The 57,671-nt window shown below is 63.8% G+C and carries 48 protein-coding genes (2 of these 48 only partly in view); 28 read left to right on the top strand and 20 right to left on the bottom strand.

Annotated elements, in window-relative coordinates; translation table 11 throughout:
- Positions 1-9: the beginning of an Lrp/AsnC ligand binding domain-containing protein gene (locus GM655_RS06960; protein ID WP_155433805.1), read on the bottom strand. It extends 504 nt beyond the left edge of the window; the window shows 9 of its 513 coding nt (coding positions 1-9); the start codon lies at positions 7-9; its stop codon lies off the left edge, out of view.
- Positions 10-110: 101 nt separating this feature from the next.
- On the opposite strand from GM655_RS06960, the gene GM655_RS06955 reads away from it, so the two are divergent.
- Both GM655_RS06955 and GM655_RS06950 read left to right on the top strand, forming a co-directional pair.
- A complete protein-coding gene (locus GM655_RS06955) occupies positions 111-1,394 on the top strand; it encodes a D-amino acid dehydrogenase (protein ID WP_155433804.1) in 1,284 nt (427 codons plus the stop codon).
- A 180-nt stretch (positions 1,395-1,574) separates the two neighbouring features.
- Entirely contained in the window at positions 1,575-2,414 is an 840-nt protein-coding gene (locus GM655_RS06950; protein ID WP_155433803.1) for an HDOD domain-containing protein, read from the top strand.
- Positions 2,415-2,433: 19 nt separating this feature from the next.
- Here GM655_RS06950 and GM655_RS06945 read toward each other — a convergent pair whose 3' ends face one another.
- From GM655_RS06945 to GM655_RS06930, 4 genes are all read right to left on the bottom strand, one after another.
- On the bottom strand, positions 2,434-2,946 hold the full coding sequence (locus tag GM655_RS06945) for a hypothetical protein (protein WP_155433802.1): 513 nt from the start codon (positions 2,944-2,946) through the stop codon (positions 2,434-2,436).
- A gap of 102 nt (positions 2,947-3,048) precedes the next feature.
- Positions 3,049-5,700 carry a bifunctional diguanylate cyclase/phosphodiesterase gene (locus tag GM655_RS06940; RefSeq protein WP_229632403.1) on the bottom strand — a complete coding sequence of 884 codons (2,652 nt, stop codon included), beginning with the start codon at positions 5,698-5,700 and terminating at the stop codon, positions 3,049-3,051.
- Positions 5,697-6,140, bottom strand: coding sequence for a type 2 periplasmic-binding domain-containing protein (locus GM655_RS06935; protein WP_155433801.1), 444 nt, complete (start codon positions 6,138-6,140; stop codon positions 5,697-5,699). The genes GM655_RS06940 and GM655_RS06935 overlap by 4 nt, the downstream gene beginning before the upstream one ends.
- A gap of 11 nt (positions 6,141-6,151) precedes the next feature.
- Positions 6,152-7,405 (bottom strand): hypothetical protein, encoded by a 1,254-nt coding sequence (locus GM655_RS06930; RefSeq protein WP_155433800.1) that lies wholly within the window; start codon positions 7,403-7,405, stop codon positions 6,152-6,154.
- 360 nt (positions 7,406-7,765) lie between these two features.
- Between GM655_RS06930 and GM655_RS06925 the strand changes: the two genes are divergently transcribed.
- The 3 genes from GM655_RS06925 (at position 7,766) to GM655_RS06915 (ending at position 11,119) form a co-directional block, all read left to right on the top strand.
- A complete protein-coding gene (locus GM655_RS06925; RefSeq protein ID WP_196308719.1) occupies positions 7,766-9,376 on the top strand; it encodes a methyl-accepting chemotaxis protein in 1,611 nt (536 codons plus the stop codon).
- A gap of 148 nt (positions 9,377-9,524) precedes the next feature.
- The gene (locus tag GM655_RS06920; protein WP_155433798.1) at positions 9,525-10,475 is read left to right on the top strand and encodes a 5'/3'-nucleotidase SurE; all 951 of its coding nucleotides are present in this window, start codon (positions 9,525-9,527) and stop codon (positions 10,473-10,475) included.
- An 8-nt stretch (positions 10,476-10,483) separates the two neighbouring features.
- Entirely contained in the window at positions 10,484-11,119 is a 636-nt protein-coding gene (locus GM655_RS06915; protein WP_155433797.1) for a hypothetical protein, read from the top strand.
- Here the strand turns inward: GM655_RS06915 and GM655_RS06910 are convergent.
- The 3 genes from GM655_RS06910 to GM655_RS06900 all read right to left on the bottom strand — a co-directional run bounded on the left by GM655_RS06910 (position 11,107) and on the right by GM655_RS06900 (position 13,809).
- Positions 11,107-12,375, bottom strand: coding sequence for a TetR family transcriptional regulator (locus GM655_RS06910; protein ID WP_196308718.1), 1,269 nt, complete (start codon positions 12,373-12,375; stop codon positions 11,107-11,109). The two genes, GM655_RS06915 and GM655_RS06910, sit on opposite strands and share 13 nt — an antisense overlap.
- Before the next feature lie 121 nt (positions 12,376-12,496).
- On the bottom strand, positions 12,497-12,751 hold the full coding sequence (locus GM655_RS06905) for a helix-turn-helix domain-containing protein (protein ID WP_229632402.1): 255 nt from the start codon (positions 12,749-12,751) through the stop codon (positions 12,497-12,499).
- Positions 12,748-13,809: an HD domain-containing phosphohydrolase gene (locus GM655_RS06900; RefSeq protein WP_155433795.1), complete on the bottom strand. Its 1,062-nt coding sequence runs from the start codon at positions 13,807-13,809 to the stop codon at positions 12,748-12,750. The genes GM655_RS06905 and GM655_RS06900 overlap by 4 nt, the downstream gene beginning before the upstream one ends.
- 220 nt (positions 13,810-14,029) lie before the next feature.
- On the opposite strand from GM655_RS06900, the gene GM655_RS06895 reads away from it, so the two are divergent.
- From GM655_RS06895 to GM655_RS06880, 4 genes are all read left to right on the top strand, one after another.
- Positions 14,030-14,659 carry a response regulator gene (locus GM655_RS06895; protein ID WP_155433794.1) on the top strand — a complete coding sequence of 210 codons (630 nt, stop codon included), beginning with the start codon at positions 14,030-14,032 and terminating at the stop codon, positions 14,657-14,659.
- Positions 14,660-14,768: 109 nt separating this feature from the next.
- Positions 14,769-16,463, top strand: a complete 1,695-nt coding sequence (locus GM655_RS06890; protein WP_155433793.1) for a sensor histidine kinase — start codon at positions 14,769-14,771, stop codon at positions 16,461-16,463.
- Entirely contained in the window at positions 16,460-16,840 is a 381-nt protein-coding gene (locus GM655_RS06885) for an Hpt domain-containing protein (protein ID WP_155433792.1), read from the top strand. Before GM655_RS06890 ends, GM655_RS06885 begins: the two co-directional genes overlap by 4 nt.
- Positions 16,837-19,194: a hybrid sensor histidine kinase/response regulator gene (locus tag GM655_RS06880; protein WP_229632401.1), complete on the top strand. Its 2,358-nt coding sequence runs from the start codon at positions 16,837-16,839 to the stop codon at positions 19,192-19,194. The genes GM655_RS06885 and GM655_RS06880 overlap by 4 nt, the downstream gene beginning before the upstream one ends.
- Positions 19,195-19,273: 79 nt before the next feature.
- On the opposite strand, the gene GM655_RS06875 is transcribed toward GM655_RS06880, so the two are convergent.
- Positions 19,274-21,034, bottom strand: coding sequence for a PHA/PHB synthase family protein (locus GM655_RS06875; RefSeq protein ID WP_155433791.1), 1,761 nt, complete (start codon positions 21,032-21,034; stop codon positions 19,274-19,276).
- A gap of 161 nt (positions 21,035-21,195) precedes the next feature.
- On the opposite strand from GM655_RS06875, the gene GM655_RS06870 reads away from it, so the two are divergent.
- From GM655_RS06870 to GM655_RS06845, 6 genes are all read left to right on the top strand, one after another.
- A complete protein-coding gene (locus GM655_RS06870) occupies positions 21,196-22,662 on the top strand; it encodes an efflux transporter outer membrane subunit (protein WP_155433790.1) in 1,467 nt (488 codons plus the stop codon).
- On the top strand, positions 22,659-23,732 hold the full coding sequence (locus tag GM655_RS06865) for an HlyD family secretion protein (RefSeq protein ID WP_155433789.1): 1,074 nt from the start codon (positions 22,659-22,661) through the stop codon (positions 23,730-23,732). The genes GM655_RS06870 and GM655_RS06865 overlap by 4 nt, the downstream gene beginning before the upstream one ends.
- Entirely contained in the window at positions 23,729-26,578 is a 2,850-nt protein-coding gene (gene rbbA / locus GM655_RS06860; RefSeq protein ID WP_371866725.1) for a ribosome-associated ATPase/putative transporter RbbA, read from the top strand. Before GM655_RS06865 ends, rbbA begins: the two co-directional genes overlap by 4 nt.
- Position 26,579: 1 nt before the next feature.
- A complete protein-coding gene (locus GM655_RS06855) occupies positions 26,580-27,707 on the top strand; it encodes an ABC transporter permease (protein ID WP_155433788.1) in 1,128 nt (375 codons plus the stop codon).
- A 120-nt stretch (positions 27,708-27,827) separates the two neighbouring features.
- Positions 27,828-28,655, top strand: coding sequence for a universal stress protein (locus GM655_RS06850; protein WP_155433787.1), 828 nt, complete (start codon positions 27,828-27,830; stop codon positions 28,653-28,655).
- A gap of 24 nt (positions 28,656-28,679) precedes the next feature.
- Entirely contained in the window at positions 28,680-30,113 is a 1,434-nt protein-coding gene (locus tag GM655_RS06845) for a bifunctional enoyl-CoA hydratase/phosphate acetyltransferase (RefSeq protein WP_155433786.1), read from the top strand.
- 20 nt (positions 30,114-30,133) lie between these two features.
- Here GM655_RS06845 and GM655_RS06840 read toward each other — a convergent pair whose 3' ends face one another.
- A complete protein-coding gene (locus GM655_RS06840; RefSeq protein ID WP_155433785.1) occupies positions 30,134-31,168 on the bottom strand; it encodes a sodium-dependent bicarbonate transport family permease in 1,035 nt (344 codons plus the stop codon).
- Positions 31,169-31,253: 85 nt separating this feature from the next.
- Here GM655_RS06840 and GM655_RS06835 point away from each other — a divergent pair, with 85 nt between their 5' ends.
- On the top strand, positions 31,254-32,150 hold the full coding sequence (locus GM655_RS06835; RefSeq protein ID WP_155433784.1) for a LysR family transcriptional regulator: 897 nt from the start codon (positions 31,254-31,256) through the stop codon (positions 32,148-32,150).
- A gap of 6 nt (positions 32,151-32,156) precedes the next feature.
- On the opposite strand, the gene GM655_RS06830 is transcribed toward GM655_RS06835, so the two are convergent.
- From GM655_RS06830 to GM655_RS06820, 3 genes are read right to left on the bottom strand one after another with little or no spacing between them, the layout of a single operon-like run.
- Positions 32,157-32,651 (bottom strand): hypothetical protein, encoded by a 495-nt coding sequence (locus GM655_RS06830; RefSeq protein ID WP_229632400.1) that lies wholly within the window; start codon positions 32,649-32,651, stop codon positions 32,157-32,159.
- Between the two features lie 33 nt (positions 32,652-32,684).
- Entirely contained in the window at positions 32,685-33,833 is a 1,149-nt protein-coding gene (locus GM655_RS06825; RefSeq protein ID WP_371866724.1) for an MFS transporter, read from the bottom strand.
- 17 nt (positions 33,834-33,850) lie between these two features.
- A complete protein-coding gene (locus GM655_RS06820) occupies positions 33,851-34,633 on the bottom strand; it encodes a DeoR/GlpR family DNA-binding transcription regulator (protein ID WP_155433783.1) in 783 nt (260 codons plus the stop codon).
- Positions 34,634-34,895: 262 nt separating this feature from the next.
- Between GM655_RS06820 and GM655_RS06815 the strand changes: the two genes are divergently transcribed.
- The 4 genes from GM655_RS06815 to GM655_RS06800 all read left to right on the top strand — a co-directional run bounded on the left by GM655_RS06815 (position 34,896) and on the right by GM655_RS06800 (position 41,664).
- The gene (locus GM655_RS06815) at positions 34,896-37,343 is read left to right on the top strand and encodes a PAS domain S-box protein (protein ID WP_155433782.1); all 2,448 of its coding nucleotides are present in this window, start codon (positions 34,896-34,898) and stop codon (positions 37,341-37,343) included.
- Positions 37,340-37,966: an ANTAR domain-containing response regulator gene (locus GM655_RS06810; protein WP_155433781.1), complete on the top strand. Its 627-nt coding sequence runs from the start codon at positions 37,340-37,342 to the stop codon at positions 37,964-37,966. The genes GM655_RS06815 and GM655_RS06810 overlap by 4 nt, the downstream gene beginning before the upstream one ends.
- Before the next feature lie 174 nt (positions 37,967-38,140).
- The gene (locus tag GM655_RS06805; RefSeq protein ID WP_155433780.1) at positions 38,141-39,757 is read left to right on the top strand and encodes a methyl-accepting chemotaxis protein; all 1,617 of its coding nucleotides are present in this window, start codon (positions 38,141-38,143) and stop codon (positions 39,755-39,757) included.
- Positions 39,754-41,664, top strand: a complete 1,911-nt coding sequence (locus tag GM655_RS06800; protein ID WP_155433779.1) for a putative bifunctional diguanylate cyclase/phosphodiesterase — start codon at positions 39,754-39,756, stop codon at positions 41,662-41,664. The genes GM655_RS06805 and GM655_RS06800 overlap by 4 nt, the downstream gene beginning before the upstream one ends.
- On the opposite strand, the gene GM655_RS06795 is transcribed toward GM655_RS06800, so the two are convergent.
- A complete protein-coding gene (locus GM655_RS06795; protein ID WP_196308717.1) occupies positions 41,655-43,625 on the bottom strand; it encodes a methyl-accepting chemotaxis protein in 1,971 nt (656 codons plus the stop codon). The genes GM655_RS06800 and GM655_RS06795 overlap by 10 nt on opposite strands.
- A gap of 301 nt (positions 43,626-43,926) precedes the next feature.
- Here GM655_RS06795 and GM655_RS06790 point away from each other — a divergent pair, with 301 nt between their 5' ends.
- The gene (locus GM655_RS06790; RefSeq protein WP_155433777.1) at positions 43,927-44,946 is read left to right on the top strand and encodes a sensor domain-containing diguanylate cyclase; all 1,020 of its coding nucleotides are present in this window, start codon (positions 43,927-43,929) and stop codon (positions 44,944-44,946) included.
- A 21-nt stretch (positions 44,947-44,967) separates the two neighbouring features.
- Here the strand turns inward: GM655_RS06790 and GM655_RS06785 are convergent, their stop codons facing one another.
- Positions 44,968-45,720, bottom strand: coding sequence for a sulfite exporter TauE/SafE family protein (locus tag GM655_RS06785; RefSeq protein WP_371866723.1), 753 nt, complete (start codon positions 45,718-45,720; stop codon positions 44,968-44,970).
- 90 nt (positions 45,721-45,810) lie between these two features.
- Between GM655_RS06785 and GM655_RS06780 the strand changes: the two genes are divergently transcribed.
- Positions 45,811-46,731, top strand: a complete 921-nt coding sequence (locus GM655_RS06780; protein ID WP_371866722.1) for a LysR family transcriptional regulator — start codon at positions 45,811-45,813, stop codon at positions 46,729-46,731.
- Here GM655_RS06780 and GM655_RS06775 read toward each other — a convergent pair.
- Positions 46,722-47,954: an NADH:flavin oxidoreductase/NADH oxidase family protein gene (locus tag GM655_RS06775; RefSeq protein WP_155434180.1), complete on the bottom strand. Its 1,233-nt coding sequence runs from the start codon at positions 47,952-47,954 to the stop codon at positions 46,722-46,724. The two genes, GM655_RS06780 and GM655_RS06775, sit on opposite strands and share 10 nt — an antisense overlap.
- Before the next feature lie 131 nt (positions 47,955-48,085).
- Here GM655_RS06775 and GM655_RS06770 point away from each other — a divergent pair, with 131 nt between their 5' ends.
- Positions 48,086-48,499 carry a MerR family transcriptional regulator gene (locus GM655_RS06770; protein WP_155433776.1) on the top strand — a complete coding sequence of 138 codons (414 nt, stop codon included), beginning with the start codon at positions 48,086-48,088 and terminating at the stop codon, positions 48,497-48,499.
- Here GM655_RS06770 and ccoG read toward each other — a convergent pair.
- Positions 48,483-49,937, bottom strand: a complete 1,455-nt coding sequence (gene ccoG / locus GM655_RS06765; RefSeq protein WP_155433775.1) for a cytochrome c oxidase accessory protein CcoG — start codon at positions 49,935-49,937, stop codon at positions 48,483-48,485. The genes GM655_RS06770 and ccoG overlap by 17 nt on opposite strands.
- A 103-nt stretch (positions 49,938-50,040) precedes the next feature.
- On the opposite strand from ccoG, the gene GM655_RS06760 reads away from it, so the two are divergent.
- A complete protein-coding gene (locus GM655_RS06760; RefSeq protein WP_155433774.1) occupies positions 50,041-51,465 on the top strand; it encodes an aminotransferase-like domain-containing protein in 1,425 nt (474 codons plus the stop codon).
- Between the two features lie 10 nt (positions 51,466-51,475).
- Here the strand turns inward: GM655_RS06760 and GM655_RS06755 are convergent, their stop codons facing one another.
- Positions 51,476-52,351: an HD domain-containing phosphohydrolase gene (locus GM655_RS06755; protein ID WP_155433773.1), complete on the bottom strand. Its 876-nt coding sequence runs from the start codon at positions 52,349-52,351 to the stop codon at positions 51,476-51,478.
- A gap of 189 nt (positions 52,352-52,540) precedes the next feature.
- Between GM655_RS06755 and GM655_RS06750 the strand changes: the two genes are divergently transcribed.
- The 4 genes from GM655_RS06750 to GM655_RS06735 all read left to right on the top strand — a co-directional run bounded on the left by GM655_RS06750 (position 52,541) and on the right by GM655_RS06735 (position 55,711).
- A complete protein-coding gene (locus GM655_RS06750; RefSeq protein ID WP_371866721.1) occupies positions 52,541-53,128 on the top strand; it encodes a chalcone isomerase family protein in 588 nt (195 codons plus the stop codon).
- Entirely contained in the window at positions 53,125-54,402 is a 1,278-nt protein-coding gene (locus GM655_RS06745; protein ID WP_155433772.1) for an MFS transporter, read from the top strand. Before GM655_RS06750 ends, GM655_RS06745 begins: the two co-directional genes overlap by 4 nt.
- Positions 54,399-54,935 (top strand): DUF3833 domain-containing protein, encoded by a 537-nt coding sequence (locus tag GM655_RS06740; RefSeq protein ID WP_155433771.1) that lies wholly within the window; start codon positions 54,399-54,401, stop codon positions 54,933-54,935. The genes GM655_RS06745 and GM655_RS06740 overlap by 4 nt, the downstream gene beginning before the upstream one ends.
- A gap of 83 nt (positions 54,936-55,018) precedes the next feature.
- Positions 55,019-55,711 (top strand): DUF2459 domain-containing protein, encoded by a 693-nt coding sequence (locus GM655_RS06735; protein ID WP_155433770.1) that lies wholly within the window; start codon positions 55,019-55,021, stop codon positions 55,709-55,711.
- A 46-nt stretch (positions 55,712-55,757) separates the two neighbouring features.
- Here GM655_RS06735 and GM655_RS06730 read toward each other — a convergent pair whose 3' ends face one another.
- Together GM655_RS06730 and GM655_RS06725 are read right to left on the bottom strand one after the other, a co-directional pair.
- Positions 55,758-55,949 carry a hypothetical protein gene (locus tag GM655_RS06730; protein WP_229632399.1) on the bottom strand — a complete coding sequence of 64 codons (192 nt, stop codon included), beginning with the start codon at positions 55,947-55,949 and terminating at the stop codon, positions 55,758-55,760.
- Between the two features lie 204 nt (positions 55,950-56,153).
- Positions 56,154-57,671: the 3' portion of a methyl-accepting chemotaxis protein gene (locus GM655_RS06725; RefSeq protein WP_155433768.1), read on the bottom strand. It continues 111 nt past the right edge of the window; the window shows 1,518 of its 1,629 coding nt (coding positions 112-1,629); the start codon falls outside the window, past its right edge — the gene reads right to left on this strand; it ends in the stop codon at positions 56,154-56,156.

Raw genomic sequence — 57,671 nt, 5'->3', positions numbered from 1 at the left:
AATTCTCATGAAAATCCACTGAAATGTTCAAGTTATATAGTAACAAATGCTAGTTAAATGAGAATACCATAGCGGAATATCTGGCATGAACAAATAATAGGGAGACTGCAATGCGCGTTGTTATCTTGGGTAGCGGAGTTATCGGCGTCACCAGTGCCTACTATCTGGCCCGCGCCGGCCACGAAGTCACCGTGCTCGACCGTCAACCGGGTCCGGCACTCGAAACCAGTTTCGCCAACGCCGGCCAGATCTCGCCCGGCTACGCTTCGCCATGGGCCGCGCCCGGCATTCCCCTGAAAGCCATGAAATGGATGTTGCAGCGTCACGCGCCGCTGTCCATCAGCCCGGACGGCACCCTGTTCCAGCTGCAATGGATGTGGCAGATGCTGCAGAACTGCAATGCCGAACGCTATGGCGTGAACAAGGAACGCATGGTACGTCTGGCTGAATACAGCCGCGACTGCTTCAAAGCCCTGCGCGCCAGCACCGGCATCGCATACGAAGGCCGCCAGCAAGGCACCACCCAGCTGTTCCGCACCCAGAAGCAGCTCGACGATGCGGCCAAGGATATCCGCGTACTGGAAGAAACCGGTGTGCCCTACGAACTGCTGACGCGCGAGCAGCTGGTGGCGGCCGAACCGGGCCTGGACCAGAACAAGCTGGTGGGCGGCCTGCGCCTGCCTAACGATGAAACGGGCGATTGCCAGCTGTTCACCACCCGTCTGACGGCCATGGCCGAAGAGCTGGGCGTGAAGTTCCGCTACAACGTCGACATCAGCCGCCTGATTACGGCCGGCGACGAAATCCGCGGTGTGCAGTGCGGCGCCGAAGTGGTCACGGCTGATAGCTATGTGGTAGCGCTGGGCGCCTATTCCACCAGCTTCCTCAAGGGTCTGGTGAAGATCCCGGTCTACCCGCTGAAAGGCTATTCGATCACCGTGCCTATCGTCAACGCGGCGGCCGCGCCCGTCTCGACCATTCTGGACGAGACCTACAAGATCGCCGTGACCCGTTTCGACGACCGCATCCGCGTGGGCGGCATGGCCGAAATCGCCGGCTTCGACCTGCGCCTGAATCCGCGCCGCCGCGAGACGCTGGAAATGGTGGTCAACGACCTGTTCCCCGGCGCCGGCAACACGGCCGAAGCCAGCTTCTGGACGGGCCTGCGGCCGATGACGCCGGACGGCACGCCCGTGGTCGGTCGCACCGGTGTGCGCAATCTGTTCATCAACACGGGCCACGGCACGCTGGGCTGGACCATGTCCTGCGGCTCGGCCCAATTGCTGGCGGATCTGATTTCTTCGCGCCGCCCGGCCATCAAGGCCGACGACCTGTCGGTGGCACGCTATCAGCAGCAACCCGGCGGCGGCCAGCCACAACTGGTCAACGCCTGATCCAGGGCCGGGCGCTACGGCCGACAAGGTCGGGCGCCATGATGTTTTCGCACGGCGCCCCAGTGGCGCCGTTGTATTTTGTCCAGTTCAGATCGCTTAAAACGAAATATTGTCGTTTTGTAATGCACTATTCTTACGCGGGCGTTGAGTATGCCGTGCCGCATGCGTATAATTTTGACCATGAACAAACTCGAAGCCTACGGTCACATCGCGGCAATGGCCATCCGTGGCGAACTGGTCTTCCCGACCAGCGTTAACGCGGCACTGCGCGTCCAGTTGGCACTGGATGATCCCGAATGTCCTATCGATAAAGCCATCAGCCTGGTTCTGGCCGAGCCGCAACTGGCGGCACGCACCGTGGCGATTTCCAATTCCGCCATGTTCAACCGGGCCGGCGCCCCCGTGATCACCAATGTACGCGGCGCCATCATGCGCATCGGCTACCAGAACCTGTTCGCGCTGGCCGCCGCCATGGTGGTACGTTCATTCGGCAGCAAGATTACCGATCCCGCGCTGCGCGCCAAGGCCGAGAAGCTGTGGGACCATACCATTGCCGTGGCTGCACTGGCGCGCATCATCGCGCGCCGCGTGACGGGAGTGAATCCCGATACGGCTTTGTTTGCTTCCATCGTGCATGAAGTCAGCGGCTTCTATCTGCTGTCGCGCGCTGAAGAATTCCCCGGCTTGCTGGAAGAAGATCCGGAAAACTGGCATGCGGCCAGCGAAGAAATCATTACGCGTGAAGTGCTGCGCAAGCTGTGCATCCCCGAGCCGGTTTCGGAAGCCATCGAAAGCCTGCGTGACGGCTTCCTGTCGATTCCGCCGGAAACCCTGTTCGATACGCTGCTGCTGGCCAATCTGCTCACGCCCGTGAAATCGCCGCTGCAGGAACCCGAACGCGATCTGCCGCCCCATTCGGAATCGGCAATCGAACTATTCATCGATGACGAGAAGCTCGAGTCCATGCTGGCCGAAGCCAAGATCCACGCCATCGAAATGAACGCTGCGCTGCTGGTCTGAGCGCAGTACCGCCGCTGGCTTAGTCGAGCTGGTCGAGCGGATAGCGCTTGATCGCGGTGGCGCACTGATAGCTGCGCCAGCCGCCCGCCAGCAGAAATAGCAGCCCCAGTCCCAGTGCCACCAGATTGTCGTGTCGGTAATAGCCACGCACCGTTTCCAGCGGAAGTACCGGCTTGCCGCCTACACTGACGCCATACACGGGATAGAACTGGCCGGACAGCAGCATGGCGCCGCCGCGCTGCTGCGGGTCGAAACTGACCCGGGCCGGATAGGCCACCGCATCATGCAGCGCAGCCTGCAGCTTCTGTTCGGGATCACCTTTGCGGTACAGCACAAACATGCGCTCTTCGCCCTGCAGACCGAAATAATAGCTATCGATAGTGCTGCGTTCCCACTCGAGCCGGCCGCTGGCCGTCTGCAGCTGCTGCTCGCTGGGGAAACGCCATTCCAGCACGGCAAACAGCAACACCAAGCCGATGCCAAGCAACAGAACAAAGTGCGCACCGCGCTCACTGGCCAACCAATATCTCATCTTCGATCACGATCAGGGCAAGGCTGCCATGATACATGGCTGGCGCGCCACGCGCGAGATCAAGCGCATACCAGCCCGGCGTGCGCTGGCCACGCCAGTGCGTCAGGCCGCTGCGGCGGCCAGCTGGCGCTGGGCTAGCTCAGGCGGCGACTGGCGCAACAACAGCTGGCGCAGCTGCTCGGGCGCCAGCGGACGGCTGAACAAATAGCCCTGCATCTCGTCGCAACCGTTATGGCGCAGGAAGGCCCGCTGCTCTTCCGTCTCCACGCCTTCGGCTATCACGCGCAAGCGCAACTGGTGCGCCAGACCGATGATGGAACTGGCAATGGCTTCGTCGCCGGCATTGCTGCCCAGATCACGCACAAACGATTTATCGATTTTCAGCGTACTGATGGGGAAAGACTTGAGAGCCGACAGGCTGGAATAGCCGGTACCGAAATCGTCGATCGACAGCGAGATGCCCATCGCACGCAGCTCGCCCATCTTGGCCACGGCCTGCTGCAGGTCGCGCATGATCACGCCTTCCGTCACTTCCAGTTCCAGCCACTCGGGCGCCAGCCCGCTCTCTTCCAGCGCCTGTGCCACGCGCTGTACCAGCCGCTGTTCTTCAAACTGGCGCGGCGAAACGTTGACGGAAATGCGCAGCGGCGACAGCCCGGCCTCCTGCCAGATCTGGTTCTGCCGGCAGGCCGTCTGCAGCACCCATTCGCCCAGCGCGAAAATGATGCCGCTTTCTTCGGCCAGCGGAATGAAGCGGTCCGGCCCCAGCAGGCCATATTCCGGATGCAGCCAGCGCACCAGCGCTTCCACCCCGAACACATGGCCCGTACGCAGGTCCACCTTGGGCTGGTAGACCAGCTGGAACTGGCCTTCATCGACGGCATTGCGCAAGCCTTCCAGCATGTGCAGCTTGCGTTCTATGGTGGCATTCATTTCGCGCGTGTAGAACTGGCAGTTGTTCTTGCCCAGATCCTTGGCACGGTACATGGCCGTATCGGCATGCATCAGCAAAGTCTCGGCATCGGCACCATCGTCGGGATACACGGCCACGCCGATACTGCAGCTCACCTGCACTTCCTGATCGCACAGCAGGATAGATTCGAGCACGGCTTCGCGCACGCGCTCCAGCACGGGCGCCGCTTCCACTCCATGGCGCTCGTTCAGCAGCAGCACGAATTCGTCACCGCCGAAGCGCCCGACCACATCGCCAGCGCGCAGGCAGTCGCCCATGCGCTCGGCCACCACCTTGAGCAGTTCGTCGCCGGCATTGTGGCCCAGACTGTCGTTGACCAGCTTGAAGCCGTCGAGATCGATAAACGCCACCAGCAGCGCACTGTTGTGGCGGTGCGCCTGGGCGATGGCCTGATCCAGCCGCGCGTTGATGCGGCTGCGATTGGGCAGGCCAGTCAACGTATCATGGTGAGCCAGATGCAGCATGCGCTCTTCAGCGAGCTTGCGTTCAGTGATATCGCGCACGATGGCCACCACCCCGCCCTCCACGGCCACCATCTGCTGGTGTAGCCAGCGCGCCTTGAGCTGGGGCAGATTGTTTTCCCATTCCTGTTCGTGCACGCCGCCCAGTCGCATCACCCGCACCATGCCGGCAAACATGGCGCTGCTGCGCGCCTGCGGCGACAAGCCGCACAAGGTCATGCCGCGCAATTCCTCCTTGCTATGGCCTATCATCTTCTCGGCCCGCGAATTGGTGTCGAAGAAGGCGAAGTCGCTGATCTCGCCCGCGCTGTCGCGCACGGCGCGCAGCACGAAGAAGGCATCCATGCTGGCGGCCGTCGCTGCCGCATAGGTTTCCTGCGCACGCCGCACGTGGGTGCGGTGGCGCGCGCCCTGCCAGGCCCACAGGCATAGCAGGGTGCTGCCCAGCACCAGCACGGCGCTGGCGATGCCGGCCTGCCACAGCTTTTCCTTGCGCTGGCGCTCGAAGCTGCTCATGGCCTCCTGCTGCGCCAGCCCCACCACCACATTCAGTGCCACGCCATGCAGTTCGCGCATATCGCTGTAGCGCGCCACGCCATCCAGATGGCCGAACTGCTGGGCATTCAGGCGCTGGCCGAAACTCAGCTTGTCGCCCGTACGCAAGGCGCGCACGATGCCGTCCGATCCCACCAGCGCCAGCATGCCCAGCTCGCCCAGACGGCTGCGCTCATAGCTGCTGGTGAAATAGGCGGGATCCGTTTCCACGATGACGATGCCGGCGAAATTGCCCAGCGCATCGTCGAGCCGGCGCGTGAAGTGCACGTGCCAGTCGCTATTGGCCACATCGCGCGACACTGGGCTGACAAAGGTAGCGCCGCTGTCGCGCTCCTGATGCACCTTGAAATACGGCTGGTCGGCCACCGACATGCTGCTGCGGCGCGGCCGGCTGGCCACCACCTGACCATTGCGGTCGACGATGCTGACATTGAATACTACGCCCGGCGGCAGCAGGCCCACCCGTTCCAGTTCAGCGAACGCGCCCAGCGCGCCCTTGCGCTCGACCGCATACTTCACCACGCGCAGGGTCTGGTCTATGCCGTCCAGACTGCGCGACACCTGGGCTTCGTAAGTGCCCATCAGTTCGCGCAGCGAATCGCTCACGGCTTCCTGCGCGTGGGCCCGTTCGTTATTAATTTCGTGCAGCGTCACCAGCCAGATCGCCAGCAGCAGCAGGCCGGCAAACAGGGGCAGCGCCAGATAGCTATCCAGGCCACGGCGCAGCCACGGGCGCCGGCGCGCGAAGATCGATTTGCGCATCATCGCAGCACCAGCACGGCTTTAACGCTGGCATCGAGCGCGCTGCGCTCGAGGTAGGCGATGGTGGCGGGATTCTCGCCCACCAGCTTGCGGATGGCCGCCATCGAACTCAGTTCGCGCGGCGGCTGGCCCCGGCCCGTAAATACCATGCGGGTCCAGTAGGCTTTCATCAGCGCTGGCGACTTGCCGGCCACGCGCGCGTAGAACTCGTCGCGCAGGGCGTGGCCCAGCGGCAGATCGAGCGCCTGAACTTCTTCACCGCTGGGCAGACGTGCCGTGCGGGCCAGGAAGATATCGGCCACCTGCTCGGTGCTGAGCGCAACCAGGGGGCTGCGTGCCGACACGATGACCACCAGTTCGGCAGCCGTGGCACTGGCACCATCGGCCAGCAGGATCAGCAGGCTCAGACCAAAGGCGCAGCATTGTTGCCAGTAGCGTGACATATGTGCCCCCATCAGAACACGAAGTCCAGCGCAGCGCTGAACACGCTGATCGCGTGACCGGCACGGAAGCCGGGCTGGACATGAATCAGGGTGCCGCGCGTGCCGCTCACCGGCATCAGTCGCTCGTACTGCATTTTCAGCGCATAGTTGCGCGCCACATCCCAGCGCACCCCGGCCGTCAGGCTGTGCTGGTGCGGGATGGACGACAGCAGATAATTCAGGCCGCTATTGAGCCTGCTGCTACGCGCCAGCCGGGTGCCATCGAGGCCGGACAGCGGCAGGCCCGGATCGGCGATCGGCGACACCGGCTGGGCGATGGCGTAAGCCAGATACGGGGTCCAGTCGCCGAAACGCAGGCCGCCGCTCAGATAGGCCGCGCTACGATGGCCGAGGAAGGAATGGCTGGTCATGCTGGCGGCTTCACCCGTCAGGAACCATGCACAGCTATCGTAGCTAAAGCCCAGTGCCACCGTGCCCGTGCGGGCATTGTCGAGCGCGTAGCGCGCTTCCAGCGCGGCGCCGGCCGCACCCGCCTCCCGCAAGCCGTCGAACAGCTCGGGCGCCAGATTGGCCGAAACGCGCGTGGTCATGGCACTCAGGCGCACGCTCAGGGCGCCCAGCGTGGCGATATGCGACAAGCCCGTCATGGCCTGTGCCTTGGCGCGTGCCTGCGCCTTGAACGGCACATCGGCATGACCGTAAAACAACTGGGTGCTATGGGTCATCTCGCCGCTAGCCCAGCGGTAATTGGCATCCACCCCGTCACTATTGGTGATCGGGATGGCGCCATACAGTTCCACCGGCGGGCGCACCCACGGCAGCGCATAGCCGGCCTTGCGATAGTCGCCCACCAGCAGCAGCGGCAAGGCGATCCGGCCCAGCCGCAGATTCAGTTCGGGGCTGAACTGGTACTTCACATTGGCCCATTCGAGCTGGGGTGCATAGCCATTCTGCAGGCTGCGTTCAGCCACCAGTTGCACGACTACCGACCAGTGCGGACTCAGCAGCCAATCGGCCTGTACGCCCAGCCGGCTGTCCACATCAGGACTCCAGACTTTGCTGGCCCCGGCCGTGCCGGGATTGAGCGCACTGGCGCTGTAGTCGGCCTGATCTTCATTGCTATGCACATAGCCCAGCGTGCCAAAGCCACTGATGCGCAAAGCGCCGGGTGCAGCGTCGTCCGCCCATGCACCGGCGGCTGCGAGCAACGATAAAAGCAGCAGCAGCGCCCGGCTGGGGCGCAGAAATAAGGGGGCAAACGCCATGTAAAGTCCAGAGTGTAGGGAAAAGCAGCGTTGCGGGCCGCGTGCGGCCGGCGCGATCAGCGTGATGGGAAACGCTAGAAAAGTAACGCCAGAAAAACCGGAAGGCGAACTTTATACTTCCAAGAGGAAACTGTCGATGTATTAGAGCAATATACCCAAAATCAAAAGTGCTAGACCCCAGGAATCAGTTTTGTGTTGAACAAATCCGCCAATTCTGGCTATCAATACGATAGCTTTGTTTAATGAACTCAATAGAAAATCAAATTTAGTATTTTAATGTGATATTCGATAAAATCGGTTTATTCAAATTTTTCCAGCAAATCTATCCAAAAGTAACGGGCTGCATCCATGGGGAATATCATGAAATTACAGCAACTACGAATCTCGCACAAGCTGGCCTTGGGTTTTGGCATCCTGCTCTCGCTCACCGTCATCATGGCCGTGGTTGCCGAGACGAAGGTGCGCCAGATCAATCAGGATCTGAATCTGCTGCTGGAAAACCGCTATCCCAAAATCGTCGCCCTGCATGACATCAAGGACACCTTAAACAACAGCACCATCAATCTGATCTCGCTGGCCCTGCAGTCCGACCCGGCCCAGCGCGCCGCTGCCGAACAGCAGTTGCAGCAAGACCGCCAGCGCATCTCCACCCGCATGGAACAGCTGGATCACACCATGCAGATGCCCCAGGCGCGCGCCATCTTCCAGGTAATACAGCACGAGCGCAACACGTATCTGCAGCAGCGCAGCCGTTTTATCGAACTGATCGAACAGGGTGAACAGAACACCGCCCTGCAATTGCTGATGGGAGAACTGCACAGCACCCAGTTGCGCTACTTTACGGCGCTGGAAAAGTTGATCGAATTTCAGGTCGGGCTGATGCAGCAGGCTGGCGACGAGGCAGAACGGGAAGCGCAAGCGACCATCGTACTGCTGCTGGTGCTGGGCGTGCTGACGCTGCTCACCGGGGTAGCCATCGCCTACCGCATTGCTCGCGCGATTACCGCGCCGCTCTCGCAGGCCATCCATATCGCCGAGCAGATTGCCCGAGGCGACCTGACCCAGCAGATACGCCCGGCCGGGCGCGATGAGACCACCCAGTTACTGCTGGCCCTGCAGGGCATGAGCGAACAGCTGCATGACATCGTGCAGCGGGTGGAAACCAGCAGCACCTGTATTGCTGGCAGCGCCAGTGAAATCGCGGCAGGCAATCAGGACCTGTCGTCGCGCACGGAACACCAGGCCGGCGCACTGGAAGAAACCGCCGCCTCGCTGGATGCCGTCACCGATGCCGCCCGCCAGAGCGCCGAACATACGCGCCAGGCCCATGATCTGGCCGATCAGGCTGCCCGTGCCGCACAGGCCGGCGGCGCCGTGGTCAGCCAGCTGGTGCAGCAGATGGAAGTGATCAACCAGGCTTCGCTGCAGATTGCTGACATCACCAGCCTGATCGACGGCATCGCTTTCCAGACCAATATTCTGGCCCTGAATGCAGCCGTGGAAGCGGCCCGCGCCGGCGATCAGGGGCGCGGCTTCGCCGTCGTCGCGACGGAAGTCCGCAATCTGGCGCAGCGGGCCGCCAGTGCGGCCAAAGACATCAAGCAGCTCACCAGCGTGGCCAGTGCGCGCATCGCCGACGGCGTGGCGATGGCCCAGCGCACCGGCAGCGGCATGGACAACATTGTGCAGCGCGTGCAGAACGTCAGTAGCGTGATGAGCGAAATCCTCGATTCCAGCATGCAGCAGAGCACAGGCTTGAACCAGATCCAGCAGGCGGTGACGGAAATGGACCAGATGACCCAGCAGAATGCGGCACTGGTGGAACAGGCCGCCGCTGCTGCTGCCGCCATGCAGCAGCAGGGACAGGAACTGGTCAGTGCAGTAGGCGTATTCCGTCTGGTGCGCACTGCACCAACGCGGCTGGGCTCGGCAGCGCAGTCAGCCAGCGCCCCACGGCTGGCTCTGGCCTGAAGGGCGCCATCTTGGCATTTTCAGTACAAACGTCTTTTTAATTTAATAACTCACTAATTTTTGCGCATTTCATCAGTACACATGTCATAAACGCGTCACATACGGCGCCTACACTCTCGCCTCCTGCCCACCCTCCATAAAGGAAGCCATGAACTACCGTATGCTGACGGGCGCTGCGCTGGCACTAGCTGCCAGCCCCGCGTTCGCACTGAATATCCTGCTCACCAATGATGATGGTCTGACCAGCAACCTGAAAGCGCTGTATGACGAACTGCGCGCTGCTGGCCACTCGGTGATCGTGTCCGTGCCGTGCAGTGGCCAGAGCGGCCGCAGCGCCGCCATCGTGATGTACAGCACCACCACCATCGTTGCCGACAATGACAAAACCCAGATTGAAGCGGAAGGTGGCTGCCACAATGGTGCCGCTGTCACGGGCGCACCGGCCGTCGGTGCGTTCACCAAAACCGGCTTTACTGGCGGCGACTACAACTATGTGCACGGCACGCCCGTCATGGCCACCATGTATGGCCTCGATGTGCTGTCCGCAGCACGCTGGGGCAAAGGCCCCGATCTGGTGCTGTCCGGCCCCAACGAAGGGCAGAATGTCGGCAAGGTCGTGATCAATTCCGGCACCATAGGCAATGCCCAGTTTGCAGCCGGTCGCGGCGTACCTGCGATTGCCCTCAGCGCCGGCACCAACACCATCGACAATGCCGCACTGGCTAATCCGAATTCGCGCCTGGTGGCACAGCAAACCCTGAAGCTGATCGCCGCACTGCAAGCCAAGGCCGGCGGCACGGCCCTGCTGCCGGCCGGCGTGGCGCTCAATGTCAATTTCCCCGATAGCGTCAGCGCTTCCAGCAGCTGGGCGTTTTCCCGCATCGGCACTTACGATACCTATGCGCTCAAGTTCAGCAGCGCTGCCCCGTGGGGCCTGAGCGGCTCGCTGCCACCGGCGGCCACCAGCGAACAGGCGGAAGATGAAGCGGTCGTGTATAAAACCCGCATCGCCGTGACCGCCATGCAGGTCGGCTTCGATCACCGCCCGGCCGCCCAGCAATGGCTGCGCCTGCGCCTGCGCGATCTGTTCAGCAAGTGAGCGTGGCCATGAAACTACTGCATCTGACTCTGGCAACGGCCAGCGCCCTGCTTCTGAGCGCCTGCGGCAGCCAACCCGACACTGCGCAAGTGCAGATCAAGGTAAGCGATCTGTCCGCCGGCGTGTACGCCGTCAGCAGCGGCGACGCGGCCAATCCCGTCGAAGGCAAGTATTACGCGGCGGCCGACGGCAGCCGGCTGCTGGTGCTCAACGATGGCGGGCAGAAAGCTGCCAGCCTGTACCAGCGTGCAGGCAATGGCGCCTGGCGCATGACACCGGCACCGGCCAGCGACACCAGTCTGGAACTGGCCAGCAGCAACGCCATCAGCGCCAGCGTGGCCAGCATCAGCACGCTGGCGCGCAGCTATACCTTGCGGCTGGCGAACGGCGAAGCTGCCAGCTTCAGCATCAACAGCAACGGTGACATCGTCGCCGGCAGTTCCAGTTGCAAGCTCACAGGCAAACTCAGCAGCAGCACCCTGCCGAATACGCTGAAAGCCAGCCTGAGCAGCAATGCCTGTGGCGATCTGCCGGCCCAGTCGGACGGCTATCTGGTACTCGATGGTGATTACGCGCCGGCCAGCTTCCGCCTGCTGACCAGTGCCGGTAACAGCCTGCTCGACCTCTGGGCTTACGCCGAATGAGTCAAGGACGGACTATTGCGTTCTAGCCAGCGCAGCGCCGCCGCAAACGCAGCGGCCAGTGCCGCCTCACTGGCGGGACCGGCCGCTGCCATATTCCCCACGCCCAGCAGCCCCAGCGAGACCACATGCGCACTGAGCCGGTCTATCGGCTGCCTGCCCGGCAGTGTTTTCTCCAGCACCTGGATCAGATTACTGCCGCGCCAACCGCGCATGGCGGCATTGCGCCGCTGTAGTTCGGGCATGCGCAATGCTGCCAGCGCCAGCGCGAAACTGGCTCTGGCCAGATCCAGTTTATGGCCGTCGCCGGCCTGACGCCGGCGCTCGAGTTCGGGCAAGCTGTCAGCCTGCACGGCGGCCAGTATGTGGGCGCTGACGAAGTCCAGTCCCAGTAAGACCAGCGCGTGCTGGGTCGGATAGCGGTAGCTCAGCGATGTATGGGGTATGCCTATGGCGCTCGCCACGGCACGGTGGGTCAGCGCGCTGGCACCGCGCTCGGCCAGCAACTCGCCGCAGCAGCGCGCGGCGGCCTGCTGCCAGGGGGCCGTACGCGGTTGCAGCGAGTTGCTGGCCAACACTGGCGGCCCCGCGACGGGCGCAAAACTGCTTTGCTGTAAGTGGGCGAACCAGAGCGTATCGGCCGCCTGCGGCCCGGCCACACCACCGGCAAACAGCCGCGCCAGACAAAGCCGGCGCAGCATGCGGTAACTGCTATCGCCAGCCAGAGTCAGGCCATAAGCGAGCTCCGTCATGATATAGCCCAGCCACCAGCCACTGTCGAGCAGCTCGCCCGCCAGTCCCAACTGACAGCCGAAGTCGTTCCAGAACTGTTCCAGATCATGACGCCATACCTGCCAGCCCGGCTGCCAGGCTGGATCAGCACGACTGCCGTGCATGACTTCGAGCTGCAGCAAAGTGACGGCGGCCCTGCTATCGGCCAGCTCATCGAACAATGATTCCACCAGATTGGCCGCCAGCGCTGCCGGCAGCGGCGCCGGCAGCGGCGCCAGCGCAGTGCGCCAGCGCGCCTGCCATGCCTGATCCGCTTGCTGACCACTATGGCAGATGGCACTCAGCACCTGGGCACGGCTACCGTAGTGGTGGCTCAGCACCGTGACCGATACCCCCAGTGCCTGCGCCAGCGGGCGCAGCGCCAGTGCCGCCAGACCGCCCTGCTGCACCAGCTGACAGGCAGCAGCCAGCAAGGCCGCGGCCTGCGGCGCCTTGGTTCGACGTTTAACAGCAGAGATGGGGGTCAACAGCAACTCGTAAGCAAGACTGGAAGCTTGCCATTCTACACGCCGGCGTCTGCCCGCTGTAGCAGCGTGCGCCTTAACCTTAAACCATCCCGCCTGCTGCCGGCATCAGGCGGGCAGCAGTTTAGTGGGTGGTGCTGCCCTGACGGCGTTTGAGTTCGGCAATCGGCGTGCCGAAGGCTTCATGCACACGCAGCAGCACTTCGGCGCTCACTTCAGCCCGGCCGTGACGGATCTTGCTGATGCTGGACGGCGCCAGCTGCAGGACCCGGCTCAGCTCGGCGTCATTTTTCAGTTGCTGTTCGCGGATCACGCTGTCGAGGAAGCCGTTGGGATAGTTCTCGGGCAAGGCGCCACGTCCACGTGGAATTTTCATCATGCTGCTCTCCGGGTTGCCCTGTGGGCTTGTTGTTCATAATGGGTATGGATGATGCGCACCCCGACCATGTCGCGCAGCAAGGCGTCGACACACTCGGGATCAAACTGGCTGCCGCGCTTGTCGCGCAGGTATTGCGTCGCCTCGGCCACCTCCCAACCGGGACGGTAGGGTTTGGCACTGGTCAGGGAGTCGAACACGTCGGCCACGGCGACGATGCGCGCGACCAGCGGGATGGCGTCGCCGGCCAGCCCCTGCGGGTAACCGCTGCCATCGAAATGTTCATGGTGGCTGTGCGCCATCTGGGCTGCCATGCGCAGCAGCGGCACATCGCTGTCGGCCAGGATGGCCGCGCCTTTTTCCGCATGGGTGCGCATCAGCGCCAGTTCGTCCTGGCTCAGCACATCCGTCTTGCACAGCAATTCGTCCGGCAGCGCCAGCTTGCCCACATCATGCAGCGGCGCCGCATCGGCGATCTGCTGGCACAGGCTATCGTCGAGCCGCAACTGGCGCGCAATCAGCAGCGCGTAATCGGCAATCCGGGTCATGTGGGCGGCCGTGTCGGGGTCGCGCCGCTGGGTCGCTTCCAGCAGGCGCTGCACCAGCTCCGTGGTGCGCGCACTGGCCTTGGCTTCGGCCTGCTGCACGGCATAGCCGAGCCGCTCGGTATGTTCGGCCAACTGGTTCTGCCCGAGCCGCCACACCAGCAGGTTGCCGATGCGGGCGTGCAGCTCGGTGTGGTTGAACGGCCGGGTAAGGAAATCATTGGCGCCCAGCCGCAGCGCTTCATGGCGCACGGCCTGGCTGGTGTCGGCCGTCAGCATCATGATGGGCACATTCTGCAGGCCGGGCAGTACGCGCAAACGGCGCAGGCATTCCAGCCCATCCATCTGCGGCATCTGGTAATCGAGCAGCACCAGATCCGGCACTTCGCCCGCGCACCAGGCCAGCGCCGCTTCCGGGTCGGCAAACGGCACCGGCTGGGCCACCGCAATGGTGCCCAGTACATGGGTGAGCAATGCCAGATTTACTGGATTGTCGTCAACGATCAGAACTTTCATGTGCGCTCCTGCCCTGCCTGTTAGCCTCGTTCCTCTGCTGCTGCCCTGACGGCCTGTTCCAGCGCCCAGCTACGCCACCCCTAGGCGGAATACTGTTTCGGCGGCATAATGCAGATATGAACGTAATGGCCGATAAAAACAATTATACCGAGCTTTTTGCGAATTCAACAAATTTGGTATATTTAAATTCTACTGTGGCTAATTTGGGACTTAAGTGACAATGAAAAACGCAACGCAAGCCGATGAAGTCTGCACCACCCAGCGCGCCGCCGAGATCCTCGGCGTCTCGGTATCTTCCGTGCAGCAGCTGGTAGAAGCGGGCGTGATCGAAGCCTGGAAAACCAAGGGCGGCCACCGCCGCATTCCCCTCGCTGCCGTGCTCGCTTATAAGCTGCAGCCGGCCGCCGGTTCGCTGGCAGCCCAGCCGGCGGCCGTACTGGCCAACCGCAATAACAACGCCATCCCGACCATACTGGTAGTGGAAGACAACCCCATGCAGCGCCAGCTGTACGAAACCCAGATCGCCAGCTGGAACCTGCAGGCCACGCTGACTTTCTGCGAAAACGGCTATCAGGCGCTGCTGGAAATCGCGCGCCGCCAGCCCGATATCGTGCTGGCCGATATCGTCATGGATGGCATCGATGGCTATGAACTGATCAACACCATCGTGGCCGATCCGCTGCTGCGCCCCATGCATATCGCCATCCTGTCCGGCCTCGATCCCGAAGCGCTGCAAGCGCGGGGCGGCGTGCCGCGTGGTGTGGTATTTTTCCCCAAACCTGTCAATTATGATGAACTGCGCGGCTATCTGAAGGCCTGCTGTGCCCAGCATGAACGTAACCGCCAGTAAATTTAGCGGTGTTAATGAATTTGACAAATTTTTGTTTCTGAGGCAATCTTAGGGCTTACTCGCGTGGTGCGCCACCATTCCGGCTGGCGGCACGTGCAGGGAGAGGGAAATGTTGCAAGCCGTACAAAGGCATCTGGACGCACGCTGGGTACTCGCGCTGTTTGCCCTGTTGCTGGTCAGCGGTATCTGGGGTTCCACCCTGTGGCAGCTGGAGCAGGACCAGCGCCGTGCGATTGCCGTGGCCGAGCGCGAAGCGCAGGATCTGGTGCGCCTGTTTGACGAACACGCGAGCCGCACCATTTCTGCTGCCGATCAAGCCGTCACCTTCCTGCGCCACCGCTACAACAGCCTGGGCACCAAGCTCGATATGAAACGCGAGCTGGCCGAAGGTCTGGGCCCTAGCGACCTATACACCCTGTTCACCATCGTCGACGAGCATGCCGACGTGGTGCTGTCGACCCAGCCCTTTACCACCATCAATCTGGCCGACCGGCCCCATATCCGCATCCACATGCAGCCCGGGCCGGATCTGCTGTATGTGAGCCAGCCCGTGATGGGCCGGGTGTCGCGCAAATGGTCTATCCAGCTGACACGCCGCATTACCAAGCCGGACGGCAGTTTCAACGGCGTGGTCGTGGTGTCGCTGGACCCACAGTATTTCACCCGTCTGTACAGCGATATCAATGTAGGCACCCAGGGCTCGATCGCGCTGGTGGGCGAAGATGGCGTGGTGCGCGCGCGCCGCGTCGGCAACGACGATAGCCGCGGTCAGGATATTTTCAACACGCCGCTGTTCGCCGCCATGCAGAAGAACCAGCGCGGCACCGTGCTGCAATCGGGCCCTATCGACCAGCGCAAACGTTTCTATGCCTATTCCCACCTGCCCGGCGTGCCCCTGTATGCGCTGGTCGGGATAGATTACGAAGAAGCACTGGGCGACTACCACGAGCGGCGCAATCAGGCGCTGACCCTGGCTGCCGTGACCAGCCTGGTGGTACTGGCCTTTACGGTGGGGATCATCGTGCTGATCGGCCGCCTGATCGTCAGCCGCGAACAGGCCCACGCGGCCAACCGTGCCAAGTCGCGCTTCCTGTCAAATATGTCGCACGAACTGCGCACCCCGCTCAACGGCATCTTCGGTTATTCCGAACTGCTGCAGGCCGAGTTCGCCAACAGCCATGCGGGCGGTTTTGCCGATGCCATCCATAGCTGCGGCATCAAGCTGCTGGGGCTGGTGGAAGCCGTGCTGGAACTGAGCAGCCTGGAATCGGGCCAGACCAAGCTGGCACCGGAAACGGCCGTGCTGAGCGAACTGCTGCACGGCGCACTGGCGCGCCAGCGCGGCGCGGCCGTGAGCAAAGGCCTCAAGCTGGAACTGGTCAACGGCAACGCCCTGCCCAGCCACCTGATCTGCGACCGCATCAAGCTGATGCGTGTGATGGACATCTTGCTGCACAACGCCATCCAGGCTACCAGCGCAGGCAGCATACAGCTGCAGACCGATGCCACCCCCAGCCAGCTGAATTTCCGTGTGCGCGATAGCGGCAGCGGCGTGCCGGAAGCGCTGCGGCCGCGCCTGTTCGAACAATTCTCCACGGCCGACGACAGTGCTTCGCGCGCCCGCGATAGCGCCGGTCTGGGGCTGGCCATCGCGGCCCGACTGGTCGAACTGATGGGCGGTAAAATCGCGCTCGAACATAGCGACGAGCAAGGCTCGGTATTCCTGTTCAGCATACCGTTTATCCGTCCACCCCAGATTGCAGCGCCCGCCCAGTCGGTCGGCAATACCAAGGAAGCAGCATGACCTCTGTTCCGCCCTCGCCCGTGTTTCATGTGATCGACCCTGCCGTGCTGCTGGAAGCGGCGGCCGGCAATCAGGAAATCGCCCTGCTGCTGTCGCACACCTATATCGATAGCGCGCCCGCCACTTACACACGTCTGCAGCAAGGCCTGCAGTTGGGCGACTTCATCGCCATTGCCAGCCAGTCCCACGCACTGAAGGGCATGACCATGCTGATCGGTGCGAAAGAGCTGACCAGTGTGCTGCAGGAAATGGAGCAGGCGGCGCGCCAGCAGCAACGCCTGGCCGCGGCCGAGCAACGCCTGGCCGTGCTGTATCCGGCTGTATTCGAAGAAATGCAGCTCAGCATAGCCCATAGCACGCCGGGGAACCATGCATGAGCCAGCCGGCCGTCCCGACCACGCAGACCTCGCCTGAACCGGCGCCAGACAAGAACTCGCGTCCGCACCGGCTGCTGCACCGCACGGGCCTGAGCGCCCACCGCGCCATGCAGCTGATCTGCTTTGCCCTGCTGGCCTTGCTGACGCTGACGGCGGGTATCTCCGCATGGTCGCTGCGCCAGCATGAGATCGAAGACTGGCGCGAAAACATGGACAGCCTGACGCTGGTACTGGCCGAGAACACGGCACAGACCATGGCGGCCAGCTATACCCTGCTCGACAGCGTGGTGGCCCTGGTGCAGGACCAGCCCGAACGCAATGGCGACAACCGCCGCAATGCGCTGGCCAGCGAAGACATCTACCACAGCCTGCGTGACAAGATGGCCGCGCTGCCGCAGGTGGACGTGGTGTCGCTGCTCGATGTCGAGGGCAATGTCATCAACTTCACGCGCAGCTATCCGGCCCCGCCCATCAATCTGTCCACGCGCGATTATTTCCGCTACCACAGCACGCACCGCGGCGACCAGCCGTATATGAGCGAACCGGTGCGCAACAAGGGCAATGGCAACTGGACCTTTTATGTCAGCCGCCGCATCGAAAATGCGCGCGGCGAATTCGTCGGTGCCGTGCTGGTGGGCGTGTCCTGCCAGTTCTTCGCCGACTTCTTCCACCGCGTCAATCTGGGGGCTGATTCCACCATCACCCTTTACAACCGCGATTACACCATGCTGGCGCGCTGGCCTTATGCGCCGGAAATGATCAGCAAACAGGTCAGGACCGGCACCACCTATCAGGTCATCAGCCAGGGCAAGCAGCATGACGTAGTCGTCACCAGCAGCCCGCGCGCGTCCAACGATCTCAAGCCGGAAACCCGCATGGGTGCCGTGCGTCAGGTGCGCGACTTCCCCCTCATCATCAACGCCACCATCAATGAAGACATGCTGCTGCGCGGCTGGTGGCGCAATGTACGCCTGATCACCGGCATTACGCTGGCCAGCATGATCGCCGTGCTGCTGGCCTTCCGCGTGGTCGAGCAATTGCTCAAGCGGCGCGAGCAGGATGCCCAGCAGGCGCTCAAGCTGAAAACCGCCGCCGACGCGGCCAGCGCGGCCAAGTCGCGCTTCCTCGCCATGATGAGCCACGAAATCCGTACGCCCATGAACGGCATACTGGGCATGTCGGAACTGATGCTCGGTACCAAGCTCGATGATACCCAGCGCAACTACGCCCATAACGTGCATCAGGGCACGGTGGAACTGCTGCACATCATCAATGACGTGCTGGACTTCTCCAAAGTGGAATCAGGCCATCTGACGCTGGACCTGCAAGCCTATGATCCGGCGCTGATGATCCAGCAGGTGCTGGCCCTGCACGAACCGGTGGCCCTGCGCAAAGGGCTGCAGATTGAAACCGATATCGGCCCCCTGCCGGGACCGATGGAAGGCGATCCGCTGCGCATGCGCCAGATCCTCGGTAATCTGATCAACAACGCCATCAAGTTCACGCCGGCCGGCACCATCCGCCTGAGCCTGAATGCCACGCCGCCCGGCGATGCCAGCGGGCGCTGGCGCCTGCACTTCGAAGTGACCGACAGCGGCATAGGCATCAGTCCGGAAGGCCAGCAGCGCCTGTTCGAGCCGTTCAGCCAGGCCGAGCACAGCACCAGCAGCCACTATGGCGGCACGGGTCTGGGTCTGGCCATCTGCAAACGTCTCGTCGAACTGATGGGTGGCACCATCATCTGCCGCAGCAGCACGGGTTGCGGCGCCACCTTTGCCGTCGACGTTCCGTCGCAGCACTTGCGACCAGCATCAGTTAACCAACCTGAAGTGGAAAGTATCACCATGAAGCACACTGCTGTCCCCACCCCCGCCAGCACTACGAGCACTACCAGCACCACCAGCCCCACCAGCACCGAAAGCAGCACCACCAGCGCTGCAGCCAGCAGCGCAGCGGCAACGCCGCAGGCGCCCAAACAAGGCCGCATCCTGCTGGTGGAAGACACGGAGATGAACCGCCAACTGGCGCGCATACTCCTGACCCGGCTGGGCTGGGAAGTCGATGAAGCGCACGACGGCCAGCAAGCTCTCGATGCGCTGGCCGAGCGTCAGTACGACATGGTGCTGATGGATTGCATGATGCCGGTGATGGATGGCTATCAGGCGACTGAAGCGCTGCGCGCACGCGAAGCCGCACAAGGCTTGCCGCGCACACCCGTGGTGGCGCTGACGGCCAGCGCCATCGATGGCGACCGCGAACGCTGCATCAATTCCGGCGCCGACGACTATCTGACCAAGCCTTTCACTTCGGCCGCCTTTGCCGGCGTGATCGAGCGCTGGACCCGGCGCGGCTGATACGCCGGCCGTATCGGCCCGTCAAATAAAAAGCCCGGCAGCGCTGTCAGCACTGCCGGGCTTTTTTACGTCTGGCCGTTCAGGCGTCGAGCACGAAATGACCGGGCGCCGCGCCCAGCGTCTGGCCCTGCCCCAGTACGGGCGGCTTTACCCGTTTGCTGGTCGAATGCTGCGCCAGCCATTGCTGCCAGCACGGCCACCACGAACCTTCCACCAGCTCGGACTGCGCCAGCCACTGGTCAGGGCTGCGGTAGCCGCCACCCGCGCCATCGGCCAGACGGCGGTAGCTGCGGTGCGCATGGCCGGGCTCGGAGACTATGCCGGCATTATGGCCACCCGAAGCCAGCACGAAGTCGATCGTTGCGGGCGACAGCAGATGCAGCTTGTACACCGAACGCCATGGCGACACGTGATCGCGCTCGGTGCCCACCACGAACAGCGGCCCGGCCATGTCGGCCAGCGCAATCGGTTGGCCGCCGACCTGATAGCGCCCCTCGGCCAGATCATTGCGCAGGAACAGGCCGTGCAGGTATTCGCTATGCATGCGGAACGGCAAACGCGTGGCATCAGCATTCCAGGCCATCAGATCGTTCGGCGCCGAACGCTGGCCCAGCAGGTATTCGCGCATCATGCGCGACCACACCAGATCACGCGCATGCAGCAACTGGAACGACGCCGCCATCTGGTCGCCATCGAGATAGCCCTGCTTCCACATCAGCGCATCGAGGAAAGCCAGCTCGCTATCGTCGATGAACAGGCCCAGTTCGCCCGGCTCGCTGAAATCCGTCTGCGCCGCCAGCAGCGTGACGGAAGCCAGCGTGCCATGTTTCGGCCCGCTAGGCGCGCCCAGCGCTGCCGCGCCTATGGCCAGCAGCGTACCGCCCAGGCAGTAGCCCACCGTGTGCACGGGCGCCTGCTGGCAGATCGCCGTCACCTGATCGAGCGCCGCGTACAGGCCGCGCTGCAGATAGTCGTCCATGCCCAGATTGCGTTCGGCTGCGCCGGGGTTATGCCACGACACCATGAACACCGTATGGCCCTGCTCCACCAGATAGCGCACCATGGAGTTTTCCGGCGACAGATCAAGGATGTAGTACTTCATGATCCACGACGGCATGATCAGCACAGGCTCGCGGTACACGGTAGGCGTCTGCGGCTGGTACTGGATCAGTTCCATCAGCTCATTGCGGAACACCACCACGCCCGGCGTCAGCGCCACTTCCACCCCGGGGCGGTAGCTGGCATCGGCCGGTTCCGGCACGGCCATGCCGGGCGGCGCCAGCTTGCGGCAGACATCCTTGCGCCAGTTGAGCGTCCCGTCGGCCAGACTGCGCCCGCCGCTTTCCACGGCCGCGCGCTGCACTTCCGGATTGGTGGCGAGGAAGTTCGATGGCGCGAGCATGTCGAGCAACTGGCGCGCCGTGAAGTTCACCACCTGGCTGTGATGGGGCGCCACGCCGCGTATGCCGGTGGTGGCCTGCTCCCAGAATTGCTGGCACTGGAGGAAATTCTGTGCATATTGCTGGTAAGGCCAGAGCTGCCAGTCGGGACCGGAAAAACGCCCGTCGGCCAGCTTGCCATCAGCCGTTACGGGCACGGCATAGGTCTGCATCAGCAGCTCCATCTGCTTGCCCGGCGCGGTGGCCAGATGGCAGGCCCAGTCCATGAATGCCAGCCCCATACCTATGGGCGAGACTCCGCCCGTCAGCTTGGCCATCTGGCTCTGCACGAACAAATCCAGCGTCTGGCTGGCCGTGGCAGCCGGCGCGTCGCTCTTGCCGGCCCGGCCCGGCGTAGTGCGGGATGACTTCTCTGCGGTGGTGCTAGGGGTTGGATTCACATGCCCTCCTTAACATTGAACAGATAAATTATGAACGACCGTGCGCAATTTAGTAATTGATCTGCATCAAATTACCCGATAAGACCACTTTGCGAGCCAAGAGTGTTAATCCTTGATCCACATCAAACATTTTTTTGACAACGGTCAATAAACTGTGGCGCATGACCAACATTACCTTAATCTCAAGCAGACGGTGCATTGCGCTCGCCCTGCTCGGCCTGTTGACCGGATGCACCTCCATGGCGCCCCAGTACAAGCGCCCGCCACTGGCCGTAGCGGCCAGCTATCCGGCCGCCGGCAATGCCGCGGCTGCCTCCAATGCTAGCGCGGCCAGCACCATGCCGGCCGACTGGCAGCACTACTTTAGCGATCCGGCCCTGCAAAGCTATATCACGCAGGCGCTAGAACACAACCGCGACCTGCGCACGGCCACCCTGCGGGTAGAACAGGCCCGTGCCGCGCTGGGCTACCAGCAAGCGGCGCTGGCGCCCGTGATCGCGGCGCAGGGCGGCAGCAACCGTACCCACGTACCGGCTGATCTGAGCCTGACGCGCCACCCGATGATCACCAGCCAGTTCCAGGCCGGTGTAGGTCTGGCCGCATGGGAGCTGGATTTCTGGGGCCGGCTGGCCAGCTTGCGCGATGCCGCGCGGGCCGACTTTCTGGCCACGGATGCAGCCCGTCAAGCTGTCACACTGGGCCTGATCGCCCAGGTAGCCGATGCCTATTATGCGCTGCGTGAAGCCGACCAGCGCCTGCTGCTGGCCCAGCGCACGCTGGCCAGCCGGCAGGAAAGCTTCCGCATCTACAGCCGCCGCGTGGCGGCCGGCTCCGCTTCGCGCCTGAATCTGACCCAGGTCGAAACCCTGCTCACGCAGGCGCAGGCACTGGCCGCCCAGCTCGAGCAGCAACGCGATGCTGCGCTGCAGGCCCTGCAACTGCTGGCCGGTCAGCCCATCCAGTGGCAGGCCGTCACCAGCGCCGACAGCGCGCTGGGCGAACTGCCCGAGCTGGCCGCCGGCCTGCCGGCTGCCCTGCTGGAGCGCCGCCCCGACGTGCGCGCGGCCGAACTGCAGCTGCAGGCCGCCTATGCGAATATCGGCGCGGCCCGCGCAGCCTACTTCCCGTCCATCAGCCTGACGGCTTCGGGCGGCACGGCCAGTGCCGCGCTCGACGGTCTGTTCAAGCCGGGCAGCGGTAGCTGGAACTTCAGCCCCAGCATCACCCTGCCGCTGTTCGACGGCGGCCGGCGCGATGCCAATCTGGCCCTGATGCAGGCCCGCCGCGACAGCGCCGTGGCCAGTTACGACAAGGCTGTACAGGCGGCTTTCCGCGATGTGGCCAACGCCCTGTCGGCGCGCCACTGGCTGGGCCAGCAGGTCGGCATCGCCAGCCACGCGCTGGCCGTGCAGCGCGAACGCGCGCGCCTGACCCAACTACGCTTCGATAACGGTGCCGCCCCCTATCTCGACGTGCTCGATGCCCAGCGCGATCTGCTCAGCGCCGAACAGCAGCTAGTGCAGACCCGCCGCGCGCTGCTCTCGGCCGGCATCGCCGTGTATGCCGCCCTGGGCGGTGCACCGCAAGCTGCACCACAACCCGAACTTTTACCTACGCCACGCTCATGACGCTCACTCTCCGCACCAAACTGATTACTGCCGGCGTGGCCGGTGCTGCCCTGCTGGCCGGCTATTATGGCTGGACCCATCTGCGCAGCAGCGGCCCCGGCGACGCCTTCGCCAGCGGCAACGGCCGCATCGAAGCGACCGAAATCGACGTCGCCGCCAAGCTGCCGGGCCGGCTGCAGGACATCCTCGTCAACGAAGGTGATTTTGTCAGCGCCGGCCAGACGCTGGGCCATATGCAGGTGCTGACGCTGGAAGCCCAGCGCGCCGAAGCCACGGCCAATCTGCGCCATGCCGAAGCCGGCGTGGCCAGTGCCCAGTCCATGGTGGCCGTGCGTGAAAGCGATTATCAGGCCGCGCTGGCCGTGGTGACGCTGCGCGAAAGCGAACTCGATGCGGCCGAACGCCGCCTGCGCCGCTCGCAGACGCTGGTCACTGAAGGCGCTTCGTCCGAACAGGAACTCGACGACGACCGCAGCCGCGTGCGCAGCAGCACGGCCGCCATCCGCGCCGCGCAGGCGCAGGCCGCAGCGGCACGCAGCGCCATCGAAGCGGCACGCACCCAGGTCACGGGCGCCACTTCGGCCGCCACTGCAGCGCAAGCCACCATCGAACGCATAGGCGTGGATATCAATGACAGCGCACTCAAGGCGCCGCGCGCAGGACGCGTGCAGTACCGCATCGCCCAGGCTGGCGAAGTGCTGGGCGCCGGCGGCAAGGTGCTCAATCTGGTCGACCTCAGCGATGTCTACATGACCTTCTTCGTACCAGAGCAGGTGGCCGGCAAACTGGCACTGGGCGCCGAAGTGCATGTACGGCTCGATGCCGCACCGGGCATGGTGATTCCGGCCAAGGTATCCTTCGTCGCCAGCACGGCCCAGTTCACGCCGAAAACCGTGGAGACGGCCAGCGAACGCCAGAAGCTGATGTTCCGTGTCAAAGCCCAGATCGACCGCAGCCTGCTGCAGCAGCATCTGACGCAGGTGAAGACCGGCCTGCCCGGCGTGGCCTGGGTCAAACTCGACCCGCAAGCGGCCTGGCCTAGCGAGCTGCAAGTACGGGTGAGCAAGTGAACGGGCCGGCGCAACAGCCGCCGGTTGCACGGGTTGAAGGCGTCAGCCTGCATTACGGGGCAGCCGTCGGGCTAGACCAGATCGATCTGGCCATTCCGGCCAACTGCATGGTGGGCCTGATCGGGCCTGACGGCGTGGGCAAATCCAGCCTGCTATCGCTGCTGGCCGGCGCACGCGCCGTGCAGCAAGGGCGGGTGCAGGTGCTCGATGGCGACATGGCGCAGCGGCGCCACCGCGATGCCGTCTGTCCGCGCATCGCCTACATGCCGCAGGGGCTGGGGCGCAATCTCTACCCCACCCTGTCGGTGGAAGAGAATCTGCAGTTCTTCGGCCGCCTGTTCGGCCACAATGCGGCCGAACGGCGCCGCCGTATCGACCAGCTAACCGATAGCACGGGCTTGCGGCCGTTTCTGGCCCGCCCGGCCGGCAAGCTGTCGGGCGGGATGAAGCAGAAGCTGGGCCTGTGCTGCGCACTGATCCACGATCCCGACCTGCTGATCCTCGACGAGCCCACCACCGGCGTGGACCCGCTGTCGCGCGCCCAGTTCTGGGACCTGATCGCCCGTATCCGCGTCGAGCGCCCCGCCATGAGCGTGCTGGTCGCCACCGCCTACATGGAAGAAGCCGACCGCTTCGACTGGCTGGTCGCCATGGATGGCGGCCGCATACTGGCCACGGGCACGCCGGCCGAACTGCGCCAACAAGGCGGCAGCAACATCCTCGAAGAAGCTTTCATCGCCCTGCTGCCGGAAGAAAAGCGCCGTGGCCACCACCAGCTGGTGGTGCCACCGTTTGAACCGGGCGCGCAGGATGATATCGCCATCGAAGCGCAAGGCCTGACCATGCGCTTCGGCGATTTTACTGCCGTGGACGGAGTGGATTTCCGCATCCGCCGTGGCGAGATTTTCGGCTTCCTCGGCTCCAACGGCTGCGGCAAGTCCACCACCATGAAGATGCTGACCGGGCTGCTGCCTGCCACGGCCGGCACGGCGCGCCTGTTCGGCCACGAGGTCGATACGCGCGACATGGCCACACGGCGCCGTGTCGGCTATATGTCGCAGGCGTTCTCGCTCTACACCGAGCTGACGGTGCTGCAGAATCTGGAACTGCATGCGCGCCTGTTCAGCGTGCCGGAACAGGAAATCGCCGCGCGCGTGGCCGATATGGCCAGCCGCTTCGGCCTGAATGGCGTGCTCGATGCTATGCCCGAACAGCTACCGCTGGGGGTACGCCAGCGCCTGTCGCTGGCCGTGGCCATGGTGCACCGGCCGGAACTGCTGATCCTCGACGAACCGACTTCCGGCGTCGATCCGGTGGCGCGCGATATGTTCTGGGAGCTGATGATAGAGCTGGCGCGGCGCGACCGTGTGACCATCTTCATTTCTACCCACTTCATGAACGAGGCCGAGCGCTGCGACCGCATCTCGCTGATGCACGCCGGCCGCGTGCTGGTTAGCGCCGAGCCGCAGGAACTGGTGCGCATGCGCGGCAGTGCCACGCTGGAACAGGCATTCATCGCCTACCTGCAGGATGCCACCAACGCCAAGGCCACGCAGGCAGCGGCAGCAGCACCTGCAATTGCCGCTGCCAGCGCTACCGCCCCTGCATCGGCCGCACAGCCTGCACCTGCGTCCACACCAGAACCGGCAGCTGTCGCCACAGCACCCTCCAGCACCAACGCCAGCACCACCAGCGCCCATGCCACCGCCACGCGCGGCTGGCGCGCCAGTCTGGCCCGCGCCTACAGCTACACGCTGCGTGAAACGCTGGAACTGCGGCGCGATCCCGTACGCGCCACGCTGGCTTTGCTGGGCACTGCCATCCTGATGTTCATCATCGGCTATGGCATTAATCTCGATGTCGAGCACCTGTCCTACGCCGTGCTCGATCACGACCAGAGTGGCCTGAGCCAGAACTACACGCTCAATCTGGCCGGCTCGCGCTACTTCATCGAGCGCCCGCCCATCAAGGACTACAACGATCTGGACAAACGCATGCGCGATGGCGAGCTGGCCATGGCGATCGAAATCCCATCCGGCTTCGGCCGCGACCTGCAGCGCGGTGCGCCCGTGCAGCTGGGCGCATGGATAGACGGCGCCATGCCGCTGCGCGCCGAAACCACACGCGGCTATCTGCTGTCGCTGCATCAGAGCTGGCTGGCCGACATGGCCGAGCACCGCCTCGGCATGCACCCCAGCAGCGCCGGCGGCATCGAAACGCGCTACCGCTACAACCCCGACGTCAAGAGCCTGCCGGCCATGATACCGGCCGTGATCCCCATGCTGCTGATGATGATCCCGGCCATGCTCAGTGCCCTCTCGGTGGTGCGCGAAAAAGAACTGGGTTCCATCCTCAACCTGTATGTCACGCCCGTGACGCGCGCCGAATTCCTGCTCGGGAAACAGCTGCCGTATATCGCGCTGGGCATGTTCAACTTCGCCCTGATGACGCTACTGGCGGTGACGGCGTTCGGCGTGCCGCTCAAAGGCAGCCTGCTGACGATTACGCTGGGCGCGCTGCTGTACGTGATCTGCGCCACCGGTCTGGGCCTGCTGGCATCGAGCTTCACGCGCAGCCAGATCGCCGCCCTGTTCGTTACCATGATAGGCACCATCATCCCCTGCGTGCAGTTCTCCGGCCTGCTCAATCCCGTCTCGGGCCTCGAAGGGCCGGGCCGGCTGATCGGCAAGATCTATCCGGCCACCCATTTCCTCACCATCAGCCGCGGCGTCTTCAACAAGGCGCTCGATCTGGCCCACCTCGGTTCTGCCTTCTGGCCGCTGGCCATCGCCGTTCCCGTGATCGTGGTGCTGTCCGTGCTGCTGCTGCACAAACAGGAACGCTAGCATGTACACCCGTCTGCAACATATCTACCGCCTCGGCGTGAAAGAACTCTGGAGCCTGCTGCGCGACCCCATGATGCTGGTGCTGATCGTCTACACCTTCAGCTTCTCCATCTACATCGCCGCGACCGCCATGCCGGAGAGCCTGCACAATGCCGCCATCGCCATCATCGATCAGGATGCGTCGCCGCTGTCGGCGCGCATCGCCTCGGCCTTCTACCCGCCCCACTTCAAGGCACCCCAGATGATAGACCCGGCCCGTGCCGATGCGGGCCTCGATCAGGGCGACTACACTTTTGTGCTCGACATTCCGCCCAACTACCAGCGCGATACGCTGGCCGGCCACCAGCCTGCGCTGCAGCTGAATATCGATGCCACCCGCATGAGTCAGGCCTTCACGGGCAATGGCTACATCCAGCAGATCATCGCTGCCGAAGTGGGCGACTTCCTGCGCCGCCAGCAGGAAGCACCGAGCGCGCCGGTCGATCTGGCGCTGCGCATGCGCTTCAATCCGAATCTGGAACAGGCTTGGTTTGGCTCGCTGATGGAAATCATCAACAACGTCACCATGCTGTCCATCGTGCTGACGGGCGCAGCCCTGATCCGCGAACGCGAACATGGCACCATCGAGCACCTGCTGGTGATGCCCGTGACGCCGCTGGAAATCATGCTGTCGAAAATCTGGGCCATGGGTCTGGTCGTGCTGGTGGCCGCACTGGGCGCGCTGCTGTTCATCGTACAGGGTGCGCTGCACGTGCCCGTGCGCGGCTCGGTGGCCCTGTTCGCGCTGCTGGCAGCACTGCACCTGTTTTCCACCACGGCCATGGGCATCTTCCTGGCCACGCTGGCACGCAGCATGCCGCAGTTCGGCATGCTGCTGATACTGGTGCTGCTGCCGCTGCAACTGCTGTCGGGCGGCAGTACGCCGCGCGAGAGCATGCCGCAACTGGTACAGGATCTGATGCTGGCCGCACCGACCACACACTTCGTTGCCGCAGGGCAAGCTTTACTGTATCGCGGGGCGGGCCTGGACGTGATCTGGCCGCAGTTGTTAGCCATTACCGTCATCGGCGCCGTACTGTTCGGCACCGCGCTGGCACGTTTCCGTAAGACCATTACGCTGATGGCTTAGGTCTGCGAAGCATGGAATTTTTGATCTGAATCAATCAAATTCTTGAGCGAAATACCTAGCATAGTGGCATGTGATCGGAGCGTCCCGCCTTCGTCCATACCACTCACGGAAGGAAATGTCATGTCTTACAAGACCATCTTGGTACAAGCCGACTTACCCGACACAGTAGCCAATGGCGTGCGCCTGGCGTCCCAGCTTGCCAACGACAATGAAGCCCATCTGGTCGGTTTTGCCCTGAGCGGCGCCGATCAGGCCATCGCCCAGTGCAATGCCGCCGTCGCCGGCATGGTTGCCCTGCCTACCGACATGAGCGCGCTGACGGAAAAAGCCGATGCGCTGCTGGCCGGCTTCGCCAAACAGGCGCAAGGCAATGGCGTTTCCTCCTTCGAAACCCGGCGCATCGACGACACGCCAGACTATGCCATCGTCATGCAAGCCCGTTATGCCGACCTGCTGGTAATGCCGCAGGGCGACGCCAGCGGCACGCCGTCGGCCGTACTACAATACGTCATGCTGCATGGCGGCAAACCTGTACTGATCGTGCCGACCGAGACCAAAGTCGAGCAGTTCGGCAAAGCGCCGCTGCTGGCATGGGACGGTGGCCAGCAGGCCGCGCGCGCCATCAATGCTGCGCTGCCGCTGCTGAAACGCGCCGGCAAAGCCACGCTGGCCGTGTTCAACGGTACCGAACACTATGCCGCGCATGGCCAGCAGCCGGGCGCCGACATGGCCACCTATCTGGCCCGTCAGGGTGTGCAGGTGGAAGTGGTGCAGAAAACCACCAAACAGCCTATCGGTACGGCGCTGCTGGAACTGGCCGCCGAACTGAACGCGGACTTGCTGGTGATGGGCGGCTACGGCCACTCCCGCCTGCGTGAAATTGCACTGGGTGGCGCCACGCGCGATGTGCTCAAACATATGAACCTGCCGGTTCTGATGACCCACTGATCCGGCCTTCCGAAAGGCATAGCAATGACCGACGCCGTAAATGATGCAGGCAATACGACTCACGCGCAGCAAGACATCATCGAGAACATCACCTACGCGGAACTGAGCGTCGGTCAGAGCGCGCGGCTATGCCGCACCCTGACGGAAAACGATATTGCCGCCTTCGCGGCCGTATCGGGCGATATCAACCCGGCCCACGTCGATACCGAATATGCCGATCACACCCTGTTCCATGGCGTGATCGCGCACGGTATGTGGGGCGCGGCGCTGATTTCACGCCTGCTGGGCACTATGCTGCCCGGCCCCGGCACCATATACCTGGGCCAGACCCTGAAATTCCTCAAGCCGGTACGCATCGGCGACGAACTGCGCATCACGGCCACCGTCGCCAGCAAGGAAGACGAGAAGAAGCACGTCACACTCGATTGCGAAATCAAGAACCAGAACGGCGCCGTGGTGCTATCCGGTCTGGCGACGGTGATCGCGCCGACGGAAAAAGTACGCCGGCCGCGCACCCAGTTGCCGCCGCTGTACATGCCTTCGCGCCACCAGTACACCAGCCTGCTGGCCAGCGTGGCCAGCCTGCCGGCCGTGCGATGCGCCGTGGTCCATCCGTGCGATGCGGCCTCGCTGCGCGGTGCGCTGGAAGCCGGCCACAAAGGCCTGATCGTGCCCGTGCTGATCGGCCCGCAACAGAAGATACAGGCGGTGGCAGCCGAAGCCGGCCTGTCGCTGCAGGAAGTGGAACTGCTCGATGTCCCGTACAGCCATGCCGCTGCCGCACGCGCCGTGCAGCTGGCCGCCAGCGGCGCAGTCGAAATGTTGATGAAGGGCAGCCTGCACACGGATGAACTGATCAGCGCCGTGCTGGCCGAACCGGCACTGCGCACCAAGTCGCGCCTGTCGCACGTGTTCCGCCTCGAAGTGCCCATGTACGACAAGGTGCTGCTGATCTCCGATGGCGCCCTGCACATCCAGCCCGACCTCAATGACAAGGCCGACATCATCCGCAACGCCATCGCGCTGGCCCATGCGCTGGGCACGCCCTCGCCCAAGGTGGCCATCCTGTCGGCAGTCGAAACGGTGACGCCGAAAATCCCGTCCACGCTGGACGCCGCTGCACTGTGCAAGATGGCCGAACGGGGCCAGATCACGGGCGGCGAACTGGATGGCCCGCTGGCCTTCGATAACGCCATCTCACCGGCCGCCGCACGCGCCAAAGGTATAACGTCGGGCGTGGCCGGCCATGCCGACATCCTGATTGCGCCCGATCTGGAAGCGGGCAATCTGCTGGCCAAGCAGCTCGAATATCTGGCCGGTGCCGCTGCCTGCGGCGTGGTACTCGGTGCTACCGTACCGATTGCCCTGACCAGCCGCGCCGATCCGGCCGAAGCGCGCACCGCCTCGGCCGCGCTGGCCCTGCTGCTGGCCCATAGCTATCGCCAGCAGCGTCCCTGAGCATCACTGAGGCCATCGCGCTAGCCCAGCACGGCGCGGGCCACGCCCACATACAGCGGTATGCCGAACAGGATATTCAGCGGGAAAGTCACGCCCAGACTCAGGCCGAAGTACAGCGAAGGCGTGGCTTCCGGCATGGCATAGCGCAGCACGGCCGGCACGGCGATGTAGGATGCGCTGGCAGCGAGCACCATCAGCAAGGCCGCGTCACCCGTGGGCAGGTGCAACAGCACGGCCAGCGTCAGCGCCAGCATGGCATGCAGCAGCGGCCCCAGTACGGCATAGGCCACCAGCACGGGCGACTTGCCGCGGATCTGCATCAGATTGCGCGCCGCCATCAGACCCATATCGAGCAGGAAGAAGGCCAGCATGCCTTTGAACAGATCGCCCGAGAATGGCTGCATGGCGGCCTTGCCCGCATCGCCCGTGACGATGCCCACCACCATGGCACCCAGCAGCAGCAACTGCGCGCCATCGGTGAACGATTCATGCAGGATTTTGCCGACCGAGACACCCGGCTTGCCCGCACCAGCGGCCAGCGCGGCAGTACCCACTGGCCCCGCCATTACAGCCGCTCCGCCAGCCGGCACAGCCATGTTGGCACTGGCTTGCTGGCGCAGGCTGTTGGCAAACACGATGGCCATGATGATGGCCGGTGACTCCATCAGCGCCATCGCCGCAGCCATGTGGCCGCCATATGCCACCTGCTGGTTTTCCAGATACTGCACGGCCGTGACAAAAGTGACGGCACTAACCGAACCGTAAGTGGCCGCGACGGCCGCTGCATCGAAGCCGGACACGAAGCGGCGCAAAATGGTGTAGCCGATCAGCGGCACGGCAATGGCTAGCGTGACGGCCGCGCCCAGACTCAGGCCCACATGCGCCGTCAGGCCCGAATGCGACAGGGCAAAGCCGCCCTTCAGGCCCAGCGCCATCAACAGATAGAGCGAAAGAAAGCGCGAGATCGCGGGCGGAATTTCGAGGTTGGAACGTACGGCGCCGGCCAGTACGCCGAAGACAAAGAACAGAATCGCGGGATCGAGGATGTTTTGCATGGTTTTTCTCCTAGACCCGCATTCTAGGAAAAGCCAGATATCATGTAAAATCGATTCTTACATCATCATCCATAGATAAAACTCTATGAATATCACTTTCCGGCAATTGCGTTTGTTTCTGGCGCTGGCTGAAACGGGCAGCGTCAGCGCGGCAGCGCGCGCCTTGCATGTGACTCAGCCCACGGCTTCCATGCAGCTACGCGAGATCAGCGAATCGGTCGGTCTGCCACTGTACGACGTGATCGGCAAAAAGGTCCACCTGACGCAGGTGGGGCAGGAACTGGCCGCAACAGCGCGTGCCATTGCCCAGAGCTGGGATGGCTTCGAGCAGCAGGTGGACGGCATCAAGGGGCTCTCGCGCGGCAAGCTGCGCGTGGCCGTGGTGAGCACGGCCAAATACTTCATGCCGCGCCTGATCGGCAGCTTCTGCAACCGCCATCCGGCCATCGACGTGTCATTGGAAATCCTCAACCGCGACGGCGTGGTGCAGCGCCTGCGCGACAATCTCGATGACCTCTACATCATGTCCATGCCGCCGGCCGACATGGAGCTGCGCGACGAGAGCTTCATGCCCAACCCCATCGTGGTGATTGTCGCCAGCGACGATGCGCTGGCACGACGCCGCAAGGTAACGCTGCAGGATCTGGCCGAACGCCGCTTCATCCTGCGCGAACCGGGTTCCGGCACGCGCATGGCGGCCGACCAGTTTTTCCGCGCCGAGAAATTCCGCCCGAATATACGGCTGGAACTGGGCAGCAATGAGGCCGTCAAGGAGTCCGTGGCCGGTGGTCTGGGCATAGGCGTGGTGTCGCGCCACGCCCTGCACGGGCACCAGAAGGAGCATGGCGTCAGCGTGATCAACGTGGCCGGTTTCCCGCTGCCCTCGGCCTGGCACATCGTCCATCCGGCCAGTAAAAAACTCTCGCCACTGGCCGCTGCCTTCAAACAGCACGTGCTATCGAGTATCGCGGACCACGCCTAGGACAGCTTAGGCGGGCAGGAACTCCAGTTCCAGCGTGTCGTAATAGGCCAGCTGCTGCCAGCGCTGGCCCAGCACCAGCGCCGCCTCGTACAGCGCAGCGGCACCACCCGCGTTCTCCAGCACAGGCGCTGCGCAGCCACGCATGGCGCAGGCGCTTTCCAGTCCCGCGTCGAACATGGCCTGATCGAAGGCCCCGCTCCACAACTGCGCCTGCAGGCTTTCGACAATGGCTTCCGCATGGATGGCCTGGTGGGCCAGCGCCGGATTGTCATAGGCGTGGCTCTGCTCCATGGCGTAGCCGATGTCCGCACCGGCCGCCACCATGCCGAGAAAACCGTGGCGGTAGGCCAGCGCCGTCTCCACCACATAATGGATCAGGTCATGCGGCAACACACCCTGGCGCGGCATCATGCAGCCAGTCGTACTGCCATCGCTGCGCACACAGCGCAGCTGGTCGTATTTATCGTTCTTGCCCTGTTTGCTCGCGATTAGCTGCATCATAGAGTCTCCACTGCTTCGGCGCGGGTGCGCTGATTATGCCGCAGCGGGCCGTGCCCTGACCAGCCACAGCGCCGAACATGGTACACAGGCCAGCAGTGCTGCCAGCAGCCAGAAGGCATGGGACAGCCCCACCTGCTGGGCGATAAACCCTATGCAGGCCGGCCCCACCAGTATGCCCGCATAGGCCGTGGTGGAGATCGCGGCGATGGCCAGACCGGCCGGCATCACCTGCTGGTTGGCTCCGCGGCGGAACAGCACTGGCACGATGTTGGCGCAGCCCAGACCGATCAGACCGAAGCCGGCCAGCGCCAGCGTTGCCGTAGCAGCCGTCAGCAGCACGGCAAAGCCAGCCAGCGCGATCACGCCGCCGATCAGCAGCGTACGCTGGTCGCCCAGCCGGGTCGCCACATAATCACCGCTGAAACGGGCAACCGTCATAGCGATGGAAAACACGATATAGCCACTGCCGGCCTGCTCCAGCGCGAACAGGCCCCGCTCCGTCAGCAGCAGTGCGCCCCAGTCCAGCAACGCGCCTTCGACCAGAAAGGTTATGCAGGTCAGCAGCGCGATGCCCAGCACCAGCCCGCGCGGCAAGGCAAACATGGTGCCGCCCGTACTGGCGCCATCGCGCAGGATGCGCGGCGTGGCCAGCAGCATGCCCAGCACCATCACGGCGCCACACAGCAAGGTGGCCGGCAGCGTGGCCAACTGGCGCGACAGCAGCAGCGTCATTACGGCCGAACCGGCAAAGCCACCCACGCTGAACAGCGCATGAAAGCCCGACATCAACGTGGCCCCGGAACGTTTTTCCACTTCCACTGCATGCATATTCATGGCCACGTCGAGTGCGCCCAGCGTGGCGCCGAAGGCCAGCAGATTCAGGCCCAGCATGGGCACGGAAGCGGCCAGCGGCAGCACTGCCAGTGCCAGCGCAAAACCAAAACCGCTGACGATCAGCAAAGGCCGCGTGCCATAGCGCACGGCCAGTGCGCCCGTGAGCGCCATCGCCATGATAGAACCCACGCCTATGCACAGCAGCAGCAAGCCCAGCACATGTTCGTCTATGCCCAGGCGAGCCTTGGTCAGCGGTATCAGCGGTGCCCAGCAGGAATAGCCGAATCCGGCCACAAGAAACAGTACACGGGTGGCAAGCCGCGCAGCGGCATCGGAAACAGGGGTCACGGGATCTCCTAGTCGAATCAGTTTGAAGTCAGTCGGGCACTGGCGCGCATTACCATGCTGCCGCCCTGCTCCAGCGCCTGGGCGCAGGCTGCGGGGGCATCGGCTTCCAGCACATAGCAGTTGATGGCGGCACTGGCGCACACCCGGTAAGGCGCACGCGTCTGCAGCTTTTCACTGGTCAGCAACACCACGCTGTGGCTTGCCGCCGCCAGCGCGGCCTGCTTGAAGTGGGCATCGGCCAGATGGAATGCACTGATGCCCTGCTCCATGGAGAAGGCGCAAGCGCCGAGGAAGCAGCGGTCCGGATGCAGATCGGCCAACTGGCGCAGCGCGCTGGCATCGATGCAGCCGCCCACGTGGGCATCCACGCTGCCGCCCAGCATGATCAGCTGCAAGTCCTTGCGCTGCATCACGGCAGCGGCGATCGCAACCGAGTTGGTGGCCACGGTGATGCCACTGTCCGCCGGCAGCCAGGGCACCAGCGCCAGATTGCTGCTGCCGTTATCGAGCAGCAGCAGTTCGCCGGGCTGGACCAGCGCCGCACCCTGCCGCGCCAGTGCAGACTTGCGTTCCGGCATATGGTCTATGCGCTCGGCCATGGACGTGGCAGCGGGCGATAGCGGCAGTGCACCGCCATACACGCGCCGGCACAGCCCTAGCGTGGCCAGCGCACGCAGATCGCGCCGGATCGCATCTTCGGACACGGCAAATTCAGCCGCCAGCGCAGCAGCATGGACAGGCTCGCCCTGCTCCAGCCGGTGCAGGATCAGGTCACGTCGGGTAGCAGGGATCTCGTTCATGAGCGCATGATAACGTGCACAAACAAGAAAGTAAACGCGCAGATTAGCCTGTTTTTAGTTGAAAAACGGCAGAACGTGCATAAACGTGTATTTCAAGGTATTAACTTCCGCATACAAGTCACATTTAAATTGCAATGAACATGCCTATGTTTAAACTGCTTCCTGTATATTTGAGTTGGGTCAAATTATTTCCATAAAATAAAACCTATTATTTAAGAATAATCAAAACCACGCCCCCAATATTCGTCGTGGCTTCCACACAATGCAAAGGCATACGCTCAAAACCCGTCTGACGATTACCATGCTAGCGCTCAGCCTGCTCGGCCTGTGGTCGCTGTCCTACTTTTCCATCCAGGTATTGCAGCAGGACATGGAGCAAATGCTGGGTCTGCAGCAGCTATCGGCCGTAAAAGTGGTGGCGACCTCGCTAGACGCCGCCATCAATGAACAGGGAAGCAGCCTCAGCCACTTAGCCCGCGCGATAGAGCCGGCCATGCTGGCCCAGCCGGAGCGCCTGCGCCAGCAACTGGAACGGCTGGACAAAGGCGATATGTTCGAGGGCGGCCTGCAGATTCATGACCTGCAAGGGAATATGCTGGTCAGCGCCGCTGCCAGTCCGGGCAATAGCGCGCCGCCCGCGTTCCGCCTGCCCGCCTTTCTGAACCAGACCCGCGTCGTGGTGCATGCCAGTAGCCGCCTCAACGGTCTGCTGCCCATGTCAGTCCCGCTGCTGAATGACGACGGCCAGCGCTACGCCACGCTGACGGGCTTTACCAATCTGCGCAACAGCAATTTCCTCAGCCGCCTGCTGGCCGCCGGCTATGGCGGCAGCGGCGGCTATATGGTGGTAGAACCCGACCAGCGGCTGGTCATTGCCGCCACCAATCCAGCTTATGTACTGGGCAATGTGCCGCCCGTCGGGCACAGCAAGCTGGTCGACCGCTTTGTCGGCGGCTACGAAGGCTCGGGCGTGACGCGCAACAGCAGTGGCACGGAAGTACTGGCCTCAGCCCACCGCAGCGTGCTGGCCGGCTGGTATGTGGCAGCCGCCCTGCCCACCAGCGATGCGTTTGCGCCCGTCGCCAGCATGCAGCGTCACCTGTTGCTGGCCACCGTGGTGTTTGCGCTGATGCTGGGCGCCCTCACCTGGTGGACCTTGCGGCGCCAGCTCGCACCGCTGATGGATGCCATCAGCACGCTGACCCAGATGCGCGTGAGCGCCGCTCCTTTGCAAGCACTCAGCGTGCAGCGCGACGATGAAATCGGTCGCCTGTTCATCGCCTTCAACGGCCTGCTGAGCGCCATCAACCAGCGCGAAATCGCTTTACAGCAGAGCGAACGCAAACTGGCCGACATCCTCGACCATGCCGACAGCTATGTCTACCTGAAAGACCGCGAAGGGCGCTACCTGTATGCCAACCGGCGCGTGCGCACGCTGTTCCAGCGCAGCATGGCCCAGCTGGCCGGCCTGCGCGACGAGGAATTTTTCAGCTCGGCCAGCGTCGCCATGCTGCGCCAGCATGAGCAGGCCGTCTGGCAGCATGGTGCCACGCTGCGGGTGGAAGAGCCTACCGTGGATCGGCGCAATGGCCGCGCCGCAATCTACCAGAGCGTCAAGCTGCCGCTGCGCGACCAGGCTGGCGAAATCTACGCCATGTGCGGCATTTCCATCGATATCACGGAACGCAAGCAGACCGAAGAGGCGCTGCGCATCGCCGCCATCGCCTTCGAAGCGCAGGCCGGCATTGCCGTGCTCGATGCCAGCCTGCACATCCTGCGCGTCAATCAGGCGTTTGCCGACATCACGGGCTGGCCGCAAAGCGAGGCCTGTGGTCAGCCCATCAACATCCTGCGCTCGGCACGCCAGCCGCAAGGCTATTACGAAGCCATGTGGCGCACCACCCGCAAGGATGGCGTGTGCCGCGACGACGTCTGGCTGTGCCGGCGCGACGGCAAGGATTTTTATGCACGCGGCACCACCAGCGCCGTCTACAGCCTGCGCGGCGAAGTCACCCACTTCGTCTGCCACCTGATCGACGTGACCGATAGCTACCAGCGCGAAACCTTGCGCCTGCAGCAGGAAGCGGCCCACCGCGATGTGCTGGTGCGCGAAGTGCACCACCGCATCAAGAACAATCTGCAGGGCATTACCGGCATCCTGCGCCAGTTCACCTACAAGCACCCCGAGCTGGAAGAGCCCATCAGCCATGCCATCTCGCAGGTCAAAGGCATGTCGGTGGTGCATGGCCTGCGCGGCCGCGCGGCCGATGGCGCCGTCCATCTGTGCGAATTGTGCAGCGAAATTGCCGCCGAGGTCGGCGCGCTGTGGCAGACCGCCATCCGGGTCGACATTCCCCAGCACTGGCAGCCAGCCGGCGTAGCGGACGACGAAGCCGTACCTGTCGCCCTGATCCTCAACGAACTGATACTCAATGCGGCCAAGCACGGCGGGCGCAGCCACGGCGGGGTCGATCTGACCGTGCGCCGCGGCGACGCGGCCGAGCAGGTGGTGATCACCCTCAGCAACCACGGCCAGCTCGCCGAACAGCCGGCCAGCACGCCCGACCCATACAGCGGCCTGCAACTGGTGCACGCGCTGATGCCGCGTGCCGGCGCCAGCCTGAGCCTGCGCCAAGAGCAGCAACTGGTCGTCACCACCCTGCGACTGGGGCCGCCTGTACTACATACCACTATTACGGAGCCATCATGAACTCACCCTCCCGTAACGCCACCCTGCTGCTGGTCGAAGACGACCGGCTGGTACTCAGCACCATGGCCGCCGGCCTGCGCCATGCCGGTTATCAGGTCGATTGCGCCGAATCGGCGGAACAGGCCGAGGCCTGGCTGGCCACAGGCGCGCGGCCCGATCTGGCCATCCTCGACGTGCGCATGCAGGGTCAAGGCGGGCTGGCACTGGCCGAGCGACTGTCGCAATTAGACCACATCCCGTTTGTCATGCTGAGTGCCTATGGCGAGGCGGCCATGGTCGAGCAAGCCACCCGCAGCGGCGCGCTGGCCTATCTGGTCAAGCCGCAGGATGTGCAGCAACTGCTGCCCGTGATCGAAGCGGCGCTGGCACGTGCCAGCGAACTGGACGGACTACGCCGTAGCCAGCGCCAGCTACAGACGGCGCTCGATACGGAGCGCAGTGTGAATGTAGCCACCGGCATCGTCATGATGGAATACAAGCTCAGCAGGACCGCTGCCTTCAACTTGCTGCGCGATGCCGCGCGACGTCAGCGTCGCAAGCTGACCGAGCTGGCAGACGAGGTGGTCAGCGCCCGCAATCTGCTCAGTCTCGGTGCAAAAAATTTACCTGCAGCATCAAAATAATTGACCAGCACGGTACAATACGGTACAACTACTTTAACGGAATGGTCCCTACCCCCGACTGTCCTGCCTGAGGCCCTGAACACGCCTCGTTAACTGGCTGCAGTGCACGATTGCCTGCGGCTCGATAACTACTGCCCTAGAAAAAATGGCAGTGCGTGTTCATTGGAGCTTCATATGCAACTCAACAATATCAAAGTCGGTACCCGTCTGGCAGCAGGCTATGGCCTGATCGTCGCTTTCCTGATCGGCATTACGCTGCTGGCCTATCTCCGCCTGACCGGCCTCGACGACAGCATCCGTCTGATCGTCGACGACCGCTATCCCAAAGTCGTGTACGCCAACCAGATTCTGGAAGGCATCAGCGACAATGCCATCCGCCTGCGCAACCTGCTGCTGCTGACCGATCCCGCGCTGCAGCAGCGCGATCTGGATGCCATCAAGACTAACAGCCAGCACGTCAGCAGCTATATTGACAAGCTCGACCATGTGCTGACCACCCCCAAAGGGCGCGCCATCCTGGCCGACATGCAGGAAGCGCGCAGCCACTATCTGCAGAGCCAGCAGCGCTTCATCAGCCTGTACGAAAGCGGCGACCGCGAAGGCGCTTCGGCCATCCTGCTGGGTGCCATGGCAGAGCAGCGCCAGATCTACTTCGACCGTGTGAAGGGGCTGGTGCAACTTGGCGGCAAACTGATGGAAATCAGCGGTGCCGAAGCCCACCAGGCCAGCGCCGATAGCGCCCGCATGATGCTGTTGCTAGCCAGCGCGGCCGTCCTGTTGGCCGTCAGCAGTGCATGGATGATCACGCGCAGCATCACCACCCCGCTCAGCGATGCCGTCAGTGCCGCCGATCTGGTGGCGGCAGGCGATTTAAGCCAGCGCATCCCGGCCAGCGCAGGACACGATGAAACAGCTCACCTGATCAACGCCATGGCGCGCATGAATGGCAATCTGGCCGACATCGTGCAGCAGGTCCGTCATGGTACGGTCAGCATCAGCAAGGCAGCGGCCCAGATCGCGGCCGACACGGTCGATCTGTCGGCCCGTACCGAACATCAGGCCAGCGCGCTGCAGCAGACCGCCACCTCGATGGAAGAGCTGACCGCCACCGTGCAGCAGAATGCCGCCCACACGGCCCACGCCAGCACGCTGGTGGCCGACAGCCGCACGCTGGCCGACCGCGGCGGCAGCGTAGTACAGCGCGTGGTGCAGACCATGGAAAGCATCAACGATTCTTCGCGCCGGATTGCCGATATCACGGGCGTGATTGATGGCATCGCCTTCCAGACCAATCTGCTGGCCTTGAATGCCTCCGTGGAAGCGGCGCGCGCTGGCGAACAGGGCCGCGGTTTTGCCGTCGTGGCCGGCGAAGTGCGCAATCTGGCACAGCGCTCGGCAGCGGCGGCCAGCGAAATCAAGCAGCTGATCGCCACCTCGGTGGCCCAGGTCGAAGATGGCTCGCAACTCGTCAGCGAAGCCGGCACGGCCATGCAAGCCATTGTGCAGAGTGTGCAGCAGGTCAGCACCGTGATCCGCGATATTGCCGTTGCCAGCGATGAGCAGCGCGCCGGTATCGAGCAGATCAATCAGGCCATCGTGGAAATGGATAGCGTCACCCAGCAGAATGCCCACTTGGTCGACCAGACCACCAATGCATCGGCCCAGCTCGACAACTTGGCCAGCGCCCTGAGTGAAGTGGTGGCGCGCTTCCGCCTCGAGAGCGGCCGCCGCGGCGCGCCACCGGCAGTGGCCGCACATGCGCCATTGCAACTGGCTGACGCCAGCACATGAAACCACTGTCGAGCCAGCCGGAGCCGGCTGGCCCTGCAGTACCACGGCGCAAGCTGCCGGCCTGGCTCCCGCTGGCACTGACACCCTTGCTGCTCGCCATGCTGGCGGCGGTTGCGCTACGACGCCAGCATGACGTGCTGGCGGCCAGCTTGCTGGCAACGTTGCTGGTGCTGCTACTGGCCGTGGCGCTACGCCAGCTGGTACTGCTGCCGCGCCGCCGGCTGGCCACCCAGCAGCGGCGCGAGCAGGTGACTTTCGATGCCGCGCCGGACGGCATCGTGCGCGTCGACCAGAACGGTATCATCCGCCTGGTCAATCCGGCCATGCTCAAACTCAGCGGCTACCAGCGTGAACAGCTGCTGGGCCAGAATGTGGCCATGCTGCTGCCGCAGGCGCTGCGCGCGCGTCACGCGACTTCCATGGCCGGCTATTTCGCCCAGCCGCGCACGCGCGCCATGGGCGAAGCGGCGCTGGAACTGCTGTGCGCCGACGGCAGCCTGCGCCCCGTCGAAATCTCGCTGGGCCACTGGCAGGAAGGCAGCCAGCGCCATGCCATCGCCTATATACACGACCTCAGCGAACGCCATGCGTTCGAGCGCTCGCTGCAACACCGTGCCACCCATGACGACCTGACGGGCCTGCCCAACCGGCGCCTGTTCAAGGCCTTGCTGCAGCAAGCCGCGCTGCGCTCCGGGCGTCAGGCCAGCCGGCTCAGCCTGCTATTTCTCGACCTCGACCATTTCAAAACCATCAACGACAATTTCGGCCATGCCGTGGGCGACACGGTATTGATCGAAGCGGGCAGCCGCATCCAGTCCGTGTTGCGCAGCGGCGATGTGCTGGCGCGGCTGGGTGGTGACGAATTTGCCGTACTGTTAGGCGAGCTCGGTAGCACCGACGATGCCATGCGCGTCGCCGGCAAGCTGCTGGACGTGCTGAAAGTCCCCTACACCCTGCGCCACCAGCAAATCTATTCGGGCGCCAGCATAGGCATCGCCTTCCTGCCTGACGATGCCGGCAATGTCGACACCCTGCTGCGCTATGCCGACATGGCCATGTATCAGGCCAAGCAGAATGGCCGTGGTCATTTCGCCTGCTATTCGCATGAACTGAATGCGCGCGCTCATGAAGACATGCTGATCCACACCCGCCTGAAGGAAGCGCTGGCGCAGAACCGCCTGCAATTGCACTATCAGCCGCAGGTGGATGTGCACAGCGGCATGCTGGTGGGCGCCGAAGCGCTGCTGCGCTGGCATGACGAGCAGCTAGGGCCGGTATCGCCCGAGCGCTTTGTCGCCGTGGCCGAAGCCACCGGGCTGATCCTGCCGCTGTCGGAGTGGGTGCTGGAACAAGTGTGCCAGCAGATCTGCCTGTGGCAGCAGGCCGGCACGCCGCTGCGCGTGGCAGTGAATTTCTCGGCCCACCAGTTCAACCAGCCTGATCTGGCTCAACAGGTGGCGAACGTATTGCAGCGCTCGGGCGCACCGGCGGCCCTGCTCGATATCGAAATCACGGAAACGGTGGTAATGGCCCGGCCCGATCAGGCGCGCAAGCAGATTGCCGCCCTGGTAGCGCTGGGCTGCAGCGTGGCACTCGATGATTTTGGCACCGGCTATTCTTCGCTGACCCGCCTCAAGGACCTGCCCGTCAGCAAACTGAAGATAGACCGCAGCTTTGTACAAGGCTTGCCCAGTGACAGCAATGACTGCACCATTGCCCAGGCCATCATCGGTCTGGCGCGCAGCTTCAATCTGAAAATGGTGGCCGAAGGCGTGGAAAATGCAGCCCAGCTCGCCTACCTGCGCGAACAGGGCTGCGAGCTGTATCAGGGCTGGTGGTATGCGCGCGCCATGCCGGCGCACGCGCTCAGCGAACTGCTGCAGGCGCCGCAAACCGTTCAGGCGTAGTCGAGCGCCATGCGCTGCGGGCGCACGCGCTCCAGCGTGAAGACGGCCACGGCATCGCTCAGTGCGCCGGCCTGTTCCTTCAGCGATTCCGAGGCAGCGGCCGACTGTTCCACCAGCGCGGCATTCTGCTGGGTCATTTCATCGATCTGGGCAATCGCCAGATTCACCTGCTCGATGCCGGTGCTCTGCTCCTGCGCCGCTTCCACCATGTGGGCCATGATGGCCGTCACACGCTGCACGCTGCCCACCACTTCCGTCATGGCCTGGCCTGCATGTTCGGCCAGCGCATTGCCCGCTTCGATGCGCTGCACACTGTTGTCGATGAGCTGCTTGATATCGCGCGCTGCGGCCGCCGAGCGCTGGGCCAGATTGCGCACTTCGCCCGCCACCACGGCAAAGCCGCGGCCCTGCTCGCCTGCGCGCGCCGCTTCCACCGAGGCGTTTAAGGCCAGCAGATTGGTCTGGAAGGCGATGCCGTCGATCACGCTGATGATGTCGACGATGCGGCGCGCCGCCTGATTGATCTCGCCCATGGTGTCCACCACCTGCTGTACCACATCGCCGCCGCGCCCGGCCACACCGGCTGCCGCGCTGATCAGCTGATCCACTTCACGCGCATGGTCGACGCTCTGGCGCACCGTGGCCGTGATCTGCTCCATCGACGCGGCCGTCTGCTGCAGATTGGACGCCTGAGTTTCCGTGCGGCTGGACAGGTCCATATTGCCGCTGGAAATATCGCACGAGGCCGAATCAATATTGCCGACGCTGTTACGTACACTGGAGACGATGTTCAGCAAGCCCTGGTTCATATCCTGCAGCGCGTGCATGAGCTGGGCCGTTTCGCTCTGGCCGCCCTGCTCGAAACGCGAGGTCAGATCGCCCTGGGCGATACGGCGCGTAATTTCCACTGCGCGCACCAGCGGCTGGCTGACGGAGCGGGCGATCAGGCGGGCAAACAGGCCGGCCGCCACGATCAGGCCGGCCATGGCACCAAACATCATCCAGCGCCGCATGCGCAGCGCTTCGATGCGGGCATCAAGCATGGCCGTCAGGCTACTGGCAGCAGCGCCGTTAATGGCGAACTGGGCATCGATGGTGCTGGTGGCCCGTTCCAGATAGGTGGCCGAAGCATAGTCCAGCGTGTCGGCCTGAACGATACGCTCGCTGGCCAGCGCCATGATGGCCAAGGTCTGCTGCTCAGCCGTCTGCCATGGTGCAGCCAGCGCACTGGCCAGCGCCGGACTGGCCGCCGTGGCCTTGCGCAGCGCCGTGCCGGTCTGTTCCAGCCGGTCCTGCACACGGGCAATCGCGCCCGCCAGCGCAGCGCGCTGTTCGGCGCTGGCTTCGTGCTGGTTCAGCAAGGCCGTTCCCAAAGCACGCAGGCGGCCCGTTTCTTCTGCCAGATACGGCATCTGGTAATACACCGCCTGAATCAGCTGGTGGCTATCGATGCTGGTATCGAGCTGCAGGCCAAACTGGTCCGCCACCATATCGTTCACGCCGAGCAAGCCCGAAATCAGGCTGGTGTGCAGCAGATAGCTTTGCGCCACCGTCGCCTGGCCACCGCCTAAGGCTTCGCGCAGCGTCTGCCAGCGTTGCTGCTGCTGTTCCCAGCGCTGCGCCAGGTCCGCATTGTCCATGCCGCCTATCAGTTCACCCATGCTGGCATAGGCCTGATCCACCTGCTGCTGCTTGGCGCTGCGCTTCTGCCCGGCTTCGGGCGCTCCACCCAGTGCCAGCGCGGCCAGGCCGCGATGTTGCTGGGTCAGCTGGATTACTTTGAAAATCGCCGCTGCCGGCGCCGTGCCTTCAATTTCCGTCTGGGCAGCGGCAATGGTGGCCGTGGTCTGCTGCAGATACAGGGTGGCGGGGATCAGGGCAACCACCAGCGCCACCACGGCCAGCAGGACAAATTTCTGCCATAACAGCAGGCGATCCAGAAGTGCATCGATAGAGTTCATAGTCATACTCATGAAACGGACTGTGCACGGGGTTGGGGGGCACGGAAGGGGGGCAAGCGGATACCTGGTGGTACCGGCTTTAAACATGTACAGACAATACATATTTAAAAAAATGACGTCAAGCAATCAAAATCAAGAAAATCGCAAGAAGTCGCGCATCTCGCAGTGCAACAAAGTTACAAATCTCCAATAAAAATAGAACAATTTGCAGACTAAAATAGCTACAATCTAGACAAAATCATCAAAGAATTTTCCGCTTACCTATTGATTATCTGCCGGCCTAACGCTGCAGAAACCTGACATGGATCACACTTTCCCGCCCCTGCAACTGGATCCGGCCGTTTTGCTGGAAATCATCCAGGTTCAGACCGAAATCGCCCGTTGCGGCCTCGATCTCGGTCAGGTTATCAATCTGGTATGCCAGCACAGCCAGCAGCTGGCCCGGGGCTGCGGCGCGGTGGTGGAAATCGCCGAAGGCAGCTTCATGGTGTACCGCGCGGCCAGCGGCACGGCGGCCAGCCAGCTGGGCATGCGCATACCGCTGGAAGGCAGCCTGTCCGGCTTGTGCGTGGCATCCAGCCAGGCCCTGGTCTGCCACGATGCCCTGACGGATGCCCGGGTGGACAAGCGCGCCTGTCAGGCCGTGGGACTGCGCTCCATGGTGGTGGTGCCGCTGAGCCATGGCAGCCAGGCAGTGGGCGTGCTGAAAGTGATCGCCACCGAGCCGGGCCGATTCGATGCCCGCGCCATCGCCATTTTGCAACTGATGTCGGGCGTGATCGCGGCCGCCATGTACCACGCCAGCAAATACGATATCGACCAGCTCTACCATCAGGCCACCCACGATGCCATGACCAACCTGCCCAACCGCGCGCACTACTTCGACCGCCTGCGTAGCACGCTGGCGCTGGCCGAACGGCAGCGCCACAAGGTCGGCATACTGGGGGTAGACATGGATGGCCTAAAGTTCATCAACGATACTTATGGCCACCGCGCCGGCGATGCCGCCATCCGCGAAATCGGCCAGCGTCTACGTCAGGAAGTGCGTCAGGCCGATCTGGTGGCGCGCATAGGTGGCGACGAATTCATGGTGCTGCTGACCGATATCGGCGACCAGCAGCAGATCGAAGCCAAGGTCGAGCATCTGGTGCAGCAGGCCTGCCGCAGCTACCATTTCGAAGGCAATGTGCTGCCCCTTTCGGTCAGCATCGGCAGCGCCATTTATCCGGACGACGGCCACCACATCGAGACGCTGACGGAACTGGCCGATCAGGCCATGTACCACCGCAAGAAAAGCCGCAGCAAGGTGGCGCAGGACTAGGCCGCCCTGCAGCACGCTGGCTTACAGCACGGCCTTGAGCAGCAGCCACAAGGCCGTCAGCAACATCATCCACGCAAACGCCTGCTTGACGCGGCGCTCCGGCAGCCGGTGCGTCAGCGCCACCCCGGCCGACACGGTCAGCAGACCGCCAGCCGCCATGGGCAGGCCCACGCTCCATTGCACATGGCCGGCGCTGCCGTAGGTCAGCAGCGCCACCATCGAACAGGGCGTGACCAGCGCCAGCGACAGGCTTTGGGCCACCGTCTGGCGCTGGCCGAAGATGCCGGTGAACACAGGCGTGGCCACCAGCCCGCCGCCCACTCCGAGCAGGCCCATGCAGGCACCGCCCAGCAACCCGACCAGCGGCATCCAGCGCAGACTGCAGCGGGGCGGGTGCGCCGTCGGGGCTGCAGCCGCGCGCTGCTGCAGCAGCGTGCGCAGGGCCAGCAGCAACAGGAAAGCCGCAAACACCGTGCGCAAGGCAGCCGGATGCAGGCCCGTGGCCAGCCGCGCCACCAGCACGGTGGCCAGCACGGCCAGCAGCCCGACCGGCAGGCTGACACGCCAGTCCAGCGGGTGGTGGCGGCTATAGCGCCACCAGCCCAGCAGCAGTATCGGCACCATCATGGCCAGCGAAGTGCCTTGCGCCAGCGCCTGCTCCATGCCCAGCGCCAGGGCCAGAAACGGAATGGCGATGATGCCGCCCCCTATGCCGAACATGCCGCCCAGGAAACCCAGCATGGCGCCCACGGCAATTGCAACTGACAAACCCACGATCACTACCCCTGATGAGAGAAGCGACTAGCATAGCGTACACGAAATTCATTACAATCCCTGTAAATGTGAATCTTACGGACACGAATCGTGTACATCAAACCGCAACTCGATGACTTGCGCCTGTTCTGCGTGGTGGCGCGCCACCGCAGCTTTGCCGAGACAGCGCGCCAGCTCGGCATCTCCAAAGCCGTGGTCAGCAAGCGCATCGCCCTGCTCGAAGCCGCCGTGCAGGAACAGCTATTCCACCGCAGCACGCGCCAGATCACCCTCACCGCCCAGGGCGAAATCGTGCACCAGTGGGCCCAGCGCATCTGCGAGGATGTGGACCTGATGGGGCAAGCCATTTCGCGTGAAAAGGCCGAGCCCGACGGTGTGCTGCGCCTGTGCAGCAGCACGGGTTTCGGCCGCAGCCAGCTGGCGCCCGCGCTGTCGGCCATGGCCAGCCGTTTTCCCCGTCTCGAAATCCAGTTGGAACTGTTCGACCGCGCGGTCGATCTGGTGGAAGAAGGTTTTCAGCTCGATATCCGCATCGGCCATGTGCACGAAGCGAATGTGATCAAGCGCCGCATCGCCAGCAACCGCCGCGTGCTGTGCGCCGCGCCGTCCTATCTGGCCAGATACGGCACACCGGCCACGCTGGAGCAGCTCAAACAGCACCGCTGCATTCCCATCCGCGAACGCGATCAGGATTTCGGCCGCTGGGAACTGCATGGCCCGCACGGCATCCAGGCCGTCAAAGTGCATGGCCAGCTGTCGGCCAATAATGGCGAAATCGTGCGCCAGTGGGCCATTGACGGCCACGGCATCATCTTGCGCTCGGGCTGGGACATCGTCGAGGAGCTGGCCAGCGGCCAGCTAGTGGCCGTGCTGCCCACTTACTATCAGCCGGCCGATATCTGGGCCGTCTACCCGTCCCGTCTGTCCGTGTCGGCACGCGTGCGCCTGTGCGTGGAATTCCTCGCCGACTGGTTCGGCCGCCACCACAGCTATGGCAGCGCTCAGTCCTGAAGCTGCTGCATGCGCTGGCGGTAGCGCCGGTTCTGCAGCTTGCCTGCGAGCTGCTGCGTAAGCAGCGCATACACGGGCGACACCTGCGGCGCGCTGGCCTTGCCGCGACTGAGCCGGCGCAGCTGGTGCTTGACCATGGCCATGTGGGCGGCCGACGCCATCGTCTTGTCCTGCCACGTCACGGCGCGCAGCTGGGGATGCACGGCCGGATCGTTCTGCCAGCGTTTGGGCAGGTCCGGCGTAACCGCCAGTGCCGTGGCCATGCCGGCCAGTGCCACACCGCTATCTAACACCTGCTGCACCACGGGCAGACGGCGGATGCCGCCCGTGACCATCAGCGGCATGCGCGCCACCTGAGTAAGCGCCTTGGCGAATTCGAGGAAATACGCTTCGCGCGCCAGCGTGCGCTCGTCGCGTGACAAGCCCATCATGGCCGGTGCTTCATAACTGCCACCCGATAGTTCCAGCAAATCGATCCCGAGCGGATTGAGCATCTCCACCACGGCGCGCGCATCATCGGCACTGAAGCCGCCGCGCTGGAAATCGGCCGAATTGAGTTTTACCGCGACGCCGAAATCTGGCGCAACGGCAGCCCGTACGGCTGTCACCACCTCGATCAGCAGGCGCGCCCGTCCGGCTATGCTGCCGCCCCACTCGTCGCTGCGCTGATTGGCCAGCGGCGACAGGAACTGGCTCAGCAGATAGCCATGCGCAGCGTGAATCTGCACGCCATTAAAGCCGAACTGCTGCGCCAGCAAGGCGCTCTGCACAAAACGCTGCCTGACGTCGGCGATATCGGCCGCCGTCATCGCGCGCGGCGTGGCGAACTCGCCGCTGAACTTGCCCAGATCCATCGCCAGCGCCGACGGTGCCAGCGTGAGCTGGCCCAGCGCGGCCGGCATCTGCCGGCCCGGATGGTTGAGCTGCATCCAGATCTGGCCGCCATGAGCGCGCGCCACACTGGCCCAGCGGCGGAAGCGCTGCGCATGGGCCGCATGTTCCAGCACCACCCCGCCCGGCCCCGTCATGGCGCGCCGGTCTATCATCACATTCCCGGTGATCATCAGCCCCACGCCGCCTTCGGCCCAGCGCTGGTACAGCCGGATCAGCGCATCGGACGGCGCCTGATCGGCATCCGCCATATTCTCTTCCATGGCCGCTTTGGCCAGACGGTTGGGCAGCACGCTGCCGTTCGGCAGCTGCAGTTGGCTAAACACTTGCATCATCACTCCTGTGGTTACAGTTCCGCCACGATAAGTTTAAAGCGCACTTGAAGGTCAAGCTCTTTTTCAGGCTTGAGCTTCAAGTTAAGTTTAAGGTTATAGTGCAGCGACAGGCAGAGAGGGAGCAGGCAATGAAAATCGGCGAACTGGCAAGACGCACGGGCGTGGCCGCATCGGCCATCCGTTTTTACGAAGCACAGGGGCTGCTCAAGGGCGTGCAGCGGCTGGCCAATGGCTACCGCGACTATCCGCCCGAAGCGGCCACGCTGCTAACCATCCTCAGCGGCGCCCAGCGTGCCGGCTTCACGCTCGATGAGATCCGCCAGCTACTGCCGCAGGATCTGCGCCACTGGCAGCACGCGGAGCTGATGGCAGCGTTGCAGCAGAAAGTGGCCGAGATCACAGCACTGCAGCAGCGGCTCGAACACAACCGCCAGCATCTCCAGCAGCTGATCACCCTGATTAATGCCCGCCCCGACGATATCGACTGTCAGGACAATGCCGCGCGCGTACTGGCCAGCATGGGCATCACGAACGGGGAATGAAGAACATGGCTTTTTCTTCCACCTGCACGGGTGCACCGTCAGCATCGATGGCGACCAGACGGAAGCTGATGCGGTTGGCACCCGGCTGGCCCTGCCCTGCGGCCAGCCGCACGGTAACGGGGACGAAGCGCGTGCTGGCCGGTTCCAGCCGCACTTCGGCTGGCGAGGCCAGTGTCAATCCTTCCAGTCCGTGTACGGAAATGCGGTAGCGCCGGGTCTGTTCTTCCACATGCATCAACTGCAGGCGGAAGCTGTTCTCGATCTGGCCCTGCTCCACTTCGCGTGCCATCACGCCACGGTCGCGGATCACGTCCAGCTTGAGCGGGCTACGGTGCAGCATGGTCCAGCCCAGTGCCGCCGTAATCAGCGCCAGCAGCGCTACATACACCAGCACGCGGGGCCGCAGCAGACGGCTAGCCAGCGACTGCGGTGCCAGCTGCTGCTGGACGGCGCGGCTGGTGGTAAAGGCGACCAGCCCACGCGGCGCGCCTATCTTGTCCATCACACTATCGCAGGCATCCACGCAGGCCGCGCAGCTGATGCAGTCGTACTGCAGGCCGTTGCGGATATCGATGCCGGTCGGGCACACCTGTACGCACAGCGAACAGTCGATGCAGCCGCCACCCGCCTGCGCAGCAGTTGGCGCCGCTGCGGCCGTCTCCCTGTGCGCCGTCACTTTGCCAGCCTGCACCTGTTTGCCCAGCGGCGCACGCGGTTCGCCGCGCCGTGCATCGTAGCTGACGATCAGCGTGTCCTGATCGAACATGGAACTCTGGAAGCGCGCATACGGGCACATATAGCGGCACACCTGCTCGCGCATCCAGCCCGCATTGCCATAGGTGGCAAGGCTGTAGAACAGCACCCAGAAGCTCTCCCACGGCCCCAGCGCGAACGACAGGCTGCTCGCGGCCAGCGTCGGCAGCGGCGTGAAGTAGGCCACAAACGTAAAGCCCGTCCACAGCGCGAACAGCAGCCAGACCAGATGCTTGCCGCCCTTGCGTGCCAGCTTGGCATAGCCCCAGGGCTGGCGATCCAGCCGGATGCGGGCGCTGCGTTCGCCTTCGAATTGACGCTCTATCCACATGAAGATTTCCGTGTACACCGTCTGCGGACAGGCGAACCCGCACCACACCCGTCCTGCCACGGCCGTGAACAGGAACAGCGACAAGGCGCAGACGATCAGCAGCGCCGCCAGATAGATCAGGTCCTGCGGCCACAGCACCAGCCCCCATAGATAGAATTTGCGCGCGCCCAGATCGAACAGCACGGCCTGACGGCCATTCCAGTGCAGCCACGGCAGGCCATAGAACACGGCCTGCGTGAGCCAGACGCACAGCCAGCGCCAGCTGGCAAAACGGCCGCGCGCTTCACGCGCATAAATCTGTTCACGCGGCGCATACATGCGGATAACGGCAACATCGGGGGAAGTCTGGCTCATGGTAGTTCTCGCAGGGAGTAAGAATAGACAGCGTGCTTTTGTATGGATAAAGTATCGGTATGCAGCCATGTTATGACATGACAAAATCCATACATTAAAGAAAATGTCGCAAGCCAAATCCATACAAGATGAAGAACATGCCGTCGCCTGGGTGGGCCAGTTCGCCCAACACGCGGGACCACGCTACCTGCAGATTGCCCAGTTCATCGAACAGGCGCTGGCCAGCGGCATGCTGCGCCCGGGCGACCGCCTGCCGGCCCAGCGCCGGCTCGCCAGCCTGCTGCAAGTGGATCTGACCACCGTCACCCGTGCTTACGATGTGGCACGCCAGCGCCACCTGCTGGAAGGGCGCGGCGCACGCGGCACCTATGTGGCGGCGCCCAAAGTGGAACTCGGGCAGTTGCTGGACCTGAGCATGATCATCCCGCCGCCACCGGCCGGCATCGATTTCGACGACCTGCTGCGGCAGGGGCTGGCGCAAGTGCTGCTGCGTACCGATAGCAGCATGCTCATGAACTACCATCTGGGCGGCGGCAGCGCGGCCGACCGGGCTGCCGGTGCACTCTGGCTGGCACCGCTGTTCGGCCCGATCGAGCCTGACTGCATCAGCGTCTGCGCCGGTGCCCAGTCGGCGCTGGCCGCGCTGATCATGGCGCTGAGCCCTGCGGGCGGCACCATACTGGCCGAAGCGCTGACCTATCCGGGCCTGCTGAATGCGGCGCAGGCGCTGGGCCGCCGCGTGCAGGCAGTGGCCAGCGATGCCGACGGCATGTGCCCCGACGCGCTCGAACAAGCCTGCCGCCAGCATGGTGCCAGCCTGCTGTATCTGAATCCCACGCTGCAGAACCCCACTGGCCACACCATGCCGGCTGCACGCCGGCTGGAACTGCTGCGCGTATGCGCCCGCCATGGCGTGATGATTATCGAAGACGATCCGTATTCGCTGCTGGCCGACACGGCGCCGCCGCCGCTGGCCGCCAGCGCACCGGCACAGGTGGCGCACATCGCCACGCTGTCGAAATGTCTGGCACCGGGCCTGCGCACGGCCTTCGTGCTGCTGCACTCGGCCGCCTTGCGCGAGCGCTTCATGACAGCGCTGCGCGCACTGGTGCTGATGGCGACGCCGCTGACCAGTGCACTGACCACCCAGTGGATCCATGACGGCACGGCACAACAGCTACTGCACGGCGTGCGGCAGGAAGCACGCCAGCGCCAGCGTCTGGCCAGCCAGTTGCTGGCGGGCCGCAGCAGCCATGACAGCGCCAACCTGACGCCGGCCGACTGCGCCATCCATATCTGGCTGGAACTGCCCACCTACTGGAGCGCCAGCACGCTGGCGCAGGTGGCGCAGGCGGAAGGTCTGGCGGTCAGCCCCGCCAGCGCGTTCAGCACGGGACCGCAGCCGCCGGAAGCCATCCGCATTGCGCTCGGCTCCATCGCCGACGAAGCGCGCCTGCGCGCTGCGCTGCGCAAGCTGTCCGAGCTGCTGGCACGCCGCCCCGGCCAGAGCAGCAGCGTGGTGATCTAGCCGCGCCCATTCAGTCCAGCGCAGCGCGGTGCTGCTCCACCAGCCGTTCGATCAGCGCCGCATCGGGCGCGATTGACAATGCGCGCGCACTATCCTGCCGTCCGCTAGGCAGGATGCCGCTGCCAGCAGGGCCCAGCGTGTATTCGCTGTGGCAGGCCGGGCAATACAGCGCATCGCCCGTCTGCGCCTCGCGCGGGCGCACCACCGTCGGGCCGCAGGACAGACAGCGCTCCAGCGGTATGCCTTCATCCGTGTGGCCCACGATGTGGGCCAGCGCCTCGCCGTCGCCGAGCGTGAGGAATAGTTCGCCCAGCTCGGCATCAAACTGGCGCCCCAGTTCCAGCCGGATGATGGACAGCGCTTTCGCGATCGGCATGCCGCTGCGGTAGGGCCGTGTACTGGTCATGGCATCGAAAGCGTCGCAAATGCCGACGATACGGGCCACCAGCGGTATGGCATCGCTACGCAACCCGTAAGGATAGCCATTGCCATCGGGCGTTTCGTGGTGCAGCAACACGGCGTCGCGCGCCAGCAGCGCCAGCGGGTGGGTACCCAGCAGGCGCAGGCCGCTTTCCGGATGGGTGCGGATCACGGCATATTCTTCGTCATTCAGCCTTTCCTTCTTGCCCAGTATGGCGTCAGGGATGGCGATCTTGCCCAGATCGTGCAGAAAACCGCCCAGCGCCGCGCGCGCCACTTCAGCCTCGGACAGACCGGCCGCCTGCGCCAGCAGACGGGAGAACTGGGCCACGCGCCACAGATGGCCGCCCGTGTAGGGATCGCGCGCTTCGACTACCCAGGCCAGATGCAGCAGGCTGGCCAGCAACTGTTGACGGGGTTGCGGCGCGGGGCGCCATGCGGCAGGCAAAAATCGGGACCACTTCATAGCAGGGTTTTCCTTAGGTTTTTGGGCTGATCCGTATCAGTCGCACCGGCTATGCCAGACCTTACAGTGCGCTCATGGCTATTTTGTGCTGAAAGTAAAGTTACTGATTAGTAGATTTTTTTATCAATCAGTATTAAACTTGCCAATCAAGTACTTAGCCGCCTCTAAACCTGACCGACGACGACCATTGTGATAGCCACACGCCAGCCTGCCATCCGCCCGCACCGCCAGTCCGGCCGCTACGCCGTGCTGTACGCCTTGCTGATGCTGTGCGCCAGCCTGATTAGTGCGCCACTTCACGCCGCCCCCGCTGCCGGCCACTGGCGCGACGAGCTGCCTGCCGCCATCCGCCTCGGTGGCGGCGAACTGCGCTGGTTCGGTTTCCGCATCTACCACGCCACCCTGTGGGCCGAGCAGCAGCCCTTCCAGCCTCAGCGCCCGTTCGCCCTGCAACTGCAATACCACCGCAACATCAGCCGCGAACGGCTGGTCGATACCAGCCTCGATGAAATCCGCCGCCTGAGCCGCAAGCTGCCTGATGGCGCCACCCTGAACCGCTGGCGTAACACGCTGCTCCAGGCTTTTACCGATGTCGCGGCCGGCGACGAACTGATAGGCGTCTATCGCCCGGGCCAGGGCATGCGCCTGTACGACCAGCGCCAGCTACTGGCCGAGATCGATGATGCCGCGCTGGCGCAGGCTTTCTTCGCGATCTGGCTCGACGAACGCAGCCACGATCAGGGTTTGCGCCAGCAACTGCTGGGCAGCGCACCATGAGCAGCGCCACGCCGCGCTGGTGGCAGCTGGCGGCCTACGGTCTGCTCGGTCTGCCTCTGGCCATGGCCGCCCTGCCTGTGTATGTGCAAGTGGCTTCTTACTACCACCTGCAATACGACACGGGGCTGGCCATGCTGGGCTGGGTGATGTTTGCTGCGCGCCTGCTCGACACGCTGCAAGACCCGCTGCTCGGCCATCTGATCGACCGCCTGCAGCAGGTGCAACGCGCGCTGACGGCGGGTGCCGTGCTGCTGGCGGCTGGTTTCGCCGGACTGTGGCAAGCGCCTGTCGCGCTGCTGGCGCCGCTACTGTGGTTAAGCCTGATGCTGGTCGTGACCTACAGCGCCCACAGCCTGCTCAACATCGCCTATCTAGCCTGGGGTTCGCGCCTGTCCGCGCAGGCCAGCCATGGCAGCGCGCCGCTGCTGTCCGCCACTGCCTGGCGCGAAGGCTGGGGGCTGCTCGGGCTGATTATCGGCAGCACTATCCCTGCCACCATCCTCAGCCAGCCGCGCGCGCAAATCGCCGGCCAGATGGGCAGCTACAGCCTGGCTTTCGCCGTGCTGCTGGGCTTAACCTTGTTAGCCCTGCTCAAGCTGGCGCCAGCTTGGCCGCCGACCATCGCGCCAGCGCCGCACTGGCGCAGCGTGCTGCAGCAGATGCGTGCCAACCACGCTTTCCGCCACCTGCTGCTGCCCTATCTGCTGAATTCCTGCGCCGTGGCGCTGCCCGCCACGCTGGCCCTGTTCTACATCAGCGACCAGTTGCAGGCCGCGCCGCTGGCCGGCCTGTTCCTCGGCAGCTATTTCATCGCTGCTGCGGCCGGCCTGCCTGTCTGGACCCGTCTGGCCCAGCGTTACGGTGCGCTGGCCTGCTGGCGCGGCGGCATGCTGCTGGCCATCGCCAGCTTTGCCGGCGCGGCGCTACTGGGGGCCGGCGATGTCTGGCTGTATGGCTTGATCTGTCTGGGCGCCGGTGCCGCGCTGGGCGCCGATCTGGCCATGCCCAACGTGCTGCTGGCCCAGTCCATTCCGCCCGCACACGCGCCCGCTGCCTATTACGGCGTGCTCACGCTGCTGGGCAAACTGGCACTGGCGCTGTCGGGACTGGCCTTGCCGCTGCTGGCCCTGCTCGGCTACCAGCCGGGCCAGACGGCGCATATAGCCTTGCCGCTGGTGTATGCCGCCCTGCCCTGTCTGCTCAAACTACTGGCCCTGCTTACATTGCAGCGTGCCAGTCCCGTTCTGACGCCCCCACTCCGGAGCCCCGCATGAAACCATCTGCCCTGATGATTGCCGCCCTTGCCCTGCTGACCGCTTGCGCCAGCCCGAATGTCCAGCAATATCAAGCGCTCGAGCCCAAGCTCGATCTACCGAGCTATTTCCTCGGCACCACGCATGCCTGGGGCATGTTCCAGCGCCGCGGCGGCACAGTCGTCAAGCGCTTCAAGGTCGAAATTACCGGCACCGGCGATGCCCAGCAGCTCACGCTGGACGAACGTTTCCGCTACGATGATGGCACCACCCAGCGCCGCGTCTGGCATTTGACGCGCGGCGCCGATGGCCGCTGGCTAGGCCGCGCCGACGATGTCGAGGGCGAGGCGCAGGGCGAGGTGGCCGGCAATGCGCTGCACTGGCAATACACCCTGCTGCTGCCCATCGATGGCAGCACCTATGCCATGCGCTTCGATGACTGGATGTTCCTGATCGATGATTGCACCATGATCAACCGCGCTAGCATGGCCAAGTTCGGCATAGAGCTGGGTCAGGTCACGCTGATGTTCCGCAAGGCGAATTGCCCGGCCTAGGCGCAGGCGCTGCGACAGGCCGGAATCGCTGCAGGCGGGCCCGGCTGTTGTAGAATGCGCCCTTCTACCGCTGTTCTCCGACTATGCGATTGTCTGCCTACGCGCGGCTGCTGTTACTCGGCTGCCTGCTCATCCTCACTGGCTGCGCCATGGCGCCCAGCCGTTCCAGCGTTCCCGCCGCCGAAGCCCGCCACACCATCCATCTGATGCGCTACGGCTGGCATACCGCCCTGCTATTTGACGGCAACGACATCCAGAGCCGCAGTGCGCGCCTGCGTAGCGACCTGCGTCCGGCCCGCTACATACTGGTGGGCTGGGGCGATGGCGAGTATTTCGTGCGCGATGACGCGCCATGGTCGAAAGCCGTCAAGGCCTTGGTCGCTTCCGACTACCCGGCCTTGCAGGCAGGGCGGCGCGACAGCAATCCACCTGCAGGGGTGGCCGCGCAGGACAGCCTGCCACTGGCCATCACCAGCCGCGGCATGGATCAGCTGGTCGCCTATATAGACCGCAGTATCGCGCTCGATGGCCAGGGCCAGCCCATCTATCTGGGCGCCCAGCCCGACCATCCAGACCGCTTCTACCAGGGCAATGGCCACTACAGCCTGTTCAACAACTGCAATTCATGGATAGTGGGCGCCTTGCGGGCGGCCGAGCTGCCCATCAGCGGCCTTAACCTGACGGCCAGCAGCGTATTCGAACAGGCGCAGCAAATCGCGGCACTCCAGCAGCAGCTGCGCGACGAGCGCGCAGCGCAGGCTGGCGCCGCCCCATAAAAAAAGGCAGGGTGTCCCCTGCCTTGTTTTGCTGTAGCGCGCCTGATCAGGCAGCAGCTTTCGGCTTGCGCGGTGCGCGCGGCTTCTTCGGCTTTTCGGCTACTGCAGCGTCGTCCTTGCCTTTGACTGCTTCGATCAGTGCCGCCACATAAGTATTGCGCGCCGTCTGGGCGATCGCGGTCTGCTGTTGCAGACGAGCGAGTTCGGCTTCAACCACCTGAACATTCATAGCTTGCATTTTTGCTACGTCGTTCAGTTTTTCGGAAGCATACGACGTACCATTGATCGTAATGTATTGTGGCAGACTCATCATTTTCCTTATTTCGAATGGTTATAAAATCCCGACGGGCGCAATTGTATGCGCTCGCCGCCTGCGCTGCAACGTCGTAAACATGCCGCCTGCGGCCCGGTCCACCCGCCACAGTGCAGGCCATGCCGCAGATTAGCTGGCCGTGCGCCGTTCCAGCAGCGCCAGCGGACGTGCCGCCTCGAGACGGCGCCGGCGCGGCGCAAACTTGAACAGCCCCACGGCCTGTGCCAGATGGGCAGCCTGCTCGTCCAGCTGGGCAGCCGCGGCGGCCGCCTGCTCTACCATGGCCGCATTCTGCTGGGTACCAGCGTCGATTTCGAGTACGGTGCGGTTGATTTCATCTACCCCGCTGCTTTGCTGCAGATTGTCGCGCGCGATATCGCTGACGATTTCCGCCACGCTCTGCACAGAAGCCACCACCCCCGTCATGGTCTGGCCAGCCTTGCGTCCCAATTGATCACCCTGGGCGATCTTCTCCACCGAAGCGCTGATCAGCTGCTTGATTTCGCCGGCCGCCGCCGTGGCACGCTGGGCCAGATGTCGCACTTCCGTCGCCACCACGGCAAAACTGCGGCCCTGTTCACCCGCACGGGCCGCTTCGACTGCCGCATTCAGCGCCAGAATATTGGTCTGGAAAGCGATGCCGTCGATCAGGCCGATGATGTCGAAAATTTTCTGCGCCGACTGGCTGATATCGCCCAGCGTGGCACCAACCTGCGTGACCACGGCACCACCTTCGCTGGCCACATTGCAAGCATTGGCCACCAGCGAGCTGGTCTGCTGCGCATTGGCGGCCGTCTGGCGCACCATGGCCGCCAATTGTTCGATGCTGGCCGCCGTGCGTTCCAGACTGGCGGCCTGCGCTTCCGTACGCAACGACAGATCCTGATTGCCGGCCGCGATTTCGCGTGTCGCCGTATTGATGGATTCCACGCTGGTGCGCACATCGCCGATGATGGCCACCAGATTCACGCTCATCTGGCGCAGCGCGCGCAGCAACTGGGCCACTTCCTCGTCGCCGCCCACTTCGATGGACACACTCAGATCGCCGGCCGCCAGTGCGCGTGCGCTGTACAGCGCGCCGCGCAACGGCGCTAGGATGCTGCGTTCCAGCAGTAGCGCCAGCACCAGCGTCAGCGCAACGCCGCCGGCGCCGGCCAGCGCATAGGCCGTATCCGTGCCATCGCTGTTCATGCTCCAGCCTGCCACGCCCAGCGTGGCCAGCAACAGTGCCTGTCCGGCCAGCACGGCACGGCACCACAGGCGCGCCGGCACGCGCCGCATGCGGGTGATCCAGCCTGCCAGTCCGGGCGCCACGTGGCGGCCATGCTGCAGCACGCCGGCGGCGGCACCTTCCTTGCCAAGGCGGCGGTATAGCTGCTCGGCACGGGCGATCTGCTGGCGTTCCGGCACTGTGCGCACTGAAAGATACCCGTTGACGCGGCCGCCTTCCATGGTTGGCGTGACATTCGCTACCACCCAGTAGAAGTCGCCATTCTTGCGGCGGTTTTTCACCAGCCCGGTCCACGGCATGCCGCCCTGTATGGTCTGCCACAGGTCCGCAAACGCGGCGGGCGGCATATCGGGATGGCGCACCAGATTATGGGGCGCGCCCAGTAATTCTTCCTGGCTGTAACCGCTGGCTTCGAT

The organism is Pseudoduganella danionis (assembly GCF_009720775.1).
GTDB classification, from domain to species: Bacteria; Pseudomonadota; Gammaproteobacteria; order Burkholderiales; family Burkholderiaceae_D; genus Rugamonas; species Rugamonas danionis.
This window is presented reverse-complemented; position numbering and strand designations above follow the sequence as displayed.

Bases quoted from the DNA above. Each gene is read 5' to 3' on its own strand.
- ccoG (WP_155433775.1), bottom strand. From the start codon at position 49,937: ATGAGCCAGACTTCCCCCGATGTTGCCGTTATCCGCATGTATGCGCCG.
- GM655_RS06865 (WP_155433789.1), top strand. From the start codon at position 22,659: ATGACGCTCACTCTCCGCACCAAACTGATTACTGCCGGCGTGGCCGGT.
- GM655_RS06745 (WP_155433772.1), top strand. From the start codon at position 53,125: ATGAGCAGCGCCACGCCGCGCTGGTGGCAGCTGGCGGCCTACGGTCTG.
- GM655_RS06815 (WP_155433782.1), top strand. From the start codon at position 34,896: ATGCAAAGGCATACGCTCAAAACCCGTCTGACGATTACCATGCTAGCG.
- GM655_RS06840 (WP_155433785.1), bottom strand. From the start codon at position 31,168: ATGCAAAACATCCTCGATCCCGCGATTCTGTTCTTTGTCTTCGGCGTA.
- GM655_RS06880 (WP_229632401.1), top strand. From the start codon at position 16,837: ATGAGCCAGCCGGCCGTCCCGACCACGCAGACCTCGCCTGAACCGGCG.
- GM655_RS06810 (WP_155433781.1), top strand. From the start codon at position 37,340: ATGAACTCACCCTCCCGTAACGCCACCCTGCTGCTGGTCGAAGACGAC.
- GM655_RS06925 (WP_196308719.1), top strand. From the start codon at position 7,766: ATGAAATTACAGCAACTACGAATCTCGCACAAGCTGGCCTTGGGTTTT.
- GM655_RS06940 (WP_229632403.1), bottom strand. From the start codon at position 5,700: ATGATGCGCAAATCGATCTTCGCGCGCCGGCGCCCGTGGCTGCGCCGT.
- GM655_RS06855 (WP_155433788.1), top strand. From the start codon at position 26,580: ATGTACACCCGTCTGCAACATATCTACCGCCTCGGCGTGAAAGAACTC.
- GM655_RS06845 (WP_155433786.1), top strand. From the start codon at position 28,680: ATGACCGACGCCGTAAATGATGCAGGCAATACGACTCACGCGCAGCAA.
- GM655_RS06755 (WP_155433773.1), bottom strand. From the start codon at position 52,351: ATGAAGTGGTCCCGATTTTTGCCTGCCGCATGGCGCCCCGCGCCGCAA.
- GM655_RS06830 (WP_229632400.1), bottom strand. From the start codon at position 32,651: ATGATGCAGCTAATCGCGAGCAAACAGGGCAAGAACGATAAATACGAC.
- GM655_RS06930 (WP_155433800.1), bottom strand. From the start codon at position 7,405: ATGGCGTTTGCCCCCTTATTTCTGCGCCCCAGCCGGGCGCTGCTGCTG.
- GM655_RS06800 (WP_155433779.1), top strand. From the start codon at position 39,754: ATGAAACCACTGTCGAGCCAGCCGGAGCCGGCTGGCCCTGCAGTACCA.
- GM655_RS06835 (WP_155433784.1), top strand. From the start codon at position 31,254: ATGAATATCACTTTCCGGCAATTGCGTTTGTTTCTGGCGCTGGCTGAA.
- GM655_RS06900 (WP_155433795.1), bottom strand. From the start codon at position 13,809: ATGAAAGTTCTGATCGTTGACGACAATCCAGTAAATCTGGCATTGCTC.
- GM655_RS06920 (WP_155433798.1), top strand. From the start codon at position 9,525: ATGAACTACCGTATGCTGACGGGCGCTGCGCTGGCACTAGCTGCCAGC.
- GM655_RS06850 (WP_155433787.1), top strand. From the start codon at position 27,828: ATGTCTTACAAGACCATCTTGGTACAAGCCGACTTACCCGACACAGTA.
- GM655_RS06890 (WP_155433793.1), top strand. From the start codon at position 14,769: ATGTTGCAAGCCGTACAAAGGCATCTGGACGCACGCTGGGTACTCGCG.
- GM655_RS06730 (WP_229632399.1), bottom strand. From the start codon at position 55,949: ATGCAAGCTATGAATGTTCAGGTGGTTGAAGCCGAACTCGCTCGTCTG.
- GM655_RS06820 (WP_155433783.1), bottom strand. From the start codon at position 34,633: ATGAACGAGATCCCTGCTACCCGACGTGACCTGATCCTGCACCGGCTG.
- GM655_RS06895 (WP_155433794.1), top strand. From the start codon at position 14,030: ATGAAAAACGCAACGCAAGCCGATGAAGTCTGCACCACCCAGCGCGCC.
- GM655_RS06950 (WP_155433803.1), top strand. From the start codon at position 1,575: ATGAACAAACTCGAAGCCTACGGTCACATCGCGGCAATGGCCATCCGT.
- GM655_RS06870 (WP_155433790.1), top strand. From the start codon at position 21,196: ATGACCAACATTACCTTAATCTCAAGCAGACGGTGCATTGCGCTCGCC.
- GM655_RS06775 (WP_155434180.1), bottom strand. From the start codon at position 47,954: ATGCAAGTGTTTAGCCAACTGCAGCTGCCGAACGGCAGCGTGCTGCCC.
- GM655_RS06770 (WP_155433776.1), top strand. From the start codon at position 48,086: ATGAAAATCGGCGAACTGGCAAGACGCACGGGCGTGGCCGCATCGGCC.
- GM655_RS06935 (WP_155433801.1), bottom strand. From the start codon at position 6,140: ATGTCACGCTACTGGCAACAATGCTGCGCCTTTGGTCTGAGCCTGCTG.
- GM655_RS06790 (WP_155433777.1), top strand. From the start codon at position 43,927: ATGGATCACACTTTCCCGCCCCTGCAACTGGATCCGGCCGTTTTGCTG.
- GM655_RS06905 (WP_229632402.1), bottom strand. From the start codon at position 12,751: ATGATGAAAATTCCACGTGGACGTGGCGCCTTGCCCGAGAACTATCCC.
- GM655_RS06805 (WP_155433780.1), top strand. From the start codon at position 38,141: ATGCAACTCAACAATATCAAAGTCGGTACCCGTCTGGCAGCAGGCTAT.
- GM655_RS06915 (WP_155433797.1), top strand. From the start codon at position 10,484: ATGAAACTACTGCATCTGACTCTGGCAACGGCCAGCGCCCTGCTTCTG.
- GM655_RS06795 (WP_196308717.1), bottom strand. From the start codon at position 43,625: ATGAACTCTATCGATGCACTTCTGGATCGCCTGCTGTTATGGCAGAAA.
- GM655_RS06955 (WP_155433804.1), top strand. From the start codon at position 111: ATGCGCGTTGTTATCTTGGGTAGCGGAGTTATCGGCGTCACCAGTGCC.
- GM655_RS06760 (WP_155433774.1), top strand. From the start codon at position 50,041: ATGTCGCAAGCCAAATCCATACAAGATGAAGAACATGCCGTCGCCTGG.
- GM655_RS06740 (WP_155433771.1), top strand. From the start codon at position 54,399: ATGAAACCATCTGCCCTGATGATTGCCGCCCTTGCCCTGCTGACCGCT.
- GM655_RS06885 (WP_155433792.1), top strand. From the start codon at position 16,460: ATGACCTCTGTTCCGCCCTCGCCCGTGTTTCATGTGATCGACCCTGCC.
- GM655_RS06735 (WP_155433770.1), top strand. From the start codon at position 55,019: ATGCGATTGTCTGCCTACGCGCGGCTGCTGTTACTCGGCTGCCTGCTC.
- GM655_RS06945 (WP_155433802.1), bottom strand. From the start codon at position 2,946: ATGAGATATTGGTTGGCCAGTGAGCGCGGTGCGCACTTTGTTCTGTTG.